The organism is Neorhizobium sp. IRS_2294 (genome assembly GCF_050500145.1).
Taxonomy (GTDB): domain Bacteria; phylum Pseudomonadota; class Alphaproteobacteria; order Rhizobiales; family Rhizobiaceae; genus Neorhizobium; species Neorhizobium soli.
Genome location: NZ_CP191439.1, coordinates 3,334,203 through 3,391,873, shown reverse-complemented (window position 1 = coordinate 3,391,873; position 57,671 = coordinate 3,334,203). Strand labels below are relative to the sequence as shown.

The window sequence follows — 57,671 nt, the reverse complement described above, 5'->3', positions numbered from 1 at the left end:
GACTTGCCTGCGCCGTTGTCGCCAAGAAGGGCGACCACTTCGCCCTTTCCGATCGAGAAACTGATGCCCTTGAGCGCTTCGATCGCGCCGAAATTCTTGCGGATATCATTCAGGACAAGCAGTTTTTCGGTCATTCGACAGTCCCCTTCTCTGAAGTCTCGAACATCTGGCCGAAGCGCGGCGACAGGACGCCGAAAACGGCTAGCGCGGCTGCACCTCGGAGTGCCGAATGCTGGCAGTCACTGGCGACGACGACACGTGGATGCGGGCGGTTGGTGCGGGCGGAAACCGAATTGCTCAGGCCGTCGGCCAGTGCGGCAAGCCGCTCGATCAAAGACTGCGGCGCCAGGCCACCGAGCACGACAGTCTCTGGATCGAAAAGGTTTTCGATCGTGCGGATGGCATTGCGAAAGATCGGCGCGATCTCGCGGACCCATTCGGCCTCGGGCAGGCCGCGCCGAGTGAAGGCCTCGAGCGAAAGATAGCGCTCAAGGCAGCCATTGTTGCCGCAGGGGCAGGGCTCGCCATCCGGAACGGCGGGGATATGGCCGATTTCGCCGGCATTGCCCCAGGCGCCGCGCATCACTGTCCCGTCATGCATCATCGCGCCGCCAAGGCCGACGCCGAAGAACAGGTAATAGTAATCCGAAATCTGTTGGCCGAGACCGTAGAGCTGCTCGCCGAGCGCCGCTGCCGCCATGTCGTTTTCCATAAAGGCCGGCAGACCTGTCGCCTCTGTGAGGCGGGAATTGATGTCGACGTCTTTCCAGCCGGTCATCGTTGTCGGGCCAACGAAGCTGATGGATTCCACGTCGAACGGCCCGGGCAAAGCCAGTCCGGCGCCCAGCAGGCGGCCGCGGCATGGGCTTGCCTTGAGTTCGTCCACCATCTCGCCAATCAGAGCGAAGGCTTCGTCCGGCGTCGGGTTGGACGCGCTGCGGTGGCGGCTCTCGACGACATCACCGCGCAGATTGACCAAGGCAACGTCGATGCCAAGCGGCGTCAGGTGAACGCCGACCGCATGCCCACCCTCCGGATTGACGGTCAGCTTCGAGGGCGGAATACCGCGGCCCCGAGGCTTTTCGCGCACCGAGACGATGAGCTCTTGTTCTTCGAGTTCCCGGACAATGGTAGAGACAGTCTGTACGGTGAGGTGAACCCGTTCGGCAATTTCGCCACGCGTCGTCGGACCAGTCAGGCGGATCGCTTCCAAGACGATCCGTCTGTTGTAGGGCCTTCCGGATTCCTGGTTGGTACCGCGCAGCGCCATTTCGAATGTCTCCGAATGACGAAAGTGTGTCAGCGCTCACGTATTTAGTCAAATGGTTTTCAAAAAAGAAAAACGCGCGCGCGAAGGGCCCGATCGCGCTGACGTTGCAAAAGCTGATCTGACGGTACGCGCACTATCCGCGAAACTCTTAATGAGTTCGCCTCACCCTCGGAGCCAGGAATCATGACCAGCGCCTGATCAACTTGAGCACGAAAGCGTCATCCTCCGCTGGTAGGTTGCGCTATGTCACGGGGGTCATACCCGCAAGGCGGCCGGGTGGGCACGCCAAATGGTAGGCGTTTGGCAAAAGCCTATGCCGTCGCCTCCAACGGTTGAGCGAGGGGCGAGAATATCGCCCGGCTGCGATCGACCATGTATGACGCTGTATGCGAAGGGGCATCCCGGGCGAGTTGGATCACCGCTTCAAGGATGAACCTGACTTTTTCCTCGGAATGGAGAACGCTCAGATTGAGCCGGGTGAAACCCGGTTTCTCGATTTCGTTGCCGTTCCGGATCGATTGCCTGATCCGCTCCGAATGCTCGTCATCGATCGACAGGAGGCGGTGGACATAGGGGCCGGCGCAGGCGCAGCCGCCGCGTGCCTGTATGCCGAAGCGATCGGAAAGCATGCGGGTGATCAGCTGCTGATGCACATAGCCACCCTTTCCATCCCTGATGCGAAACGAAAAGATCGGCAGTCTCGACATGCTCATCGAGCCCAACAGCTCGATCTGGGGAATGCCCTGCCAAGCCTCGAATGCGCGCGCGGTGAAATTCTCGTTCAGGCTCGCAATTCTCTCGAGGCCGATTGCGTGCTTGACCAAGAAGGCGAGTGCAGCGCGGATATCGCCGATGACGTTGGGGGTTCCGGCTTCTTCGCGCGCTTCGATATTGTCGCTGTAATCGTGGCCCGTCGGGGAGACGAATTTGACGGTGCCGCCGCCTGGCCAAGAGGGTTTTGTAGTGACGACTGCATCGCGTCTGACCACGAGGATACCGGAGGCACCGGGGCCACCGAGGAATTTATGGGGCGATACGACGATGGCGTCGATCTCGGCGCCTTCAGCCGGTGTCATCGTGATTGGGATATAGGGACCTGCGCCGGCGAAATCCCAGAGGATCTTTGCGCCTGCCGATTTTGCGAGCCGGGTGACCGCTTCGATATCCGTCAGGATACCGGTGATGTTCGATGCGGCCGAAAACGAGCAGATCGTCAGAACGTCCCTGCTGTCCTTAAGAGCCTTTTCCAGGAGGATGAGGTCAGGGCCACCACCGCAACCTTCCTGAATTTCGATGATCTCAGCGCCGCTTTCCCGCCAGGGGAGGATGTTCGAATGATGCTCGTAGGGGCCGATGATGACCCGGGCGGGTTTGCCGGTAGTGACTGCATCCTCGACGCCGAGCAACTTGACCAGGCGGTTGATGCCGGCCGTTGCGCCGGATCCGGCAAAGATCACCGCATGGCGGCTGTCGGCGCCACAGCATTCGGCGATAGTGGCACGCGCTTCACGGCGCATGCGGGTCATCATCGCTCCGCAAAAGGACGCTTCCGTATGGCTGTTGGCATAGTAAGGCAGGACCTCTTCAAGAACGAAGGTTTCCACCTGCCGGAGCGCCCGTCCTGACGCCACATAATCGGCGTAGATGAGATCCTTCAGGCCGTATGGCCCGTCCACCTTGGCGGATGCGCCAATCATTCCCGAGGTCAGTGCTGCAATCGGATCTGCGACAGCCAGACTGCGACGAAATCCCTGAAGAGCAGTTTCGGGTTCGGTTCGTGGCATGCAGTCAGCCAGCTGGCGCATTGTCGATCTCCTTGACGAGTTGACTGCGATTATAAACTGAAGCAGGGTCTGAATTCTTCACCGTATTTTCGCTGATTTTGCCAGGAACTGTGTCAAATGATCGAGAAAGACCTGAATTTCGATGAAATCGATCTACGAATCCTCACGAGCCTGCAACGCAACTCGGCCTTGTCGCAGCGTGATTTGGCAGAGCATGTCGGACTTTCGCAAAATGCATGCTGGCGCAGGCTGCAGCGTCTGCAGGCAAGCGGGATCATCGGCAATGCCCGATCCGAGATCGATCTCGACCTGCTGGGCTTCGATCTGACGGTCATTGTGATGATTCGCACACGCCACCATTCCAAGGAATGGGCTGACGATTTTCGCAGGCATGTCGATCGCCTGCCGGAGGTGATCGACTTTTACAGGATCGGGGGAGATTGGGATTATCTGATCAAGGTCGTGACCCGCGGAATATCAGGGTATGACGCATTTTATCAGAAGCTCATCACGAATTTCGATCTCGCGACGGTGACGGGCTTTTTCGCGATGGAGGCGATCATTCGCAACCGTGCACTGGATCTCAGCCGAATGAACCGGTGAGACTTGGTTCGGTTTCCAGCCATATTTGGCGGCACAACCGATGGATTAACCCGCAGAATGTGCCTAGCCCACCCTAAAGCAGGCTAGGCGCTTTTTATCGTCGCTTAGAGAACCGAGACGTTTTCAGCCTTCGATTTACCGGTCTTGCGATCCTGTCCGACTTCGAAGCTGACCTTGTCACCTTCGCGAAGCGAGCCGCCGCGCTGCAGAGCAGAAACGTGAACGAACACGTCCTGGCCGCCATTCTCAGGCGTGATGAAGCCGAAGCCCTTGTCGTCGTTGAAGAATTTAACCGTACCTGTCGCCATGAGAAACCTGTTTCCTATGTAATCCGCGAAATTGCGATGGGCAAACTATAGCGCCACCGCTTCACTATCAACCCCAGCACCATGAACACCGTGATGCCCGGCCCGTATCAACGCCAAATTTTCTTGCCACCGACTACGCAAAGTATCTTAAGCATTGATATCTCTGGCGAGCAAGCCTGCCGCGACACCTAACTCCGTTATCTTGATCGGATATTGGTCGCATAGCGGGCAATAAGCCGTATAAACCAGGGGGTTGCCGCCGACCTGACGCTGTAAACGATGCTAGAATTTGAGGAAGCCCATGACCAAAAGCACGACGGTTTTCACCAATGCCAGGCTGGCGGAGGGCGTTCTGCGCGATATTCACGTCGAGTCGGGGCGGATATCTGCGATTGAAGCAGCAGGCTCGGTTACTCCTTCTGCCGAGGTCATCGACATCGGCGGCGAGTTGCTGGTTCCGGGTTTTGTCGAAGGGCACATCCATCTGGATACGAGCTTCTACGGCGATAAATGGATGCCGCATCGGCCCTGCACCAACGGTTTCGACGTGCAGGAGCGGGTCACCTTCCAGGCGGAGAACATGGCCGCCGCGGCGCCGATGGACAAGCGGGCCCGCGATCAGCTCGATCTCTGCATCGCCAATGGCACGCTTTCCATGCGCAGCCACGTGATGGTCGATGGTTCGGTCGGGCTGAAATCGCTGGAGACGGTCCTGGCGGTTCGCGAGGACTATAGGGATCTCATCGATCTCCAGCTGGTGGCCTTTCCCCAGAGCGGCATCCTCAAGAGCCCCGGAACGCCGGACTTGCTGGACGAGGCGATCAGGCTTGGTGCCGATCTGGTCGGCGGTCTCGATCCGGCCAGTTTCGACCGTGACGTCACCGGCCATCTCGATGTGGTCTTCGGCGTTGCCGAAAAGCACGGCGTCGATATCGACATTCACCTCCACGATGCCGGCAGCATGGGCGCGTTTACCATCGAGGAAATCTGCGCCCGCACGGTGGCGCTCGGCATGCAGGGCCATGTCGCGATCAGCCATGCCTATGGGCTTGGGGATCTCGGCGCTGATGCGGCGCGCAAAATTGCCGCAACGATTGCGAAAAGCGGCGTTTCGATCATGACCAATGCGCCGGGCAACCACAATTTCCCGCCGGTCGCTCTGTTGCGGCGAGAAGGCGTCACCGTGTTCAGCGGCAGCGACAATATTCGCGACAGCTGGTGGCCCTATGGCGATGGCGACATGCTGCACCGGGCGGAAATCATCGGCTATCGCTCGGGCTTCTATACCGACGAGGACCTGAAGGCAGTGTTCGATATCGTCACGTCTGAAAGCGCCAAGGCGCTGCGGATCGAGTCCTATGGTATCGAGATTGGCGCGAAAGCCGATTTCGTGACGCTTTCGGCTGCCAATATTCCGGAAGCGGTCGTTGCTTTCCCCGGCAACAGGCGTGTGTTCAAGGGTGGACGTCTCGTTGCCCAGGGTGGCAAACGGGTCTGATTCGCTTTGAGATCGGTGACGGAGGACGGCTTGAAACCGTAACTCCGCCGATCGGAATGGCGGGCATGGTGTTCTTCGTCCACATCATGATACCGGTCGAACAGCCGGAGTCGGACAGGCCTTTGCTATTACCGGAGGTCCTGACGCGAATTACCCTGCAGCTCGTTCGATACTGAGAGGAGATTTCATGACATTCAATGCCGAAACCAAGGGCGTTTACGCCATTGCCGCGACACCGTTTCATGAGGATGGTTCGATCGATTTCGATTCCGTCGATCGGCTGACCGATTTCTATGAGGAGAGCGGCTGCACCGGCATTACCATTCTCGGCATCATGGGAGAGGCGCCGAAGCTGGAGGCGGATGAAAGCCGCGCGATCATCAAGCGCGTGGTTTCCCGTGCCAAGGTGCCGATCATCGTCGGCGTGTCGGCGCCCGGTTTCGCCGCCATGCGGTCGCTCGCTCGCTCCTCCATGGACATGGGTGCCGCAGGCGTGATGATCGCGCCGGGGCAGGGCGCCAAGACCGACGACCAGACCATAAATTATTTTGCAGGCGCCGTGGAAGCGGTTGGTGAAGACGTGCCATGGGTGCTGCAGGACTATCCGCTGACGCTCAACACGGTGATCGCAACCAGCGTGGTCGCCAAGATCATCACCAACCATCCCTCCTGCCTGATGCTGAAGCATGAGGACTGGCCGGGTCTTGAAAAGATTTCCAGGCTGCGCGCGATGCAGAAGGCCGGAGAGTTGCGGCCGTTCTCCATTCTCTGCGGCAATGGCGGCATGTTCCTCGATTTCGAGCCGGAGCGCGGCGCCGATGGGGCAATGACCGGCTACGGTTTCCCGGATATGCTGACCGAGCTGGTCGAGCTTTTTGCTGCCGGCAAGCGCGACGAGGCGCATGATCTGTTCGATGCGCATCTGCCGCTGATCCGCTACGAGCAGCAGCTCGGCATCGGTCTTGCCGTGCGCAAGCACGTGCTCAAGCGCCGCGGCGTGATTGCCTCCGATGCGCAGCGCAAGCCAGCCCAGATGCTGACGCAGGCCGCCAAGGCAGAGGTGGACTATCTGCTCGCACGCCTCGCCAGGCACGACACGCGCGCAGCGCTCTGACATCGGAGGGAGTGGGATACGAGGCCCCACTCCTTCCTCCGCCCCATTTTCTTAAGGATGAGGCTGACTGCTGCCTATCGGCCGCGTTCCGTGATAGGTCTTGAGCCCGAAGATTCGGTCAGCGACGGAAAAACAGCATGCATTGCAAACTCATCGGCGTTCCCCTTCAGGATGGAGCATCCCAGCTCGGTTGCGAGATGGGGCCGAGTGCGTTGCGCACCGCAGGCCTTGCCGGCGCGCTCGCCGATCTCGGCCATCAGGTCAGCGATCTCGGCAATCTGGCGCTGCCGCCGGTCTCTGATATCACCCATCCCAACCCGGCGGTTCGCCGACTGCCTCAGATCGTCGCCTGGGTCGAACTGCTGACCAAGATCGCCCACCGCGAAAGTGCCGAGGGCATGCCGATCTTTCTCGGCGGCGATCACGCAATGTCGGCCGGCATCGTCGCGGGCCTGGCACGCACGGCGTCCGAAAAGCAGCGACCGCTTTTCGTTCTCTGGGTCGATGCGCATACGGATTTCCACACGCTGGAAACGACCGGCAGCGGCAATCTGCACGGCGTTCCCGTTGCCTATTTCACGGGGCAACCGGGGTTTGAAGGCTATTTCCCGCCGCTGACGCATCCGGTCGATCCGGCCAATGTCTGCATGATCGGCATCCGCAGCGTCGATCCGCAGGAGCGCTCCGCGATCAACAAGAGTGACATCACGGTGCATGATATGCGGGCGATCGACGAACATGGCGTGGGCGCCGTGCTGCGCTCGTTTATCGAAAAGGTCGAGGCCGCGGGCGGTCTGCTGCATGTCAGCCTCGACGTGGATTTCCTCGATCCGTCGGTCGCTCCCGCCGTCGGAACTACGGTGCCGGGCGGCGCTACGTTCCGCGAAGCGCATCTGGTGATGGAAATGCTGCATGACAGCGGTCTCGTCACCAGCCTCGATCTGGTCGAGCTCAACCCGTTCCTCGATGAACGGGGCCGTACCGCCACGCTTCTGGTGGACCTCACCGCCAGCCTGATGGGCCGCACCGTGCTTGACCGCCCGACCCGGCGGTTCTGACCGCTCGTCAGATCAGCATGCTGGCGCCGCGGTCGAGATAGGTATCGAGGAACTGGTCGAGACGCGGATGGCGCGGCTTGGCAAAGACCTCCGAGGGCGGGCCGGAAAACAGCAGCTTGCCGTGGTCGAGAAACGAGATCTGCTGGCCGACGGTGGCGGCAAAGCCGATCTCGTGGGTCACGACAACCATCGTCATGCCTTCATCGGCCAGATCCCGCATCACTTTCAGCACTTCGCCCGTCAGTTCCGGGTCAAGTGCTGATGTCGCTTCGTCAAACAGCATGATCTTCGGCTCGAGTGCCAGGGCGCGGGCGATGGCGACCCTCTGCTGCTGACCGCCGGACAATTGCGACGGGTAATGGCCGGCGCGGTTTTCCAGGCCAACCTTGCGCAGCTGTGCCATGGCCTTTTCCTCGGCGTCTGCCTTCGACAGCTTCCTGACGATCTTCAGGGCTTCGCTGACATTGCCGAGCGCCGTCATGTGCGGCCAGAGATTGAACTGCTGGAAGACCATGCCGGTTTGCGCGCGCACAGCGCGGATCTGCGCCGGAGGCAGTCGTTCGCGCATTCCGTCGGGCTTTTCGAAAAAGCCGAGCGCCTCGCCGTTGATTGTGATCATGCCGCTGGTTGATTCCTCCAGAAACGCCAGGCACCGCAACAGCGTGCTCTTGCCCGAGCCGGAAGGGCCGATCAGGCAGGAGACCTTTCCCTCGGGTATCTCGAGATTGATATCCTGCAGAACGGTCGTCTCTCCGAACCGCTTGACCAGGTTGCGGATGGTGATGGCGGGTAGGGTCATGCTTTCGAAAACCTCAAACGGGAAAGCCGGTATTCGGCGGCGCGGCCAAGCCGGTCGGTCAGCTCGACAAGTGCCCAGTAGACGACAGCGAGAATGAAGATCGCTTCGAGATAGGCGTATTGCTGCGAGCCGATGGCGCTGACGGTGGCCGTCAGTTCCGGCACGGTGATGATCGACAGAACGGCGGATTCCTTCAGCAGGATGACCGAAAGGTTGACCGCCGGCGGCAGCACGATCAGTGCCATTTCCGGGATCTGAATGCGGCGGATCGTCTGCAGGCGCGTCATGCCGAGGCAGGCGGCAGCCTCCACATGGCCGGTTGGCACGGCGGCAAAGCCGGCTCGGAAGATCTCGCTGTAATAGGCGGCGCTGTAGACGGTCAGTCCGATGACGCCGCAGGGGATCGGGTCCAGCATCAGGCCGACGAACGGACCGCCGTAATAGAGAAGAAAGATCTGGATCAGGAAGGGCGTGCCGCGCAGCACTTCGACAACGGAGCCGAGGACGGCGTTGGTCGCGAACCCACCGAAGCGGCGGGCGGTTGCCACGAGAAAGCCGATGACGACGCCACCGGCAATGCCGGCGATCCAGAGCAGGAGCGTGACGAACAGCCCGCTGCCGAGTTCGGGCAGCTTTTCGATGATGACCTGAGGATTGAACATCATGCGGAGGTCCTCGCCATGGATCTTTCCGCGTATCGACCGAGCAGAGCAATCGTCGAGCAGATCACGAAATAGACCAGTCCGGCACTCAGAAAGATCGGGATCGGCTGGTAGGTGCTGGAGGCCAGATCCTGCGCCATCTTTGTCAGCTCGATAATCCCGACGACCGACACGAGCGACGATGCCTTGAGGATCATGATCGATTCGTTGACCAGCGTCGGAAGCGTCAGCCGCAGAGCGATCGGCACCTGGATACGCGCAAAGATCTGCAGCGGATTGAAGCCCGTCACCTCAGCTGCCTCGATCAGGCCTTTCGGCACGCTGGAGAAGCCGCCGCGCAGGTTTTCCGCCTGATAGGCGGCGGTGCATAGCGACAATCCGATAATCGCCGCGACAATGCTCGGCACGTTGAGGCCAATCGCCGGCAGCAGCGTGTAGATCAGCAGCAACTGGACGAGCAGCGGCACGCCGCGGAAGAAGCTGACGAACAGCCTTGCGGGTGCGGAGTAGATCGCCTTGCCGGACAGGGTCGCGGCCGAAAGCAGGATCGCGATCACGAACCCGATCACAATCGAGACCAGGCTGATGCCGATGGTCGACAGCGCCGCCTGCAGAAGAAGCGTGAATAGTTTGAACGTCATCTGTCGTCACGTCTCGCCCGGGGGATGCGGCGGGCGGATGGAGCAGTGGGTGAAGCGGGCAGGACACGACCTGTCGTATCCTGCCCGTTCGCAAGGTTTGTTAGAACGCAGGTTCTTTCACTTCGTCCGGCGTATCGAACGTTGTGCCGAACCACTTTTCCTGCAGCTTGGCGAGGCGCCCGTCCTTCTTCATCTTGATGACTTCGGAATTGACGTATTCGACGAGGCTCGCGCTGTCGGCGTCCTTCTTGCCGATGAAGCCGAAATAGGCCTTCTTGCCGAAGGCGGGCGTCACCACTTCGAAGACGCCGGCGCGCTGCTTTGCGACGAAGGCAATGTTCGGCAGCGAATTTGCGACGGCGACGATACGGCCGGCAGCCAGATCCGCGTAGGCGTCGTTGAAGGAAACGTATTCGCGGGCGGTCACCTTGGTCGGAAGAGTCTCGGAATATTGCTGCAGCTGAGCAAGCTGCGCGGTCGCCTTGCCGGCGCCGACGGCCTTGCCGGCAATGTCTTCAGGCTTGGTGATCGATGTATCGCCGGCTTTCTTCAGGATGGCGACGGTGGCTTCAGCGATCGGCGCGGTCATCTTGAAGCGTTCCAGGCGTGCCTTGGTGATGGTGGCAGGGCCCGCGACGAAATCGAACTTGCCGGCTTCCAGCGCCGGGAAGACGCCATCCCAGGGAAGCTCGACCCATTCGATCTTGACGCCGAGATCCTTGCCGAGTTCTGCGAAGAAATCGACGTTGAGGCCCGTATGCGTGCCGGCATCGATAAAGTCGAAAGGAGCAAAGGCGGTTTCCGTGCCGACCTTCATGACGCCGGCCGCCTTGATGCGGGCAAGCGCGTCATCTGCGGCATGGGCGGAAAACGCCGTGGTTACGAGAAGTGCGGCGCCGACGGCGGCCTTCAGCAGGTGTCTCTTCAGCATTGGTGATGTCTCCACGTTATCGGCATACGCGTGCCGATGGCTGTTCCCGTTTATTGGCTCGGCGGAGTGAACCGGCAAAGCATGGAACAAATAGACAGAGCTTCCGAAACAGAGTCAACGCGGTTTCGCACTGCAATATAGGCTAGGTAAGTGCGAAGATAGCGATCGATCAGCCGATCGCGAGCGCGTCTTTCAAGCCGAGACCCTGCTTCTCCTGGAGGTCGAGATCAGCCTCGATATGATCGATATGGTGCAGCATCAGAGCGGCTGCCCGGTCGCCATCGCCGTCCTTGAGCGCGTCGAGGATCGCGAAGTGCTCGCTGTGGCCGCAGCTCGACACACCTGATCGGCCGTAAAGCGCGATCACCAGTGAAGAGCGGGCTATCAATTCGTCCATGAAGCGCTGGAGAATGGCATTTCCGGCGACCGAAGCCAGCATCAGGTGGAAATCTCCCGATGCCTTGATCTCGGCGCGGCGTGCGGCCGGACCGCGCTCGGTCATGTAGCGCTCTTCTTCCTCAAGCTGGCGCCGGAACTGCTCGATGTCGTCAAGCGTGATACGTTCGAGCGCGGCCGCGACGATGCCGGGCTCGATCAGCCGGCGCGAGGCAAAGATCTGGCGTGCTTCGTCCGGCGACGGATTGGAGACGAAGGCGCCGCGGTTTCGCTCGGTCTTTACCAGGCCTTCGAAGGTCAGCATCTGCAGCGCGGCGCGGGCGACGGTGCGACTGACATCGAACAGCGAGCCGACTTCGGCTTCCGAAAGCTTGGTTCCCGGCGCCAGGCGACGGTCGATGATCGCGTTGCGCAGCGCTTCGCGTATCGCCATAGACCGGTCTTCCGGCGTCGTCTCGCTGAGAATGATCTGCTCGCTGATACTCATCACCACATCCCGTTAATCTCCATTACTCCAGACAAATAGAGATTGCCAGAACGGATGTCTTCGATCCACGGCAAGGATTGCATACGATTTGCGCATGGGATCGGCATCGATCGCATGATTTTTGCGCACTGCACGCAAAACTCATTTCTGACCGGATTGAAGTTCCAGCAGTGCCAAAGGCTTAGGGAAACTGGCACGGCGGATGCATCTCATTTCCCAAGCAGGGAGCCACGAATGAGCAAAGCCGCCGAAATCGATATCGCCTCCGTCACCAAGACCTATGGGACGACGACGGCGGTCCATGCGATCAGTCTCAAGATCCCGGCCGGCACCTATTGCTGCCTGCTCGGCCCGTCCGGCTGCGGCAAGACGTCGACGCTGAGAATGATCGCCGGACACGAGAGCATCACGTCGGGCGACGTGCGGCTCGGCAACACGGTGGTCACGGATCTTCCGCCCGCCAAACGCGGCACGGCGATGATGTTCCAGTCCTACGCGCTGTTTCCGCATCTCGATCTCGTCGACAACGTCGCTTTCTCCCTGAAGATGAAGGGCGTCGACAAGAATGTCCGCCGTGCCAAGGCGATGGACCTGCTGCGGCTGATGCAGATGGAAGGCTATGCGACGCGCCGTCCGGCCCAGCTTTCCGGCGGTCAGCAGCAGCGCGTGGCGCTGGCGCGTGCGCTCATCACCGATCCCGAAGCCCTGTTGCTCGATGAGCCGCTTTCGGCGCTCGATCCGTTTTTGAAGATCCGCATGCGCGCGGAGTTGAAGAAACTGCAGACCTCGCTCGGCATCACGTTCGTGCATGTGACCCACAGCCAGGAAGAGGCGATGGCGCTTGCCGATATCATCGTCATCATGAACGACGGCCGCATCGAGCAGGCGGCTCATCCGCGCGTCGTGTTTGAGAAGCCGGCGACGGCCTTCGTCGCGAAGTTCATGGGTGACCACAACGTCATTTCCGGTCGCGTCACCAAAAGCGCGGGCCAGGAACTGATGCTGTCCGTGCCGGCCGGTGCCGATTTCCTTGCCGTCGGCGATAATGGCGAATTGACCGATCAGGCCGATATCGCCATCCGCACCGATCATGTCCGGATCGGCCAGCCGTCCGAGACGGGCCTCGGCTTTACCGGCTCGATCACCAATTTCGAATATCGCGGTTCCTCAGTGAAGCTGTCGGTCAACGGCGCCGGCGTCGAGGATTTTACCGCGATCCTCTCCGACACCGATTTCTTCGCCAATCCGGTCAAGGTCGGAGAGGCGATCCCCCTCTGCTGGGGCCGGGAGGACGCCATTGTCCTCGGGCGCCTCAAGCACTGATCCCGCTCACAATAATCAACTAGAGGAGAACATGGGAATGACTGAAATCCAAAAGGGCGCAAAGGGACTTTCGCGCCGCTCGCTGCTGAAGACCGCATCCGCCGCTGCCGGCCTTGCCGCTGGTTCGGGCGCCATCACCGGCTTCCCGACCATCTGGGCGCAGAACCCGATCACGATCCGCCAGTTCGGTACCGGCGTTTCGAACCTCAATGCGATTGCCGAAAAGTGCAAGGCGGATCTCGGCATCACGCTCGAGATGACCGCAACGGACTCGGATGCAGCTGCCCAGCGCGCCGTCACGCAGCCGAACTCCTACGACATTGCCGACATCGAATACTGGATCCTCAAGAAGGTCTATCCGGCCGGCGTCATCCAGCCGATGGATGTGAAGAAGCTGAAATATTACGACAAGGTCGTGCCGCTGTTCAAGAACGGCAAGCTGAAGCCGGACAGCGTGATCGCCCAGGGCACGGCGCCGCATACGGTCGGCTTCGTCGAAAAGGCGGGCGACAAGAAATTCGCCAAGGAAGAGACCCAGTGGTTCACTATGATGCCGACGATCTACAATGCCGATACGCTCGGCATTCGTCCGGATCTGGTCGGCCGTGAAATCACGACCTGGGCCGACATCATGGACCCGAAGTTCAAGGGCAAGACGTCGATCCTGAACATCCCGTCGATCGGCATCATGGATGCCGCGATGATCATGGAAGCCATGGGCAACATCAAGTATGCCGACAAGGGCAACATGACCAAGGCCGAGATCGATGCGACCATCGATTTCCTGATCAAGGCCAAGCAGGCGGGTCAGTTCCGCGCCTTCTGGAAGTCTTTCGACGAAAGCGTCAACCTGATGTCGTCGGGCGAAGTCATCATCCAGTCGATGTGGTCGCCGGCCGTTGCCGCTGTCCGCTCCAAGGGCATCGCCTGCAAATATCAGCCGCTCAAGGAAGGCTATCGCTCGTGGGGCGGCGGTCTCGGTCTTGCCGCGCATCTTTCTGGCGCCAAGCTCGATGCGGTCTATGAATATATCAACTGGTACACATCCGGCTGGGTCGGCGCCTACCTCAACCGCCAGGGTTACTATTCCGCCGCCATGGACACTGCCAAGGAACACATGTCGGCCGACGAGTGGGGCTACTGGATCGAAGGCAAGGCAGCAAAGGGCGATATCGTCGCGCCCGATGGCAAGGTCATGGAAAAGGCCGGTGCGGTTCGCGATGGCGGCTCCTTCGAGGAACGCATGGGTCATGTGGCCTGCTGGAATTCGGTGATGGACGAGGACCGCTACATGGTTCGCCGCTGGAACGAATTCATCGCGGCTTAACGGCAGTACGACAGGTTCCCTCCCCCTTGTGGGGAGGGTTAGGGAGGGGCCTTTCTTCAAAACCCCTCCCGGCCTGCCGGCCACCCTCCCCACAAGGGGGAGGGGGACTTGCGGAACCGCTCCATCTTTCGACGAAGGCAGGAAACACCGATGGCGACGATCACATCCGCGGACGCGGTGAAACCGGAAATGCCCAAAGCCCGCAGCTTTCGCATCCCGCTCGGCCTCGTTTCCTATCTGCAGGCGACGCCGCTGACGCTGATCCTTGGGTTCTTCCTGGCGCTTCCGATCCTGATGATCGTGATCGTCAGTTTCTGGGACTATGACTTTGCCCAGATGTATCCCGACCTTTTGACCATGAACTATGCGGAAACGCTCGGATCCTGGGTCACCTGGAAGACCTATCTCAACACGCTGAAATTTGCGGCGATCGTCTGGGCGATCACGCTGTTCGTCGGATTCTGGGTCGCCTATTTTCTGGCCTTCCACATTCGCACCTCGGCGATGCAAATGGTGCTGTTTCTGGTCTGCACCGTGCCGTTCCTGACATCCAACATTATCAGGATGATTTCGTGGATCCCGGTTCTCGGGCGAAACGGGTTGATCAACAGCGCGCTCGTCAGTGCCGGCATCGTGCCGGAGCCGATCCAGTGGCTGCTTTATTCCGACTTCGCCGTCGTGCTGGCCATGGTGCATCTCTACACGCTGTTCATGGTGACGCCGATCTTCAACACACTGATGCGGATCGACAAATCGCTCGTCGAGGCGGCGCGTGACGCCGGCGCAACGTCCTTTCAGATCCTCACCAATGTCATCATTCCGCTTGCCAAGCCCGGCATGGCGATCGGCACGATCTTCGTGGTGACGCTGGTGATGGCCGACTTTTCCACCGTGCAGGTCATGTCCGGTGGGCAAAGCGCGTCGGTGGCGCTGATGATGAAGAACCAGATGTCGCTGCTGCAATATCCGGCTGCTGCCGCCAACGCGGTGGTTCTTCTGGTCCTCGTTCTCTTGATGGTCGCGGGCATCCTGCGCATCGTCGATATCCGCAAAGAACTGTGAAGATGGGGGAGCTTTGAGATGCACAGCGACAAGCGCGGCCGTGAATTCTATTTCCTCGCCCTATTCTTCGCCATCTTCGTGCTGTTTCTCTACGGCCCGCTGTCTGCGGTGCTGATCCTGTCGTTCCAGGGACCGAACGGTGGCCTGACGTTCCCCTTGAACGGCGTTTCCACCCGCTGGTTCGTCAACCTGTTCGAGACCCAGGCGGTCGGCGATTTCGGCGGTTCGTTCCGCCGCTCCACAGCGCTCGGGGTGATGGTGATGATTGTCACGGTCGTCGTGGCGCTTCTGGCTGGTCTTGCCTTTCGCCGCAAGTTTGCCGGTGCGACGGCTCTCTTTTATCTGGCGGTCGCCAGTCTCGTCGTGCCGTCGATCATCGTCTCGCTCGGCATCGGTGTCGTCTTTCAGCAGTTCGGGCTCGAACCGTCCTGGTACACGTCTGCCTTCGGCGCGCATCTGACATGGACCCTGCCGTTCGGCGTGCTGATCATGTTCGCGGTGTTCAACCGCTTTTCGCCCGCCTATGAGGAGGCTGCGCGCGATCTCGGCGCCTCGTCCTGGCAGACTTTTTCCAATGTCGTGCTGCCGATGATCGCCCCCAGCCTTATCGGCGTCGGGCTGTTCGGCTTCACGCTTTCCTATGACGAGTTTGCCCGCACGCTGATGACGGCTGGCACGTACAATACGCTGCCGCTCGAGATCTACGGCATGACCACTAATGTCACGACGCCGGTGCTCTATGCGCTGGGGACGGTGACGACGGTGTTCTCGTTCCTGGTCATTGCCGGAACGCTCGGCTTGATCGTCTATATCAACCGTCGCCGCCTGCGGAGCTGATCCCACACGATGCGCATTCTGATCGTCAATCCCAATACAACGGCCAGCATGACGGCGACCGTCGCCGACAGCGCCGCCCGCGTCGCCAATTCCGATACGCAGATCCACGCCGTCACATCGTCCATGGGGCCGGTGTCGATCGAAGGCTATTACGACGAAGTGTTTGCGGTCCCCGGCCTTTTGGTCGAGCTTGCCAAGGGCGAAAAGGCCGGTGCCGACGCGGCGATCATCGCCTGTTTCGATGATACGGGGCTCGATGCAGCGCGGGCTCTCGCAAATATCCCTGTTATCGGCATCTGCGAAGCGGCGGTCTCTGCCACTGCTTTCATCGCGCAACGGTTCACGATCGTGACGACCATGGAACGCTCGCGCCTGCCGCTCGAACATCTCGTCCATCGCTATGGCATGTCCGGCCGCTGCAAGGTGCGGGCCGCCGATATTCCGGTTCTGTCGCTGGAAGACCCGACATCCAATGCGCGCGAGCGTCTTCGCGCCGAGATCGCGCTAGCCTTGAAGGAAGACAAGGCCGAGGCGATCGTGCTCGGTTGCGCCGGCATGGCCGACCTTACCGCCGAGCTGCGGGCCGAATTCGGGGTGCCGGTCGTGGATGGTGTCGCGGCTGCCGTCAAACAGGCGGAAATGCTGGTGGCACTGGGGCTTTTGACGGCTAAAAACGGCGGCTATGCAACGCCGGTCAACAAGCCGTATGTCGGGCTTCTCGAGGGTTTTGCGCCTAGCAGGCTTGCGGCGCGATGACAGGCTCAGCCGTCGTCCGGACGCTGGCACTTTCGGAGCTTGAATGCCTTCTCGACTGGGCGAGAGCGGAAGGCTGGAACCCCGGGCTTGCCGATGCGGCCACCTTTTATGCCGCGGATCCCGATGGTTTCTTCGGCTGTTTCGTCGATGGCGTGCTCGCATCAGGCATTTCGGCGGTGCGATACGGCAGCGATTTCGGGTTCATCGGCCTCTATATCGCGCATCCCGATTTTCGTGGGCAGGGTATGGGCCGGCGCGTATGGGATGCTGGCATGGCCCATTTGGAGGGGCGCACGATCGGTCTCGATGGCGTTGCGGAGCAACAGCAGCATTATCGCAGCATGGGGTTCGAGCCGTTCTACGAGACTATCCGCTGGAGTGGCCGCCTCAGAGGTACCACCGTCGCCGGCGTGACCGATGCCAGCGTCGGTAATTCGCCGGCTATCATCCACTACGATGGCAACGTCTTCCCGCAAGTCCGCAAGGCGTTTCTTTCCGAGTGGCTGAAGCCGCCGAGGTCGACGAAGGTCCTGATTGATGATGGAGAGATCAGAGGATATGGCGTCTGCCGCAAATGTAGCGACGGGTTCAAGATCGGTCCGCTTTTCGCCGAGGGTGCGACCGAAGCCGTCACGCTACTGGAAAGCCTCGTCGCGGAAACCGGAGGCGAGACCGTGCATATCGATGTGCCGGCGCCGCAGCAGGAATTTTCGGACTATCTTTCAGAAGCCGGATTCCAAAAAGGTTTTACGACAGCCCGAATGTATCGCGGCTTGCCGCCGTCAGCGCAGACATCCGATGTCTTCGGGTTCACGACGTTGGAACTCGGGTAGAATCCGGGAAGCGCAGCTCGGCGGTCTTGTTGCCTGGCACGTTCTCCGCAGCATCCAGCGACGTGCGGATGCGGATTTTGCCGACGTCGATCACATGACGCATCGCAGACATCGCCTTTTGCGGATCGCGGGACGCGATGGCATGGGCGATGCGCAGATGGTTGGAGGCGACTTCGTCGATCATTTCCGGCGACGCGGCCGGTGACGACAGCTGGAAGGAAATCGCCAGTGCCGCCTCGATCAAAGCGCTTGCCGAACGCATGAACGGATTGCCGGACATGCGGGCGATGGCCAGATGGAATTCGAGATCCACGTTGGCGATTGATTCCGGCGTGTGGTTGAGATTGTCGAATTTGGCAGCGATCGCGTAAAGCGAAACGATGTCATCGCTCGTTGCCCTCAAAGCCGCCGCCGCCGCCGCTGCCGGCTCAAGCGCGGTGCGCATTTCGGCCAGATGCTCGATGAACTCGTAGTCGAGGCTCGTCTCGAAACGCCAACTCAAGACATCCGCGTCGAAGAAATTCCAGCTTGAACTGTCGAGGACGCGGGTACCGACCTTCGCCTTGGCTTCGACCAGCCGCTTGGCAGACAGCGTCTTCATCGCCTCGCGCAACACCGTGCGCGATACGCCGAACCGTGCGGAAAGCTCGGTGTCGCCGGGCAGGAGAGAGCCTTCGGGGAACGTGCCGGAAACGATCCCGCGGCCAAGCCCAGCGACCACCGTTGCGTGGTTGCTACGGCGCTTTCGCCCGTTAATCGTCGTTTCCAGCAAACTCAAACTAGATCTCCTTAAGCCGACTCTCGGCCAATCGCCGGTTTGAATACCAGATGATACCGCGCTGCAACACAATGAACACGAAAAGGAGGATGCCGATGACGATCTTCGTCCACCAGGACGACAGGGTTCCGTCGAAGACGATGTAGGTCTGGATCAGTCCCTGGATAAGAATGCCGACGAATGTGCCGGCCACAAGCCCGACGCCGCCGGTCAAAAGCGTGCCGCCGATGACGACAGCTGCAATCGCGTCGAGTTCGACGCCGACGGTCGCCAGCGAATAACCCGACGAGGTATAGAGCGTGTAGGCGATGCCGGCGAGGCCCGACAGGAAGCCTGACAGCGCATAGATGCCGATCGTCGTGGAGCCGACCGGAACGCCCATCAGTTCCGCCGACTGGATATTGCCGCCGATCGCATAGACATTGGCGCCGAACCGCGTCCTTCCGGCAATGAAGCCGCCGATGATGAAGACCAGCAGCATCAGGATCGCAAGTGCGGTCAGCCGCCCGCCGCCGGGAAAGCGGAAATAGAAGCCCTGGATCGCGTCGATCATCTCGTGGCTGATCGGCACCGACGCCGTGGAGATCAGATAGGCGGCGCCGCGTGCCAGAAACATGCCGGCCAGCGTCACGACAAAAGGCGGAATGCCGAGATAACGGATCATCGCCCCCATCAGGCTGCCAAACAGGGTGGAGATGACGAGAACGGCCAAGAACGCGGTGAGGGGGTGCAGGCCGAGCGAGCCGACGGCCACGGCGACAAAGACGCTTGTGAAGGCGATGACCGAGCCGATCGAGAGATCGATGCCTCCTGACAGAATGACGAAGGTCATGCCGACAGCGGCGATGCCGAGAAACGCATTGTCGGTCAGCAGATTGCCGATCACCCTGGTCGACAGCATGTTCGGAAACTGCAGGATGCAGAGCCCGTAGGCTATGACGAAAATTGCCAGCGTCGTGACGAAGGGAAGGTTGCGGGTGTGGATCATCGTGCCGCTCCTTCAACCTTGGAAACAGGTTTCTGACTGGGTTTTGGCTGCGACCTCAAGAAGCCGAGCATGGTGATGACGGCGGGTGATTGCAGTGTCAGCACGATGATGATGATGCCGGCCTTGATGATGAGGTTGAATTCCGGCGGGAAGCCGGAAACGAGAATGCCGGTGTTGATCGACTGGATGATCAGCGCGCCGATCAGCGACGCTGTGATCGAGAAGCGGCCGCCGTTCAGCGATGTGCCGCCGATGACGACCGCGAGGATCGCATCGAGTTCAAGCCAGAGGCCCGCATTGTTGGCATCGGCGCCGCGGATATCGGCGGTCACGATCAGGCCGGCGACTGCGGCACACAGGCCCGAGATCGCATAGACGAAGAACAGCAGGAAGCGGGCCTTCACGCCGGCAAGCGTTGCGGCACGGCGGTTGATGCCCGTTGCCTCGATCAGGAAGCCGAGCGCCGAGCGGCGGACCAGCAGGCCGACGAGAAGGCCGGTGCCGAGCCAGAGAAAGATCGGGATCGGAATGCCGGCGAAGGAACCGGATCCGAGCGCCGAAAACGTGTCGTCATTGAAGGTGAGGATGACGCCCTCTGTGATCAGCTGGGCAATCCCGCGTCCCGCCACCATCAGGATCAGCGTTGCGATGATCGGTTGGATATCGAGGAGGGCAACGAGAATGCCGTTCCAGAGACCGCAGACGAGGCCGATGCCGAGCGATACGACGATGACGACCGGGATCGGATATCCATCGGCGATCAGCGTTGCGGCAACGGCACCGCAGATGGCGATGACGGCGCCGATCGAAAGATCGATACCGCGCGTCGCGATGACCAGCGTCATGCCGATGGTCAAAAGTGCGACCGGTGCGGCGCGCACCAGAATGTCGATCAGGCTGCCATAGACCCGGCCGTTCTGGACCGAGATCGTCAGGAAGCCGGGCGCGATGGCCGTAATCATGCCGAGGATAATCGCAAGCGCGATCAGCTGCGGCGCAAGTCGCTTGAGGCGACGGGTTATCGGGTTCATCAGGCGGCCTCCGTCCGGTTCGGTGCGGCAATCGCCTGCATGATATTGTCGGCGTTGACGTCGCTGCCGGTGAGTTCCGCCACGTGGCGGCGGTCGGAAAGTACAATGACCCGGTGGGCGATCGCTGTGAGTTCCTCAAGTTCGGAGGAGATCACCACAAGCGACATGCCTTCGGCACAGAGCCGCTCGATCATTTTCAGGATTTCCGCGTGGGCACCGATATCGATGCCGCGGGTCGGTTCGTCGAGGATCAGAAGCCGTGGTTCCGTCGCCAGCCAGCGGGCAAGGATCGCCTTCTGCTGGTTGCCGCCAGACAGGAACTTGATCGGACGCTCGGCGTCGGCTGGGCGAATGTCCAGAGATTTGATAAAACCTTCAGCCAAGGCCCGGCGCTCGCGCGACGAGATGGGCTTTGCCCAGCCTTGACGGGCCTGCAGTGCCAAGGCGATATTGTCGGCCACGGAAAGATCGCCAATGATCCCGTCCGTCTTGCGTTCTTCCGGACAGAAACCAAACCCGTTGGAGATGGCCGCGACCGGCGAGGAGAGGGCGATCTCCTTGCCGTCAATGCTGGCTGTGCCGCTGTCTGCACGGTCGATGCCGAAAAGGAGGAAGGCCGTTTCGCTGCGGCCAGACCCGAGAAGTCCGGCGACGCCGACGACTTCGCCCGGGCGTATGTCGAGATCGAACGGGGCGACGCTGCCGCGTTTTCCGTAGCCGGCGAAACGAATGGGCGCCTCGCCGGTCGGGGCGATGGTTTCTTCTTGGGCCTGATGCTCTCGGGTAATGTCCTGCAGCTCACGGCCGAGCATCATCGAGATGAGTTCGAGACGCGGCAGTTCGGCCAGCGCCCGGCTTCCCACCAGCCTGCCATTGCGCAACACGGTGACCCTGTCGGCCACTGCATAAACCTGGTTCAGGAAGTGGGTGATGATGATGATGCCGAGACCTTGTTCGCGCAGCCTGCGCAGCACGACGAACAGCATTTCGACTTCCTGGCTGTCGAGACTTGCGGTCGGCTCGTCGAGAACAAGCACCTTGCCGGAAAGATCGACGGCACGGGCAATCGCGACGATCTGGCGGATCGCGACGGAATAGGAGGAGAGAAGCGCATCGACGTCGATATCGAGGCCGTATCTCGCGAGAAGCGCTTTCGCGCGCCGACGCATCTCGCGTCGGTCGATGAACCCGAAGCGGCTTGGTTGGCGACCGAGGAACAGGTTTTCGGCCACCGTGAGGTTTTCTAGAAGATTGACTTCCTGATAGACGGTGCCGATGCCGAGCGCCTGCGCTTCCGCGACGTTGGCCGGCGTCACGTCTTTGCCATCCAGCCGCATCTCGCCGCGGTCACGCGTGTAGACACCTGTCAGGATCTTGATCAACGTGGATTTGCCGGCGCCATTTTCGCCAAGCAGCGCGTGGATTTCGCCCCGCTGCAGCGTGAAGTCCACGCCCTCAAGCGCGGTGACGCCGAGAAAGGATTTGCCGATGCCCCTTGCTTCCATGAGCGGGTCATCGAGACGTTCCCGGTTTGTGGCGGAGAACGAATTTTCTGAGGAAGTCTGTATGTCTGTCATGCTCCAGCCCGCATAAGTGGAGGCCGGGACAGCTCTTGAAAAAGCTGCCCCGGTTGAAAACTGCCCGGCTCGGTCGAGAGCTAGATCGGGCGGCGGGAGATCAGTAGCCGAGGCCCTTCTTGGCTTCGTACACCTTCATCGGGTCATCAGAAGCCGTGTACAGCTTCGATTCTGTCTGGATCCACTTTGGTGGTTCCTTCTTGTCCTTCAGGTAGGCTTCGAGTGCGTCGAGCGCGGGGCCTGCCATGTTCGGCGTGAGCTCCACAGTCGCGTTTGCTTCACCCTTCGACATAGCCTGGAAAATATCCGGAACGGCGTCGATCGAGACGACCTTGATGTCGGTGCCCGGCTTCAGCCCGGCTTCCTTGATGGCCTGGATCGCGCCGACGGCCATGTCGTCATTATGAGCGTAAACGGCGCAGATGCCCTTGCCGCCGCCTTCTGCCTTGATGAAGCTTTCCATGACTTCCTTACCCTTGGTGCGGGTAAAGTCACCGGTCTGCGAACGCGCGATCTTGATGTTCGAATGCGAGGCAATAGCCTGTTCGAAACCCTTCTTGCGGTTGATGGCAGGTGAGGAACCGGTGGTTCCCTGCAGTTCCACGACCTTGCAGTCCTTGGAGCCGACATCCTTCACCAGCCAGTCGCCTGCAACCTTGCCTTCAAAGGTCTGGTCAGAGGTGACGGCCGTCAGGTAGAGATCTTTCGGTGCATCGATTTCGCGGTCGAGAAGGATGACAGGGATCTTTTCTTCCTTGGCTTCCTTCAGGACTGCGTCCCAGCCGGTGGCAACGACAGGTGCGATCAGGATCGCATCGACGCCCTGGGCGATAAAGCCGCGGATTGCCTTGATCTGGTTTTCCTGCTTCTGCTGCGCATCGGCAAACTTGAGGGTGATGCCGCGCTTTTCGGCCTGCTGCTTCGTCACTGTCGTTTCGGCAGCGCGCCAGCCGGATTCAGATCCGATCTGCGAGAAGCCGATTGTCAGGGATTTTGCGGAAACGCTCGAAGCCAGGCATGCGGTAACAACGGCGGTAGCCGCCCATAGTGCTCTCTTCATCTTAAATCCTCCCAGAGATGATAAGAAAACTGACGGTCGAAGGTTTGGCATATAATCATACTTTTGCAAGACGCAAAATTGCGAAAAATCACGCTTTCGAAACGCGATTTTGCGAGATCCTCATTTATCTATATGATTCCACTCGCTATTTAGAATTCTCCCTTGTTTACGATGATGGCACTCTGAAGCCATCTCGTTCTTGACAGTACGTCCCGTTATCCAATAGTCGTATTAATGACGCATCGGATCGTGATCTGATGGGAGGGGTTGGCGCGGTTTCGGGAGACACTGCGCTTCAATATTATCAGACTTATCGGATGGCAGGGCATATGTTGCGAATTCTTCAGGTTGCGAGCTTGTCTGGCGATGTTCAGGTTGTCGCCTGGAGCGGAGATACTCCGCGCGTCGTCAATGGCGTTTCCTCAACCTACGAGCTTGCCCAGAAGGCCATTGCAGCAGGCCTTAGCCTGGCGCAGCAGATCGAAGCACTCGGGCTTGGTGATGAAGTCGACCTCGACGTTGCCGCGCAGAGCGGACGTCTTGGTCTGCCGGTCTCGCATCCCGATCCAGCCCATTTCATCGTTGCCGGCACCGGCCTCACGCATCTCGGTTCCGCCGATGGTCGCGACAAGATGCACAAGGCAGCGCAGTCGGAAGAAAAGCCGACCGATTCCATGCGCATGTTCCTGATGGGCGTCGAGGGCGGCAAGCCGAAGGATGGCGAAGTCGGTGCGCAGCCGGAATGGTTCTACAAGGGCAATGGAACGCAGCTGCGCGCAACCGGCGAAGATCTCGTTTCTCCCTCGTTCGCGCTCGATGGCGGCGAGGAGCCGGAACTGGCGGCGATCTATCTGATCGGCCCCGATGGTACGCCTTTCCGTCTTGGCTTCTGTCTCTCCAACGAATTTTCCGATCACGTGACCGAGAAGGGCAACTATCTCTGGCTTGCCCATTCCAAGCTGCGCCAGGCAGCGCTCGGACCGGAACTTCTAGTCGGCGAGCTGCCTGATCATGTCGAAGGCACGTCGCGGATCCGTCGCGGTGACGAGGTGATCTTCGAAAAGCCGTTCCTGTCGGGCGAAGCGAACATGTCGCACTCGATCGCCAACCTCGAATACCACAATTTCAAATACGACCTGTTCCGCCAGCCGGGCGATCTGCATGTCCATTTCTTCGGCACGGCGACGCTGTCGGTCTCGCATGGCATCAAGACCGAAGCCGGCGATGTGTTCGAGATCGATGCGGCGCCGTTCAAGCTTCCGCTCGTGAACCGTCTGGCTGTGGCAGCGGAAACGCCTGTCGCGATCAAGGCGCTCTGAGGTGGCCATGACCCCCATTCGTCTCGCTATCGTCGGACTTGGCAAGATTGCCAGGGACCAGCATCTCGGCGCAATCGAAGCGACCGACGGGATCGATCTCGTCGCAGTCGCCAGCCGCAACGCCTCGCTCGAGAATGTCGCGTGCTTTGCCGATATTCACGAGCTGCTGGCCTCCGGCGTCGAAATCGACGCCGTCTCTCTCTGTACGCCGCCCCAGGGCCGGTTCGAGCAGGCAAAGGCAGCGCTTGAAGCCGGCAAGCATGTAATGCTCGAAAAGCCGCCGGGCGCGACGCTTTCGGAGGTCTTTGCGCTGGAAACGCTGGCGAGAGAAAAAGGCCTCAGCCTGTTTGCAACATGGCATTCCCGCGCTGCCGCGGCTGTCGAGCCTGCAAGGGCGTTGATCGCCGAGCGGACGTTGAAAAGCGTTTCGGTCGAGTGGAAGGAAGATGTTCGCCACTGGCATCCGGGTCAGGCGTGGATCTGGGAGCCGGGCGGTCTCGGCGTTTTCGATCCCGGCATCAATGCTCTGTCGATCGTCACGCGGATCATGCCCGAAACGTTTCATCTCGTGCGCTCCGAACTGACCTTCCCGGCCAATCGTGCAGCGCCGATCGCTGCAAGCCTTGCCTTCGAAACGAAAAGCGGCTTGCCTGTGGCGGCCGAATTCAACTGGCGTCAGACGGGGCCGCAGACCTGGGACATCCGGGTCGAGACCGAAGAGGGCACGATCGTCCTCACCCACGGCGGCAGCCGCCTGATCGTCGACGGCGAGGCGCAGATCGTCGAGGAAGATCGCGAATATCGCAATCTGTATCGGGATTTCGTGGCGCTCGTCACCAAGGGTGACAGCGATACGGATTTCTCACCGCTGGTGCATGTGGCGGATGCCTTCATGCTTGGCCGGCGCATTGAAACTGAAGCATTCGAGGACTGAAGATGAGCAATTCGGAAAACGCGCCCTCAAGTGAAATCGCCGAAACCGGAGAGCGCCGCCAGGACGCGCGTAAGCTGCGGTCGCGCGCCTGGTTCGACAATCCTGACAATGTCGACATGACCGCGCTCTATCTCGAGCGCTACATGAACTTCGGTCTCAGCCAGGCCGAACTTCAGTCGGACCGGCCGATCATCGGCATCGCCCAGACCGGTTCGGACCTGTCGCCGTGCAACCGCCACCATCTGGAGCTTGCCAACCGTCTGCGCGAAGGTATTCGCGAAGCGGGCGGCATCGCCATCGAATTTCCGGTGCATCCGATCCAGGAAACCGGCAAGCGCCCGACCGCGGGCCTTGACCGCAACCTGGCCTATCTCGGCCTTGTCGAAGTTCTCTACGGTTACCCGCTCGATGGCGTCGTGCTGACGATCGGCTGCGACAAGACCACGCCAGCCTGTCTGATGGCCGCTGCCACCGTCAACATTCCAGCCATCGCCCTGTCGGTCGGCCCGATGCTGAACGGCTGGTTCCGCGGTGAGCGCACCGGTTCCGGCACGATCGTCTGGAAGGCACGCGAACTTCTGGCCAAGGGCGAGATCGATTACGCGGGCTTCGTGAAGCTTGTCGCGTCTTCGGCACCATCCACCGGCTATTGCAACACGATGGGTACGGCAACGACGATGAACTCGCTTGCCGAAGCGCTCGGAATGCAGCTGCCGGGTTCGGCCGCAATCCCGGCTCCTTACCGTGACCGCCAGGAAGTTTCCTATCTCACCGGCCTTCGCATTGTCGAAATGGTCAAGGAAGACCTGAAGCCTTCCGACATCCTGACCAAGGACGCTTTCATCAACGCTATCCGCGTCAACTCGGCGATCGGCGGCTCGACCAATGCGCCGATCCACTTGAACGCGCTCGCCCGCCATACCGGCGTGGAACTGACGGTCGACGACTGGCAGACCTATGGCGAGGAAGTTCCGCTTCTGGTCAATCTGCAGCCAGCCGGCGAATATCTCGGCGAAGACTATTACCATGCCGGCGGCGTTCCGGCGGTTGTCAACCAGCTGATGACGCAGGGCCTCATCAACGAAGATGCGATGACGGTGAACGGTAAGACGATCGGCGACAACTGTCGCGGTGCGATCATCGAGGACGACAAGGTCATCAAGCGTTACGACGAACCGCTGAAGGCACGCGCCGGCTTCCGCGTTCTGCGCGGCAACCTGTTCTCTTCCGCAATCATGAAGACCAGCGTTATCTCGCCTGAGTTCCGCGAGCGTTACCTCTCCAATCCGAACGATCCGGAAGCCTTCGAAGGCCGTGCGATCGTGTTCGACGGTCCGGAGGATTATCACCACCGCATCGACGATCCGTCGCTCGAGATCGACGAGCATTCGGTTCTCTTCATGCGCGGTGCCGGTCCGATCGGTTATCCGGGCGCTGCCGAAGTCGTCAACATGCGCGCTCCCGATTACCTTCTGAAACGGGGTATCAGCTCGCTCGCCTGCATCGGTGATGGACGCCAGTCCGGCACGTCGGGCAGCCCGTCGATCCTCAACGCGTCTCCGGAAGCGGCAGCAGGTGGTGGTCTTGCACTTTTGAAGACCGGCGACCGTGTGCGCATCGATCTCGGTCGCGGCGAAGCCAACATCCTGATTTCGGATGATGAGCTTGCACAACGTCGAAGCACTCTGGACGCCGAGGGCGGCTATCGCTATCCGAAGCACCAGACGCCGTGGCAGGAAATCCAGCGCGGCATCGTCGGGCAGATGGAAACCGGCGCGGTTCTCGAACCGGCTGTCAAATACCAGCGCATTGCGCAGACCGAAGGTCTGCCGCGCGACAATCACTGACCTGAAAAAGGTCGTGAGGGGAGGCGGGGAGCCTCTCCCGGATAATACGGCAGCTTAATTGTGAGCTGCTTGAAACGGAGGAGTTACTTATGAAAATTTTGAAACTCATGACTACGGCTGCAATTTTCGCAGGTGTCGCTCTCGCGTCGCCTGTGTTTGCTGCAGAGAAGGGTCTCGTCGGCGTCGCGATGCCGACCAAGTCTTCCGCCCGCTGGATCGCCGATGGCGACAACATGGTCAAGGTTCTGAAAGAACGTGGCTATGACGTGGACCTTCAGTATGCTGAAGACGATATCCCGAACCAGCTGTCGCAGATCGAAAACATGGTCACCAAGGGTGCCAAGGTTCTCGTGATCGCATCGATCGACGGCACGACACTGTCCGACGTTCTGCAGCAGGCTGCCGATCAGAAGATCAAGGTCATTGCCTATGACCGCCTGATCCGCGAAACACCGAATGTCGACTATTACGCGACCTTCGACAACTTCCAGGTCGGCGTTCAGCAGGCAACCTCGCTGGTAAAGGGTCTCAAGGCCGATACCGAAAAGGGCCCGTTCAACATCGAACTGTTCGGCGGTTCGCCGGACGACAACAACGCCTTCTTCTTCTATAACGGTGCGATGAGCGTCCTTCAGCCGCTGATCGACAAGGGCACGCTCAAGGTCGGCTCCGGCCAGACCGGCATGGACAAGGTCGCGACCCTTCGTTGGGATCCGGCAACTGCCCAGTCTCGCATGGACGCCATCCTGTCCTCGACCTATTCCGACAAGAAGCTGAACGGCGTTCTGTCTCCCTATGACGGTATCTCGCTCGGCATCATCTCGTCGCTGAAGGGCGTCGGCTACGGTTCCGGCGACATGCCGATGCCGATCGTCTCCGGTCAGGATGCGGAAGTGCCTTCGGTCAAGTCGATCATCGCCGGCGAACAGTATTCGACGATCTACAAGGACACGCGCGAACTCGCGAAGGTCACCGTAGACATGGTCGATGCTGCCATGAACGGCAAGGAACCGGTTGTCACCGACACCAAGACCTATGACAACGGCAAGAAGGTCGTTCCGTCCTACCTGCTGAAGCCAGTTGTCGTCGACAAGACGAACTGGAAGGTCCTCGTCGATACCGGCTACTACCAGGAATCGCAGCTCAAGTAAGTCTCTGGCCGCGCGGCGCAAGCGTCGCGCGGCTTCCTATTCCAGGAGTTCTCATGCTTGATCCTGTATTGTCGGCGGATAAACCGCCTATTTTGGAAATGCGCGGCATTTCAAAAAGTTTTGGCGCCGTTAAGGCGCTTTCGGACGTGAGCTTTACCGTCAAGGAAGGCGAGATTCACGCCCTTGTCGGCGAAAACGGTGCCGGCAAGTCGACGCTGATGAAGGTGCTTTCGGGCGTGTACCCGCATGGTTCCTACGAAGGCTCGATCCTGTTCGACGGCGAGGAACGCCACTTCCGCGACATCAACGATTCCGAAAAGCTCGGTATCATCATCATTCACCAGGAGCTCGCGCTCATCCCGCTGATGTCGATTGCCGAGAACATCTTTCTCGCGAACGCGCCATCCAAGTACGGAGTGATCGACCGCGATGCTCGCTACATCCGCACGAAGGCCCTGCTCGCCAAGGTCGGTCTCGTTGCCGAGGTGCCCGAAACCCTCATCACCAACCTCGGTGTCGGCAAGCAGCAGCTGGTCGAGATCGCCAAGGCACTCTCCAAGGACGTGCGCCTGCTGATCCTCGACGAGCCGACCGCTTCGCTCAACGAAACCGACAGCGCAGCCCTGCTCGAACTCCTCAAGGAATTCCGCCGCAACGGCATTACCTCGATCATGATCAGCCACAAGCTGAACGAGATCTCGGAAGTTGCTGATCGCATCACCGTGCTGCGCGACGGACGCACCGTCGGCACGCTCGACTGTCACGAAGGCCCGGTCGACGAGGACGAGATCGTCCGCCGCATGGTCGATCGCGATCTCGAAAGCCGTTACCCGAAGCGCGAGCCGAAGATCGGCGAGGTGATCTTCGAGGTCGACGACTGGTCCGTCCACCATCCGCAGCATTCGAACCGCAAGGTGGTCAAGAACGTGTCCATGAAGGTCCGGGCCGGCGAAGTCGTCGGCATTTCCGGCCTGATGGGATCCGGCCGCACCGAGTTCGCGATGAGCGTGTTCGGTCGCGCCTATGGCCGCGATATTTCCGGCACCGTGAAGATCCATGGCAAACCTGCGGATACCTCGGACGTGCACCGGGCGATCAAGGCGGGCCTCGCCTATGTCACCGAAGACCGCAAGCATCTCGGGCTGATCCTGTCTGAGGACATCCGCAAGAATGTCTCGCTCGCGCATCTGGGCGGCGTTTCGTCACGCGGCGTGATCGACGACATCCGCGAAATGAAGGTTGCCCAGGAATTCCGCGACCGTATGCGGATCCGCAGCCATAACGTCTACCAGGAAACCGGCAAGCTTTCCGGCGGCAACCAGCAAAAGGTCGTGCTGTCCAAATGGCTGTTCACCAACCCGGACATCCTGATCCTGGACGAACCCACACGCGGCATCGATGTCGGCGCCAAGTACGAAATCTATTCCATCATCAACGAACTTGCGGATGCCGGTAAGGCAGTCATCGTGATCTCGTCCGAAATGCCCGAGCTCATCGGCATCTGCGACAGGATCATGGTCATGCACGAGGGCGAATTTGTCGGCGAAGTCGCCGGCGAAGAGGCAACGCAGGAAAATATCATGCGCGCTATCATGCGCCGCAAGGGGAGATAATTATGAGCACTCCGCAGGAAGCAATTACCGCTCCCAAGGCGGCGACAGGTTTCTGGAAGGAAAATCTTCGTGACTACGGGATGCTGATCTCGCTGGTCGTGATCGTCATCTTCTTCCAGGTCGCAACGGGGGGCGTTCTGCTGAAGCCGCTCAACATCACCAACATCGTTCTCCAGAACAGCTATATCGTCATCATGGCGCTCGGCATGCTGATGGTGATCGTGACCGGCCACATCGACCTTTCGGTCGGTTCGGTCGCCGGTTTCGTCGGCGCGGTCGCGGCGATGCTGATGGTGCAGTACAGCTTCGACTTTGTCACGGCGAGCATCATCTGCCTCGTGCTCGGTGGCGTGATCGGCGCAATGCAGGGCTATTTCGTCGCCTATTTCAGGATTCCGTCCTTCATCGTGACGCTTGCTGGCATGCTGGTCTTCCGCGGGTTCATGATCGCGGTCCTTAGCGGCCGGTCGATCGGTCCCTTCGACCCGACCTTCCAGAAGCTTTCTTCCGGCTTCATCCCGGAACTGATCTCCTCGACGGGCGGCCTTTATCTGACGTCCTTCATCATCGGCCTGGTACTGGCCGCCCTGATGGTCTGGCAGAACTTCAGAAGCCGCGCACGGCGTGTCGAGCATGGCGTCGAATCCGAACCGATGGCTTTCTTCATCGGCAAGAACATCCTTGTCATGGCTGCCATCGGCTATGTCGCCTACCTGATCTCGTCGCACCGCGGCCTGCCCAACGTGCTGATCATCATGGCCGTGCTGATCGTCGCCTACGGCTTCTTCACCAACCGCACGATCATCGGACGGCAGATCTATGCGGTCGGTGGCAATGCCCGCGCAGCCGAGCTGTCCGGCATCAAGACCGTGCGTCTGGTGTTCTGGACCTTCGTCAACATGGGTGTGCTTGCAGCGCTTGGCGGCCTCGTCGTTGCCGCTCGCCTCAACAGCGCGACCCCGAAGGCCGGCACGGGCTTCGAGCTCGACGTCATCGCGGCCTGCTTCATCGGCGGCGCCTCGGCTTACGGCGGCGTTGGCAAGGTCACGGGTGCCGTGATCGGCGCCTTCCTGATGGGTGTTATGAACAACGGCATGTCGATCCTCGGCATCGGCATCGACTATCAGCAGGTCATCAAGGGTCTGGTTCTGCTCGGCGCCGTCTGCGTCGACGTCTACAACCAGCGCCGTTGAGCCCTCGTCACAGACAGACAGCGAAAGGCGGGAGCTTCAGCTTCCGCCTTTTTTATTGCGACGCCGATGCGCTAAACCCTTATTGAAAGTAGGCGAGCGCCTACGTAATGAGGGCGGCAACACAGACATATTATTGCCGCGATCGGGTCGCCTTAGCTGCCCGGCTCGTTCGGGGAGAAATCCCCGGCAATGCTTCAACAACCGGCATGACCATTGATGTCCACAGATCAGCAGAAGACCGGCCTCCGCGAGACGTTTGAAAACTATCGCGGCTATCTCGTTCCCTTCATCATCCTCGTGGTCTTCGGCTTCACGACGTTTGCGATCTATGATCTCACCACCGAAGTCAGTTACGACGACGTGCTTGCAGCGCTTGCCGCCACGAAGGCATCGTCCATCCTTCTCGCGATCTTCTTCACCGCGCTGAGTTTCGTTGCCCTGACCGGATACGACCTCAACGCACTCTCCTATATCGGCAAAAAGCTGCCACCGGTGCCGGTCGCCATGACCGCGTTCAGCGCCTATGCGGTTGGCAACACAGCCGGCTTCGGTGCCTTGAGCGGCGGCGCGATCCGATTCCGCGGTTACTCGCGGCTCGGCCTCAGCCCCGACGATATCGGCCGGGTGATCGCCTTTGTCACGCTCGCCTTCGGGATCGGCCTGCTCGGTGTCACGGCGATAGCCTCGCTTGTCACGGCGCCTCGGATCGGCAGCCTGCTCGGCATCGGCGAGGGCTGGGTGCGCGGCATTGCGGTTGCGATCATCGTGGTGCTCTCAGTGCTTGTCGTGGCCGGCTGGAATGGCCGCGAAGTGGCATTGGGCAGGCTGAAGCTGCGGCTTCCCGATACGAAAACCTCGTCGCAGCAGTTCCTGATCACGGCGCTCGATATCGCAGCCTCGGCGTCGGTTCTTTACGTGCTTCTGCCGCAGACGGATATCGGCTGGCCGTCGTTCCTGGCGATCTATGCCACGGCTGTCGGTGCCGGCGTTCTCAGCCACGTTCCGGCGGGGCTGGGCGTGTTCGAGACGATCATCGTTGCGGCGCTCGGAAGCACTGTCGATATCGATCAGGTTCTCGGCAGCCTTGTTCTCTACCGGGTCATCTATCACGTGCTGCCGCTTCTGGTCGCGACGCTGTTCGTGATCGGCATGGAGGTGCAGCAGCTTTCCAACCATCCGGTCGCCTCGACGCTGCGCAAGCTCGAATTCCGTCTGGCGCCCCTGCTGCTTGCCGCATTCGCGATGATCGCTGGTGCAATGCTGGTGTTTTCGGGCGTTACACCGACGCCGGATTCGGATCTGGATTTCCTCTACAACTATCTGCCGCTGCCGGTCGTTGAAGGCGCGCATTTTCTGTCCAGCATTCTCGGCATCGTGCTTTTCGCGTCCGCCCGCGGTGTCAGCCAGAGGCTGGACGGTGCGTGGTGGACGGCGACAGCCTGCACTGCGCTTGCCCTGCTGCTTGCCTTCGTGCGTGCCGTCGCGGTGTTCGAAGCGATCTTCCTCGTCATCCTTCTGGCCGGCCTGTTGCTCAGCGCCCGGCAGTTCACGCGGCCCGCGTCGCTCATCCGGCAGGTGCTGACGCCTGCCTGGGTCGTGGCGATGCTGGTGCTGGTGGCCGCCGCGATCACGGTGCTTCTGTTTGTCTATCGCGAGGTGGAATACAGCCGGGAGCTCTGGTGGCAGTTCGAGTTTTCCGCAGAAGCGCCGCGCGGGCTTCGTGCGATCCTGGGTGTGGCCATCGTTGCCGGCACGATTGCGATTGCCAGCCTGCTTCGGCCGGCTGCGACCCGCACGGCGCAATCCACGCCGGAGGAACTGGAGCGGGCGATCTCGATCGTCCGTCAGCAGGACGTCGCCGATGCGAATGTCGTGCGCATGGCCGACAAGCGGTTGATGTTTTCCACAAACGGCAAGGCCTTCATCATGTACGGCATCCAGGGGCGTTCCTGGATTGCCTTGTTCGATCCGGTCGGCCCGGCGGAGGAAATCCCCGAACTGGTCTGGAGCTTCGTGGAAGAAGCGAGGGCTCAGGGCGGACGGGCCGTGTTCTACCAGATTTCGCCGGCACTTCTGCCTTACTGCGCCGATGCTGGCATGCGGGCCGTCAAGCTCGGAGAACTGGCGATCGTCGATCTGGAGCGCTTCGATCTCAAGGGAAGTCGTCTTGCGGGTCTGCGTCAGGCCGTCAACAAGGGGCTTCGCGAGGGGCTCGAATTCGACGTCATCGAGCAGCCGGATGTGATGAGTTCGATCGAGGATCTGCGCCGGGTGTCCGATACCTGGCTCGCCGCCCACGAGACACGCGAGAAGACGTTTTCGCTCGGTGCCTTCCAGGATGCCTATGTGGCATCCCAGCCGGTGGCGGTGCTGCGCACGCAGGGAAAGATCGTTGCCTTTGCGACGCTGTCGCTGACCGAAACGAAGCAGGAGGCAACCGTCGACCTGATGCGGTTTGCGCCGGATGCGCCCAGAGGCTCGATGGATTTCCTGTTCGTCCGCTGCATGGAATATCTACAGGCTGCCGGCTACAGGACCTTCAACCTCGGCATGGCGCCGCTTTCCGGCATGGCACAGAGGGAAGCCGCCCCTGTCTGGGACCGGATCGGCAGCGTGATCTTCGAACACGGCGAGCGGTTCTACAATTTCAAAGGCCTGAAGGGATTCAAAACCAAGTTTCACCCGCACTGGGAACCGCGCTATCTTGCGGTGGCAAGCGTCAGTCCTGCCATCGCGATGGTGGATGCGACGCTGCTGATCGGCGGGGGCTTGAGAGGAGTGGTCGGAAAATGATGATCTTATCCCGAATTCTCGCCGTCGGCATTCTGCTGGCCGGCACCGGTCTTGCCTCCGCTCAGCAGCCTGCTTCCGAGCAAACCGGTTCGCAGACGGATGACTACAAGACCGGAATGATCGCCTCGCCGCACATCTATATGCCCGGCGACAAGGATCTGAAGGCGATGGTCTTCCTGATCTCGAAGGGCGCAGGCTGGGGTGCCGAGGAAGAAAGCCAGGCCAAGGCGCTTGTCGATCAGGGGGCGGCGGTGGTCGGTATCGATTATCCCTCCTACATCGCGTCGCTCGCCAAGGATGACGGCGACTGTATCTACATGGTTTCCGATATCGAAGACCTGTCGCAGCAGGTGCAGCGCCGGATCGGCAATGCCAGTTACCGGCATCCGATCATTGCCGGCATCGGGGATGGCGCAGCGCTTGCGCTCGGCATGATCGCGCAGAGCCCGTTTGCGACGATCTCGAAAGCCATCGCAGTCGATCCGACGGCCGGCATTCCGCTCGAAAAGGTTCTCTGCACCCCCGCGACCAAGGAAAAGGCCGCCGACCGGACGATCTACGGCTTTACCGATGGAAAGCTGCCGGCCGACGTGACGATCGGCTTGACCGATGCGGCCGATGCCGCCGGCAAGGACCACGCCACCAGCCTCAAGGCCGGTTGGCCGGATCTTGAGCTCAAGGACGTATCCGGGCCTGCAACTGAAGCGCTCGCAGATCTCCTCGACACGGCGATTGAAGGTGATGGCAATAGCGATCAACTCGATCTGCCAGTAACGGTCCTGGACACGAAACCGACACTCGACACGATGGCGGTTGTCTATTCCGGCGATGGCGGATGGCGTGATATCGACAGCGAGCTCGGCGGTTATCTGCAGGCCCAAGGAGTACCTGTGGTCGGGGTGGATTCGCTGCGGTATTTCTGGAAGGAACGCACGCCGCAGGAAACGGCGGATGATCTCGTCAAGATCATCGACACGTACCGGCGCCAGTGGAACGTGAAAAACGTGGTGCTGATCGGCTATTCATTCGGAGCCGACATCCTGCCGGCGACCTTCAACGTCCTGCCGGCTGCGACCAAAGCGAGGGTGAAACAGATTTCGCTGCTGGCGCTGTCGAAAGAGGTCGATTTCGAGATTTCCGTTACCGGTTGGCTTGGTGTTGCCGGTGAGGGCAAGAACGGCGACAGCATTTCCGATATCGCCAAGATCGATCCGCATGTCGTGCAGTGCCTTTATGGTACCGACGAAGACGACGATCCTTGCCCGACGCTGAAACCGCAGGGTATCGAGACGGTCGGCATCGAAGGCGGACACCATTTCGATGAAGATTACGAGGGGCTTGGAAAGCTCATTCTTGAGAGCCTCCACAAGCGGCTGACCAAGTAGAAGCCGTTTTCCCGCGAAGAAATCACACTCCCGTGAGCTGGTTCGTGAGTTGGGGCTTGATTTCTGCGGCTCCCAAGATAAATCTCAGCGCACCAGGACCGGGCCCCTCTGGCAGTTCGCAGGAACTGTGATGTCGGACTGGATTGTTCAACTTCAGGTGCCTGGTGTTTGTGGGGGTCGTCACTCGACCTTGACGGCAATCGAATGGATAGCGGTGAATTTCCGCCCGTAATTCGTCGCCCCTCTCCACGACATGGGTGCTCCGTATTGAAAGATCGGGTACCAAATGATGGAATTCTTTACGCCGGAGGCACTGTCCGCCCTCGCGCAAGTAATCATGATCGACCTTGTTCTGGCGGGTGACAACGCAATCGTCATCGGCCTCGCCGCCGCCGGACTGCCCAAGGATCAGCGCGCCAAGGCGATCCTGATCGGTATCATTGCCGCCACCGTGCTGCGTATCGGTTTTGCGCTTGCCACGACCCAGCTTCTGCAGATCGTCGGCCTGCTTCTTGCCGGTGGTGTCCTGCTTCTGTGGGTCTGCTGGAAGATGTGGCGCGAGCTGCGCACCCCGCACAGCCATGAGGACGATGCCGAAAATGTCGTCTCGAAGGCCGTCGAGGAAGGCGAGAACGCGTCCGTCAGCGGTGCGCCACGCAAGACCTTCGCCCAGGCTGCCTGGCAGATCGTCATCGCCGACGTTTCCATGTCGCTCGACAACGTTCTGGCCGTTGCCGGTGCCGCACACGAACATCCCGAAGTGCTGATCTTCGGCCTCATTCTTTCGATCGCCTTGATGGGTATCGCGGCAAGCTTCATCGCCCGCCTGCTCAACAAGCATCGCTGGATTGCCTATGTCGGTCTGGTCGTCATCCTCTACGTTTCGCTGGAGATGATCTACCGCGGCGTTCTGGAAGTCATGCCTTACATCAACGGCTGAGTGCACAAGACCCTGCGGCGGTTTTTCCGCCGCGGGGTCCCTCAGGCAAAGCGGGCGCGCAGTCGCGTCAGGCTGGCCTGAACGGGCTTTGAAAGCCCAATGATCGCCCGTCTCGCGGCAGGCTCAACTGTTCTTGCGATGATCATCGCGACAGCCAACAATCCCCCAATCAACAAAGCCAGAATGGCGAAGCGATTGTCCGACGTGCCGAAATTGGCAAAGGCGGCATAGCCGATATTCTGATGCAGAAGGTAAAGCGGATAGGTCAGCCCGCCGAGCGAGATCGCGAGCCCTCTCTTGATCGGCAGTGTCGGCGCGTAGATCGCGATCGTCACGGCCGCAAGCGCCAGCGGCCCCATCGCGGCCAGGCCCGCGGTATTTCTCCCGAAACCGTACAGGGAAATGAATTCCGGCTCCGTTATGAACGGTGCAGCAATGGCCCAGCCGGCTGCGAGGCTGAGCACTGCAAAGCTTGCCCGGGAGTTTTCCAGTCGCGTCCGAAACAGCGCCAATCCGAAGGCAAAATAGCCTGAATACTGGGTGATCAGCAGTTTCTGCAGCACGACGCTTTGCAGCGCTGTCTCGTTCAGCACCGAAATGGCAAGCCAGACCGTGACGATGAGACGCCAGTGCGACTTCAACAGGCCTGTTGCGAGAGCGACGAAGATCCAGCCGTAGAAGATGATCTCGTAGGCGATCGTCCAGTATGCTCCGTCGAGGAAGGGTTGGCCGAATACGCGCGACAGGATCACGAGATGGGCCAGCCATTGCCGCACCGTCGGGGCACTGAGCGCCGGGACCGGCCAGATCGACAGGACGACGGCGGTGATGGTGGCGCAGACGAAGAATGTCGGCCAGAGCCTTGCAAACCGTCCAGCGGCAAAATCAAAGGCCGATCGACCTTCTGCCGACATCATGATGACGTAGCCGGAGATGGCAAAGAAGATTAGCAGGCCGATATCGAACCACTTGGCTATCGGCGCGAGCTCCGGAAAGCCGATCCCGGCGCCTTCTCCGGTGATCCGCATGCGAAAACCGTAGTGGAAGAACAGGACGAGCAGGGCCGAGACCAGCCGGAGCAGATCGAGGTTCAAGAGCCGCACAGGCTTTGCTTCCGTCATCACAGCCTCCCGGCAACCGCAACATCGCTACAGCGTATCGCGGCCGCGTTGGGAAAGCGTGAATGAGGCCGGCTGCTCTTGCCGCTTTACCGGAATGTGGCTCCCAGCCTCTATCGGGAAGTCCGTTCTCGTCTATAACCGATTGATCGCGGTTATCCGGAGCGGGGGGCTCATGACGGTTTTTCTTTGCAATGCCTGTAGCACATCCTATCCCGATCGTGGCGAACCACCCGCATCTTGCCCGATCTGCCTCGACGACCGGCAATATGTCCCGGCTTCCGGCCAGGCGTGGGTTTCCGCTGAAAAGCTTGAGCAGGGGCATGCCAATAGCTGGCTCGAACTCGAGCCTGGCGTCCTTTCCATCCGTACCGTTCCCGCGTTTGCTATCGGCCAGCGGGCGCTTCTGGTGCAGACACCGTCCGGAAACATTCTCTGGGATTGTATCGCGCTCCTCGACGACGCGACGAAGACGCTGGTCAAATCGCTGGGCGGGTTGAGCGCCATCGCGATCTCCCATCCGCACTATTACTCAAACATGCAGGATTGGGCCGAGGCCTTCGATTGCCCGATCTACATCCACGCTTTGGACAGCCAGTGGATCCAGCGTCCGTCCGATCACGTCCGCCTGTGGGACGAGGATGCGCTCGTCCTGTCTTCTTCCGCGACGCTTGTACATGCCGGCGGTCATTTCGCTGGCGGAACCGTGATGCACTGGATAGCGCGGGATGGGACAGGTGTGCTGCTCGCCGGCGATATCGTGCAGGTGACGCCGGGGGCCGACCGGGTTTCCTTCATGTGGAGCTATCCCAACATGATGCCGCTCAGCGCAGCTGAGGTGGCGGATGTCGCGGAACGGCTGGCGGCCTGGCCGTTCGAGCGGATCTACGGAGCCTTCGCCAAACAGGATATCCGCGGCAACGGCCAGGCGATCGTCGCGCGCTCGGCAAAAGACTATATCGCGCGGATTTCAGCCAGCGCAGGTTGACGCTCGTTCATCCATTCCGCGCTGGCTCTGATACCCCCCAGCGGGAAGACGTGGATCTGCTCGATCAAGCTTTGCGGGTTGCGGGCCTTGTAGTCGGCGATTTCAGTCAGGAATTCGGTCGGCTCGTAGGGTACCAGGAGTTTGGAGATGTCCATGGCCCGCTTCTGGATGACGCTGATCGACGGGCCGACACCGCAGGTGAGGGCGAATTTGATCAGCGTCTGAAGCTTTGTCGGTCCCGCGACGCCGAGATGGATCGGCATGCGGACGCCGGTTGCGGCGATGCGCTCCGCCCACAGGATCACCGGCCGCGAATCGAAGGCGAACTGGGTGACGATGGCAAGCTTCGCATCGGTGCTTTCGGAATAGATCTGCTTGAACTTCAAGGCTTCGTCGACAAGCTTTGTCGTGCCGTCGAGGTCGATATCCCTGTTGCCTTCGGGATGGCCGGCGACATGCAGGCGCTTGAAGTCGTGACGGTCGAAGATGCCGGTCTCGATCAGCTGCAGCGAACTGTTGAGAGCGCCAGCAGGACGCGACAGACCGCCGCCGAGGAGGAGCGCCTGGTCCACACCTGCCTCGTTGTGATATCGGCTTACCCAGTCGTCGAGCATGGCGCGGCTCTCGATGCTGCGGGCCGGAATGTGCGGCATGACCTCGAAGCCATCTTCACGCAGCCGTTTGGCCGTCTTCACCATATCGTCGATCGGTGTGCCATCGATATGGGCGATATAGACCCGGGTGTTTGCGGGAAGCAGCGTCGTGAAGTCGTCGATCTTGGCCGCGGTTCGCGGCATCACCTCGATCGAGTATCCCTCGACCAGGGACTTGAGCAAGGCGGGCTCCGGCGCTTTGTCCTGCTGCCTGCCTCTGAACAAGTTCAACAATGCCATGCCGCTACTCCCACCCTGCCACAATGACGCTCGCCGTTTTCCGGCGAGCTGGCAGAGGTTTCTTCTTGCATGACTTCTGATGCGAGAGATTTCTCTCTGCGTCAACTTCAAGCTCAATTCCGTGATAATGCCGACAGCTGCCGGCATTATCAGTGCATCTTAGGCGTTCAAGCGGCCGAGGCAGCCTTCTTCTTAGCAATACGAGCGCGGATCGATTCGACATCGGCGCGCGGCGTCGCCTTGAACAGGGTCTGGGTGTATTCGTGCTTCGGCGCGGAGAACACCTCTTCGCGCGTTCCGTATTCGACCGCCTCGCCGAAATACATCACCATCACCTCGTCGGCGATGTAGCGCACGACGGAAAGGTCGTGGCTGATGAAGACGTAGGTGAGGTTGAACTCGTCCTGCAGGTCGGCAAGCAGGTTCAGAACCTGTGCCTGAACCGAAAGATCGAGCGCCGAGACGGGTTCGTCGAGCACGAGAAGCTTCGGGTTCATCATCAGCGCACGGGCGATCGCGATGCGCTGGCGCTGGCCGCCGGAGAACATGTGCGGATAGCGGTTGTAGTGTTCCGGACCCAAGCCGACCTTGATCAGCATCTCGGTTGCGCGATCGCGCCGCTCGGATGCCGGCATCGAGGTGTTGATCGCCAGCGGTTCGCCGAGAACGTCGCCGATCTTCTGGCGCGGGTTGAGCGAACCATAGGGGTTCTGGAACACGATCTGCACCTTCTGGCGCATTTCTGATGTCAGGTGGCCCGGACGCGTATCCATCTTCTGGCCGTCGATGATCAGTTCGCCGGCCGTCGGTTCGTCGATGAAGGTGATCATGCGGGCAAGCGTGGACTTGCCGCAGCCGCTTTCGCCGACGATTGCCAGCGTCTTGCCGCGTTCCAGCTTGAAGGAGACGCCCTTGACCGCATGGACGGTCTTTTTCGGCTTCATGAAGCCAGCCGGCAGTTCGTAGTCGCGCTTGATGTCGCGCACTTCCAGCATGATGTCGGTGTTGGTCATATCGGTCATGCATTCACTCCCGAAACCTGGTCCGGATTGCCGTCGAAGAAGGCGGAGACGGTGGTCAGTCGGTCACCCGTCGCGTTTTCCGGCAGGGCTGCGAGAAGCGCCTTGGTATAGTTGCTCTGCGGGTTTTCAAACAGCGAAAGCACATCGGCTTCCTCCATCTTGCGGCCCTTGTACTGCACCACGACCCGGTCGGCGGTTTCGGCAACCACACCCATGTCATGGGTGATCATGATCAGGCCCATGCCGGTGCGGGTCTGCAGGTCCATGATCAGGTCGAGGATCTGCTTCTGGATGGTGACGTCGAGTGCTGTCGTCGGTTCGTCAGCGATCAACAGCTTCGGGTCGCAGGCGATCGCGATGGCGATCATCACGCGCTGGCACTGGCCGCCCGACATCTGGTGCGGAAAGCTGTTCAGCCGTTCCGCGGGGTCCGGCAGGCCGACCAGCTTGAACAGTTCGATGGCGCGGGCGCGGCGGGCTTGTCTGTCGAGGCCGAGGTGGATGCGCAGCACTTCCTCGATCTGGAAGCCGACCGTGAAGCAAGGGTTGAGGCTTGCCACCGGCTCCTGGAAGATCATCGCGATATCCTTGCCGATCAGCTTGCGACGATCGGCAGGGCTTAGTTTTTGGAAGTCCTTGCCTTCAAACAGCATGCGGTCGGCGGTGATCTTCGCCGTCCACGGCAGAAGCCCCATGACGGCCAGCATCGAAACGGACTTGCCGGAGCCGCTTTCGCCGACGATGGCGAGAACTTCGCCCTTTTCGACCGTGATCGAAACGCCGTCGACGGCCCGGAACCAGCCGGTCGCGGTTTCGAATTCAACGGTGAGATTGTCGATTTGCAGAAGCGCCATGATCAGGACCTCTTCAGTTTCGGGTCAAGCGCATCGCGCAGGCCGTCGCCCATCAGGTTGATGGCAAGAACGGTGATGAGAATTGCAAGGCCGGGGAAGGTGACAACCCACCAGGCGCGCAGGATGAACTCGCGTGCTTCGGCCAGCATCGTGCCCCATTCAGGCGCCGGCGGCTGTGCGCCCATGCCGAGAAAGCCAAGGGCCGCCGCATCGAGGATCGCGTTCGAGAAGGAGAGCGTCGCCTGGACGATGAGCGGTCCGGTGCAGTTCGGCAGGATGGTGCGAAACATCAGACGGATCGGACCGGCGCCGGCGATGCGGGCAGCGGTGACGTAATCCTTCGTCTTCTCTTCCATCACGGCCGCGCGGGTCAGTCGCACGAAATGCGGCTGCAGGGTGAGCGCAATGGCGATCATGCCGTTGGTGAGGCTTGGGCCGAGGATGGCGACCAGAACGAGCGCCAGAAGCAGCGACGGAAACGCCAGGATGATGTCCATTAGGCGCATGATCACCGTATCGATCCAGCCGCGATAGTAGCCCGCGATCAGGCCGACGAGAATGCCGCCGAGCAGCGACAGCGTCGTCACGAACAAGCCGATGAAAAGCGAATACTGTGCGCCGTAGATCAGGCGCGAAAGAATGTCGCGACCGACGGGGTCTGTTCCGAGAAGAAAGCTCCAGCTGCCGCCTTCGGCCCATACCGGCGGCCGCAGCACGGCGTCACGATACTGTTCGAACGGTGAATGCGGGGCAATCACCGGAGCAAGCACAGCTACGACGACGAGAGCGATGAAAACGAACAGGCCGATGACGGCACCGCGGTTTTCGGAAAAGTAGAACCAGAACTCCTTGAGCATCTGGCGGCGCATCTGCCCGGTCGTGACGATCTCTGGCGTCTTGGCGGTTATTGCATCTGCCATGGGATTTTTCTCCTTCTTATCTCGGCGGATCAGTGGCGGATACGGGGATTGATGAGGCCGTACATGAGGTCGACGATGAGGTTGACCGTCATGATGATCGCCGCGATCAGAAGCAGGCCACCCTGGATGACCGGGTAGTCGCGACGGAAGACGCTATCGACCATCCACTTGCCGATGCCCGGCCAGGAAAAGATCGTCTCGGTCAGGATCGCGCCCGCAAGCATGACGCCGATCTGCAAACCGATGGTGGTGATGACCGGGATCATCGCGTTGCGCAGCGCATGCACGCCGACGACGCGGAACGGCGACAGGCCCTTGGCGCGGGCGGTACGCACGTAGTCTTCGGACAGCACTTCCAGCATGGCCGAGCGGGTCTGGCGGGCGATGACGGCAAGCGGGATGGTGGCAAGCACGATCGACGGCAGCGCCAGATGGCTGATGGCCGAGGAGAAGGCACCCTTTTGCCCGGACAGCAGCGAGTCGATCAGCATGAAGCCGGTGACCTGCGGGAAGTAGAACATAAGCGAGATGCGACCCGAAACCGGGAACCACTGCAACGTGCCGGAAAACAGAATGATCAGCAGCAGGCCCCACCAGAAGATCGGCATCGAATAGCCGACCAGCGCGATGCCCATCAGGCCCTGGTCAAAGATCGAACCCCGCTTCATGGCGGCGATGACGCCGGCGGGAATGCCGAGCGCAACGGCGATGATCATTGCGCAGATGGACAGCTCGACGGTCGCTGGAAACAGCGCCCAGAACTGGTCGAGGATCGGCTTCTTGGAGACGATCGAGGAGCCGAAGTCACCCGTCAGCACGCCGCCGAGATAATCGAAATACTGGATGACCATCGGGCGGTCCATGCCAAGCTGGGCGCTGATCTGCGCATGCCGCTCGGGCGACATGACGCGCTCACCGGACAAGAGCATGACCGGATCGCCCGGCAGGAGCCGGATGAAGGAAAAGGCGATGATCGAGACCCCGAGGAAGGTCGGGATCAGCACGGCGAGGCGCCGCAGTAGCAAACCAAACATTGTAAGCCTTTGTGGAAGGGGCTCCGGTCGATTTCAGACCGTGTCAAGCCACGAACCGAGCCATTTCGGCGTCGCGCCGCATTTTTGGGCGTCTCATAAGAAAATGCCGCGGGAAACGCAACGCTCCCCGCGGCAAAAAGTTGTGATTAGGCTGGATTACTCAGCGATATCGACGGTCTCGAACGTAAAGTCGCCAAGCGGGCTCTGGGTAAAGCCGGTCACACCCTTTGCCATCGGGACGATAGCAAGCGAGTGATCGAGGGTTGCCCAAGGTGCTTCCTTCTTGAAGACGACCTGCGCCTGCTCATAGAGCTTGGTGCGCTCCGCCATGTCGGACGTGACCTTGGCCTTCTTCACCAGTTCGTCGAACTCCTTGTTGCACCACTGAGCGCGGTTGTTGCCGCCGACGGCGTCACAACCCAGCAGGGTATCGAGGAAGTTGTCCGGATCACCGTTGTCGCCGGTCCAGCCGAGCATGGCAGCACCGTCGCGGTCCTTTGCCTTCGAACGCTGCAGGTATTCTGCCCATTCGTAGGAAACGATCTCGACCTTGACGCCGATCTTGGCGAAATCGTCCTGGATGATTTCAGCGGCGCGGCGCGCGTTCAGCATGTAGGGACGCGAAACCGGCATCGCCCAGACCTTCATGGAGAGGTCCTTGACGCCAGCATCGGCCAGCATCTTCTTGGCGGCTTCGAGGTCGTATGTGTCGTCCTTGACGGAGTTGTTGTACGACCACATCGTCGGCGGGATCGGGTTGGTCGCAGGCGTTGCCATGCCCTGGAAGACGGCGTCGACGATCGCGTTCTTGTTGATCGCCTTGTTGAGCGCGATGCGCACTTCCGGCTTGTCGAACGGAGCCTGGGTCGTGTTGTAGGCGAGGTAGGCGATGTTGAGGCCTTCCTGCTCCAGAACCTGGAGGTTCGGGTCCGACTTCATCGACTGGACATCAGCGGCGTTCGGGAAAGGCATCAGGTGGCATTCGCCGGCCTTGAGCTTCTGGTAACGAACGGCAGCGTCGCTGGTGATCGCGAAGACGAGGTCGTCGATCTTCGGAGCGGTGCCCCAGTAATCGGCGTTCTTCTTGAAGCGGATGATGGCATCCTGCTGGTAGGCGACGAAGGTGAACGGACCAGTGCCAACCGGGTTCTGGTTCAGCTGTTCCTTCTTGCCGTCCTTGTCGAGGCTGTCTGCGTATTCCTTCGACAGGATCGAAGCGAAGGGCATGGCCAGGTTGGCGAGGAAAGGTGCTTCCGGACGGTTCAGGGTCATCTTCACGGTCAGGTCATCGACCTTTTCGATCGACTTGATCAGCTTCGGGAAGCCCATGCCGTCGGCATATTCCCAGGAAGCGCCGTTGATGTACTTGTTCCAGGCGTTCTTCTCGTCGATCTGACGACCGATGGAGAAGATCACGTCATCGGCATTCAGCGCGCGCGTCGGGGTGAAGAATTCCGTGGTCTGGAACTTCACGTTCGGGCGCAGCTTGAATGTGTAGACGGTGCCGTCGGACGAAATGTCCCAGCTCTCGGCAAGACCGGCTTCCGGCTGCGTCGTGCCAGGCTTGAACTCGAGCAGGCGGTTGTAGATCGGGTGGGCCGAAGCGTCGAACGTCGTGCCGGCGGTGTACATGCCGGGGTCGAAGCCTTCTGGCGAACCTTCGGAGCAATACACGAAGGTCTTGGCGTTCGCAGCGCCTGCGAAAATTGTTGCCGACAGCAGGGCTGTGGCAAGGGCGAGCTTGTATTTCATATCGGTCTCCCAATGACCTTGAGCCGGCTAACTGCCAGGCTAGGCCGTGTTTTGAATTTGATGATACGCTTACGTGCGCGTCAATCCTGCTTGTGTGTCTCACCTCCTGGTCGCAAATCTTTTGTTTGCTGACCGTATTCTTCAGTCTTCGACGGATCTCCGATACCTTTTCGGCACTCAACCCACGTTTTCTCGAATTGACGACGGATTTCCAAGTATTCGGCTTTCATGAGCATGAACTCACGGCGTCGGCCTTATTTACGCAAAATTGTTATCGTCTTCTGCGGTATCCTTGGTCTTCCTGTGACGTCGGGCGCGAGCATAGCGATTATGATGCACTTGTCGAGATACCAAGTTTCACGCGTTGCGTTGCCGAGCGCGGCGTGTTGATTTTTTCAGCCGCGCTTATTTTTTAAGCTGCCGGTCCATTGTTATTGGGCGGGAAACGGTTAGGGTTTGGCGCCTTCAGGACCGAATGCTTGATCGAGGCGCATATTATGACGACCGTAAACTCCAATCTTCCCCACATCTTAACTCTTATCGACCGCAAGACCGAGGTTTTCCGGGAGCTGTCCGACCGCGTCTGGGAGACGCCGGAAACCTGCTACATGGAAACCCTGTCCGCGGCAGCGCATCGGGAAATGCTGGAAACGCAAGGGTTCCGGATCACCGATAACGTGGCCGGCATTCCGACCGCGCTGATCGGCGAGGCTGGGGAAGGTGGACCGGTGATTGCCTTTCTCGGGGAGTTCGACGCTCTTGCAGGGTTGAGCCAGAAGGCGGGCGAAACCGCTTACGATCCGATCACTGCCGGCGCAAACGGCCATGGCTGCGGCCATAATCTTCTCGGTTCCGCCTCGCTTCTTGCCGCAACGGCTCTCAAGGATTGGCTCGAAGCCAACGGAACGCCGGGACGCGTGCGCTATTACGGCTGCCCGGCGGAAGAGGGCGGGGCTGCCAAAGCGTTCATGGTGCAGTCCGGCGCATTTGAAGATGTCGATATCGCCATCAGCTGGCACCCCAGCAATTTCGCAGGCGTCCAGCGCGAGACATCGCTTGCCAACTGCCGTGTCGATTTTACCTTTACCGGGCGTGCGGCGCATGCCGCGGCGGTTCCGGAGCTTGGCCGCAGTGCGCTCGATGCCGTCGAGTTGATGAGTGTCGGCGTCAACTATATGCGCGAACACATGCCATCCGATTGCCGCATCCACTACGCGGTTCTCGACAGCGGCGGCATTTCGCCGAACGTCGTCCAGGCGCATGCCAAGGTCCGCTATGTCATTCGCGCACCCGAACTGCCGGGCCTGCTACCTTTGATCGAGCGGGTCAAGAAGGTCGCGGAAGGTGCGGCGCTGATGACCGAAACGAAGGTGGAAAGCACGATCCTTGCCGGCGTTTCCAACCTCGTCGTCAACACACCGCTGATGGACGCGATGCAGGATGTCTGGGAAAGCCTCGGCCCGCCGCCTTTTGATGCCGCCGACCAGGAATTTGCGGCCAACATCCGTGCGACGCTGACGCCGGAGGATATCGCGGCAAGCTGGCGCCAGGAGCGGCTTGACGAACGCGATGTTCCCTTGGCGGATTTCGTGCTTCCGGCGCATGGCGAGCTTCGTCAGATGGGCGGCTCGACCGATGTTGGCGATGTCAGCTGGGTGGTGCCGACCGTTCAGGCCTATGGCGCAACGCTTGCCATTGGAACTCAGCTTCATACCTGGCAGGTCGTCGCGCAAGGCAAGAGCGAGCTTGCCCACAAGGGCATGGTGTCCGTTGCCAAGGCGATGGCCGCCACGGGTCTTGTGGCGCTGGAAAGCGAGCAGCTGCGCGAGGCCGCCTGGGCGGATCTGAGGAAGCGGCTGAAGGGCCAGGCCTATATCAGCCCGATGCCTGCCGGTACCGAGCCGCCGGTCGCCGCAATGACGGTGAAGTGAACACGTAAGCCGTCGTGTCAACTATTTCGAACGGAGAAGTTCTTGGACAGTGTTTTGCGCTGTCCAAGATCGGCGTTTCGCCGTAAGAATGACGCCAAAATCAGTCAGGTGCAGAGGAGGCCCTTCGTGACGGTACAGCCCAATTCCATGGAAGCCCGCGACAAGGCTTATCACATGCACTCCTACACGAACGCCCGCGCTCTGGAGCGCGACGGTGCGCTTGTGATGGAACGCGGCGAAGGCATCTACGTCTACGACAACAACGGCAAGAAATACATCGAAGGCATGTCCGGCCTCTGGAGCGTCGCTGTCGGCTTTGGTGAAAACCGGCTGGTCGAGGCCGCCACGCGGCAGATGAGCAAGCTGCCCTATTACCATACGTTCACATCGCGGGCGAACGGCCCGTCGATCGAGCTTGCCGAAAAGCTGGTGCAGATGGCGCCGGTGCCGATGTCGAAGGCATTTTTCACGAATTCGGGTTCGGAAGCCAACGATACGGCCATCAAGATGATCTGGTACCGGTCGAACGCCATGGGCAAGCCGGAGAAGAAAAAGATCATCTCCCGGATCAAGGGCTATCACGGCGTGACCGCCGTTTCCGCGAGCCTGACCGGTCTGCCGAACAACCACCGGTCGTTCGATCTGCCGCTGCCCGGCATCTTCCACACATCCTGCCCGCATTACCGCGCCTTCAAGCTCGAGGGCGAGAGCGAGGCTGCCTTCGTCGAACGGTGTGCCAAGGAACTCGAGGACCTGATCCTGCGCGAAGGCCCCGAAACTGTTGCAGCCTTTATCGGCGAGCCGGTGATGGGTGCTGGCGGCGTGATCGTGCCGCCTGCGGGTTACTGGCCGGCCATCCAGGCCATCCTCAAGAAATACGACATCCTGTTCATCGCCGACGAAGTGATCTGCGGCTTTGGCCGTACCGGCAACATGTTCGGAACGCAAACCTTCGATCTGCAGCCGGATTTCATGACGCTGTCGAAGCAGATCTCCTCGTCCTACCAGCCGATCTCGGCGCTTCTCATCAACGAGAACGTCTACGCCCCGATCGCGGACGAATCCGCAAAGATCGGCACGTTCGGACACGGCGTCACCGCCGCCGGCCACCCGGTCGCGGCGGCCGTTGCGCTTGAGAATATCGCGATCATCGAAGAGCGCGATCTGGTCGGAAACGTCCGGGCGCTTGCGCCAAAATTCCAGTCGCGCCTGAAGGAACTCGAAGGTCATCCGCTGGCGATCGAAGCGCGCGGCATCGGTCTCATCGGTGCACTCGAACTTGCTCCGCGCGAAGGGTTTGCCACCGGTCAGCTCGGCCCGAAACTGTTTTCGATCATGGTCGAGAAGGGGCTGATCAGCCGTGCAATCGGCGACTCGCTGGCGCTTTGCCCACCTCTCATCATCAATGAGTCACAGCTGGACGTGCTGTTCGACACATTCGAAGCGTCGCTCGACGTGCTGAAAAAGCAGCTCGACGCCTGATGTCATCAGGAGCCGGGCTAACCTTTGTCCGGCTCCGATTGCCCAAAGCGATGGGGCGCATATATTCGCCTCATGCTTGACCTCTTCCATACCTACTGGCCGCACATCCTGTTCGTCTTTTCGCTCGTTGCCGGCACGGCGGCCGCGATCCATGCGGCCATGACGAAGGAAGAGGTGCGCTCGGCGATTGGCTGGGTCGGCATCATCGTCCTGTCGCCCATCATCGGCGCGTCGCTCTATATGCTTGCCGGCGTCAATCGCATCCGCCGAACGGTCATCAGTGATCGCCGCGCGCTGCTGCAGGGCCGCGAGTGGGCACATTTTGCCTCCTACGACGCGACAGATGCACTGATCATCAAGGATTTTGGTCACCGGTTCCGCGCGATGAAGACGCTGGGAGACCGGGTGACTTCCCATCACCTCACATCCGGAAATTCGATTCTTTCGCTGGATACCGGCGACGCCGCCTATGCCGCCATGCTGGGTGCAATCCGCAAGGCGAAGAAGAGCGTCATTTTGGAAACCTACATCTTCGATCGGGACAGGATCGGACGCCAGTTTGTCGAGGCCCTGATTGCTGCGGTAAAGCGGGGTGTGGAAGTGCGTGTGCTGATCGATGCGGTCGGCGCCCGCTACTCGGTTCCAAGCGTACTCGGCATGCTGCGCGATGGCGGCGTCGGGGTCAGCGTCTTCAACGGCAACGTCATCGTCGGCTTGCGGCTGCCTTACGCAAACCTTCGAACCCACCGCAAGGTCCTGGTCGTGGATGGCCGCGTCGCGTTTACCGGCGGCATCAACATTCGCGAAAGTTTCTCGAGCGAATTCAATGGCGATGGGTTTTCGCTCGATACGCATTTCAAGGTTACCGGGCCATTGGTGGCCGACCTTTTTGCCGTTGCCGCAGCCGACTGGCAGTTCACCACGGGCGAGACATTGGAAGATGATGCGTGGGAGCTTGTCGCGCCCGCAGCGGAACCCGGCAAGGCGGTCATTGCCCGGGTCGTTTCGACCGGACCGGACCGTAGCGTCGAGACCAACCACAAGATGCTGATGGGCGCATTTTCCGTCGCCCGGTCATCGATCCGCATCGTGTCGCCCTATTTTCTGCCGGACCGGGAGCTGATTACCGCGCTGGTTACGGCGGCAAGGCGCGGTGTGCGGGTTGATATCGTCGTGCCCGGCGCGAACAACCTGACGCTTGTCGATCGGGCGATGACGGCGCAGTTCGACCAGATGCTGAAGAACTACTGCCGTATCTGGCGGGCAAGCGGCGCCTTCAATCATTCCAAGCTTCTGACCGTCGACAGCCGCTGGTCCTACGTGGGGTCTTCCAATCTCGATCCGCGTTCGCTGCGGCTGAATTTCGAGGTGGATCTGGAAGTGCTGGACGAGGCTTTTGCGCGAACTTTGGAACGAAGGATAGACTTGATGATTTCCTCTTCGACCGAGGTGACGCTTCACAGCCTGAGATCACGGCCGTTTCCCGTTCGCCTGATCGAGAAAGTTCTTTGGTTGGGATCGCCCTATCTTTAAACCGGCAAGACCGAAGCGCGATATCATGCATCAGAAACGTCCCAACCTTCCGGCCAGCATCCTGGCATCGATCAAGGCCCGCAAGAACCGGGGCGAAGGCGTTCATTCCGTGCATGACAGAGACAGCGGCATGCTGATCGCCTCCTACAACGTGCACAAATGCGTCGGCATCGACCGCAAGTTCGATCCTGCCCGTATCGCTCACGTGATCCGCGAAATCGGCGCGGATGTGATTGCTCTGCAGGAGGCGGACAGCCGGTTTGGCGAACGTCGCGGCCTGCTCGATCTCGGCTGGATGGAGCGTGAAACGGGGCTGCTTCCGGTGCCGATCTCCGGCGTCGCCAAGGCGCATGGCTGGCACGGCAATGTGATTTTTTTCCGCGAAGGTCTCGTCCGCGACGTGCATCAGGTCAAACTGCCGGGGCTGGAGCCGCGCGGGGCGCTGATCACCGAACTCGAGATGAAGGATGGCAGCACACTTCGCGTGATTGCGGCGCATCTTGGTCTTCTCAACCGGTCGCGTCAGCAGCAGGCGCGCATGCTGCTCGACATCGTCGGCTCCCGCGACGAGCATCCGACAGTGCTGATGGGCGATCTCAACGAGTGGCGGCTGGGTGACCGCTCGGCGCTCAACACACTCGCTACCGTATTCGGCCTGCCGCCGGCGGTTCCAAGCTTTCCGTCGCGCCTGCCGGTGCTGGCACTCGATCGGATCATGGCGAACCGGCCGGGCCTGATCGAGAGGGTCGTGACCCATGACACGCCGCTTGCGCGGCTCGCGTCCGACCATCTTCCAATCAAGACGGTGGTGAAACTCGGTTCAACGGCTGAAGGATAGCGGCACTTGTCGGTCCTCGGCATCTTTACGCCTGCAGTATCGGCGAATAGGTTCGGGGTCTCGCCTGTTCGTCCCCAAGGATTTCCCGATGACCGATATTGCTATGATCGAAGCCGCGCGCGGCCGTCTTTCCGGCCATGCCCGCCGCACGCCGCTTCTGTCCTCGTCATTTCTGGATGACATCGCCGGGCGGCGCATCTTCGTGAAACCCGAATGCCTGCAGCAGACCGGCTCGTTCAAGTTCCGTGGCGCGTGGTCGGCAATTTCGTATCTTCCGGCGGACGTTCGCGCGAAGGGCGTTATCGCCTTTTCGTCCGGGAACCATGCGCAGGGCGTGGCGCTGGCGGCCAGGATGCATGGCATTCCGGCCGTCATCATCATGCCCGCCGATGCGCCGCGCATCAAAATTGAAAACACGCGGGCCTACGGCGCCGAAGTGGTGCTCTACGATCGCGCCAGGGAGGATCGTGACGAGATCGGCCGGCAGCTTTCGAGCGAAAGAGGCCTGACCCTCATCAAGCCATTCGACGAACCGCTTGTCATCGCCGGGCAGGGGACGGCAGGTCTGGAAATCGCCGAACAGGCTTCGGAAGAGGGGATCACGCAGGCCAGTGTTCTGGTGCCGACCGGCGGGGGCGGTTTCATCTCCGGGATTTCGCTGGCGCTCGAAGCACGTGCACCGGGCTTTACCGTGCATCCCTGCGAACCTGAAGGCTTTGACGACGTGACCCGTTCGCTTGCGAGCGGAACGATTCAGAAGAACGCCACGCAATCGGGTTCGCTCTGCGACGCGATCGTCACGCCGCAGCCTGGCACGATTACCTTTCCGATCATGTCGCGTCTCTGCGGCCCGGGCATAGTGGTGACGGAAGATGAAGCGCTGCATGCGGTGGCACTTGCCTTCAACCGTCTGAAGATCGTCGTTGAACCGGGCGGCGCGGTTGCGCTGGCGGCGGCGCTTTTCCATGGCGAGAGCCTTGGCGAGACGGTGATTGCGGTCTGCTCGGGCGGCAATATCGACCCGGACGTTTTCCGCTTGGCGCTCGACAGGTTTGCCGCCTGAGGTCTCGTTTTAGGCCGCAGGCATAATAAACCGTTAACCGGCACGTTGGGGCGTTAAGAAAAAAGTATTTTCCAAGGAACGTGGTGCTCAGGAGAAAGTTATCTCTATCAGCTTGGTAGAGTTAAGCTAAACTACATGGGAAGAGACACAAAACCGGGAGGTTCGCATGCAGCCGATCCAGCATCATACTCGGGCATTCCCTCACCGCGCCGCGGGCGTCGTCAGCAGGTGGCAGTGGGTAGCATATGCAGGCCTTGTGACTGCCGCCTTCGTGTTCATCGGGGCAGTCACGCTCGGTATTCTCGCCTGACACGTATCCGAAATTCAAGGTTTCAATAGCAACGAAGCCATCCGATCCGCGCCCGGATCGGAAGGCTTATTGTTTCAGCCCTGTGTCGTCGGCAGATAGGCTTCTGCCAGTTCCACCCAGAAATTCGTCCCGATCGGCAACGCGTCGTCGTTAAAGTCGAATTTCGGATGATGGAGCGGGGGATCGTTCTTGGTTCTTGCGGTGCCTAAGAAGAAATAGGTGCCTGGCCTCTCTGCGAGGAAATAACCGAAGTCCTCGGCGCCCATCATCGGCCGTTCGATTTCGGCAAGGTTTTCCGGGCCGACAACCTTCCTCGCCAGGTCCCTGACAAAGTCCGTCTCCGCTTTGTGGTTGACGGTCGCGTCGTAGCCGCGGGTATATTCGATTGTCGCTGTCATGCCGTAGCTTGCCGCCTGGCCAACTGCTACACCGCGGATCCGTTCCTCCAGCTTTTCTCGCACGGCAGGGTCGAAGGACCGGATGGTGATAACCATTTCTGCCCGCTCCGGAATGACATTGCTGGCGATGCCGGCGTTGAACGCGCCGACCGTGACGACGGCCGGATCGAGTGGATGGATGTTGCGGGAAACGACAGTCTGCAGCGCCATGATGATGCTGGCGCCGGCGACGATCGGGTCTGCGGCATCCTGCGGTTCGGCACCATGGCCGCCGCGGCCGTTGACGACGATACGGCATTCGTCGACCGCCGCCATGATAGGCCCTTCTTTGACGAAGATCTTGCCGAAGGGCAGGCTCGGGTCATTGTGCAGGCCGAAGACGGCGTCGCAGGGAAAGCGATCGAACAGTCCGTCCTCCATCATCAGCCTGGCGCCGCCGAAATTTTCTTCGGCCGGCTGGAAGATCAGATTGAGTGTGCCGTCGAAGTTTTTGCGCTGTGCGAGTATCTTTGCGGCACCCAGAAGCATGGCGGTATGGCCATCGTGACCGCAGGCATGCATGACGCCCTTGTTGAGGCTGGCATAGTCCGCGCCGGTTTCTTCCTCGATCGGAAGCGCGTCGATATCGGCGCGAATGCCGACCGACCGATCGCTCGATCCGTTCTTCAGGGTCGCAACGATGCCGGTCTTGCCGAGGCCGCGGGTGACGGCGTAACCGAATTCCTCAAGCTTTGCCGCGATATAGTCCGAAGTGGTGAATTCTGAGAGGCCAAGTTCGGGATGCTGATGCAGAAAGTGGCGGGTTGCCACAACTTCGCTCATGTCGTTGGTAAACTTGATCGTCATCGTTCCATCACCCTATCTGCCTGCAAACGCGTCCAAGCTGCTCACTCGTATCGTTCACGTTTAGCAGTGCCATCATCGTTCAGGCAAATGAACAGCCTCGCATTCAGCATTTATTCAGGCTGTTGGCCCTAGAGCCGACAATGTCTTACTGCGTGAGCAGATGCGATAGCGATTGATCCACGATTTGCAATATAAGGATCGCTCTCTATCTCATGCTTCGCATCTTAGTTCGTGAAACGAAATTCATTCAGAAGTTCATCCATGTCCCCTGATATTCAGCCTTCGGCTTCTACCCGCGAAACGGAAAGCAAGCAGATCGATCATAACGATTCGATCCGCGCGACGTATTTTACGGCTGATGATCTTCGGCAATGTGGAGAAACGCTGGGTCGGCAAGGTGCAGCCGATCTGCCGGGCTTCATGAAATTCGAGTTTTTCACGCGCCACGCGGAAAACGAGAAGGAAATTCTGAGGGTCTATCGCGCCGCCGCGCAGGATGTCGATGCGGGTGCTTCGATCACGCCTGCCGCGGAATGGCTGCTCGACAACTATTACATTGTCGAGGAAGCGATCCAGGAAGTCCGCCGCGACTTCCCGAAGAAATTCTTCAAGCAATTGCCGACGACCAAGATCGGCAGCCAGGAAATCCCGCGCGTTCTCTCGCTGGCATGGCTTTATGTGGCGCACACCCACAGCAGCATTTCGCGCGAAACGCTGGCCGAGATGGTCGAGGGTTACCAGACCGACGAGCCGCTCGAGATCGGCGAACTCTGGGCGCTGCCATCGTTCATCCGCTTCGTTCTCATTGAGAACCTGCGTCGTATCGCCAGCCGCGTTGATCGCTCGCGCAACATGCGTCGCCGCGCCAACGATGCCGCCGACGAGATCATTCGTCTCAACGACGAGACTGCCGGTGCCGAGCTCCTGAAGAGCCTCGAAGGCCTTACCGACGACAACACGTTTACCAGCCAGTTCCTCTATCGCCTGCGCAATGCCTCGCAGAATTCCGGCTTTGCCATCGAATGGCTGGAGAAGCGGCTGGTCGCGTCCGGCAAGGCTGTCGAAACCGTGATGCAGGCGGAACAGAGCCGCTTGTCGTCCGGCAACGTGACGATGGGCAACATCATCAAGAGCCTGCGCCTGATCGACGATACGGAATGGAGTGTCTGGTTCGAAGAGGTCTCGCAGATCGACAAGATCTTCCGCGAGCACACGGATTACGAAGCGCTCGATTTCGGCTCGCGCAATGCCTTCCGCAGCCGCATCGAAAAGATCGCCCGCGTTTCCAAGCGCAGCGAAGCCGAGGTGACCCAGGCTGCCGTTGATCTTGCGATCGCGGCTAGGGCGCACAATCCGGACGAGCGCGAAACCAATATCGGCGCCTTCATCGTCGGGCGCCGCCGCAAGGAGCTTGAGACGGCCGTCGGCTACCAGCCGCCGCTTCTGCAGCGGGCTGTGCGCGCCTACCGCAAGCTCGGCTGGTTCGCCATCGGCGGCCCGGTTATGCTTCTCACCTTTCTGGCGCTCGCCGTTACCGGCTATTTCCTCGTGGCGGCTGCCATTCCGCTGGTGGTCGTCTTCTTCCTGCTTCTGATGTTCGCGCTGCCCGCGTCGGAAGGTGCGACCGGTCTGTTCAATACGGTCGTGACCTATTTTGTCAAACCAGCCCGGCTTGTCGGATACGAATACAAGGAAGGCATTCCGGAGGAGGCGCGCACGCTTGTCGTGGTGCCCTGCCTGATCGCTGACCGGGACACGGTCGATGAACTCGTTCGCAATCTGGAAGTCCATTATTTGGCCAACCCCAAGGGCGAGATCTATTTTGCCCTCCTCAGCGACTGGCGCGATGCCAAGTTCGAGGAACAGGAAGCCGATCTTGAAATCCTCGAATATGCCAAGCGCGAAATTGCAGCGCTGAACACCCGCTACATGGAAGAGGCGGGGACGCGCTTTTACCTCCTGCACCGCCGCCGCCTGTTCAACCCGAACGAAGGCGCCTGGATGGGTTGGGAGCGCAAGCGCGGCAAGCTGCACGAACTCAACCTGCTTCTCCGCGGCGACCGCGACACGACCTATCTCCAGGGCGCCAACATGGTGCCGGAGAATGTCCAGTATGTGATGACGCTCGATGCCGACACCCGCCTGATCCGCGATGCGGTGACCAAGCTGGTGGGCAAAATGCATCACCCGATCAACCGTCCCGTCATCGATCCTGATACGCACCAGGTCGTGCGCGGCTACGGTCTGATGCAGCCGCGCGTGACGCCGTCATTGACGACCGGCAAGGAAGCCTCTGTCTTCCAGCGCGTGTTTTCGGTCGGCCGCGGTCTCGATCCCTATGTCTTTGCGGTCTCCGATGTCTATCAGGACCTGACGGCCGAAGGCTCGTTCACGGGCAAGGGCCTCTATCACGTCGACGCGTTCGAGACGTCCCTCAAGGGCCGTATCGAAGAAAACGCCGTTCTCTCGCACGACCTTCTCGAAGGCTCGTTCTCGCGCTGCGCGCTCATCACCGATGTCGAGCTGGTCGAGGATTTCCCGGTTCGCTACGAGGTCGAGGTCTCGCGCCAGCATCGCTGGGCGCGTGGCGACTGGCAGCTCCTGCCTTACATTCTCGAAGCCAAGCGGGGCGTTAGCGCTCTTGGCCGCTGGAAGATGCTCGATAACCTGCGCCGGTCGCTCACCCCGATCGCATGGTTCTTCGCCTCCATTCTCGGCTGGTACTTCATGGATCCGCTCGGTGCGCTGATCTGGCAGATCCTGCTGATCTTCTCGCTGTTCGTGGCACCCACCATCTCGCTTCTCACCAACCTTCTTCCGCGCTCCAGCGACAATGTCACGAGCGCCCATTTCTATTCGGTCTGGTCGGATGTGCGTTCCACCAATGCGCAAGTCGCATTGCGCATCGTGTTCATCGCGGATTCCGCCTGCATCATGACCGATGCGATCGCCCGTTCGCTCTATCGCCTGCTCGTCAGCCGCAAGCTGATGCTGGAATGGAAGACCGCGGCCTCGATCCAGTCGGGCGCCCAGGGCAGCCCCACCGATTACTACCGTGCCATGTGGCATGCGCCGGCGATTGCCGTTCTCTCGGTAATCCTTGCGGCACTTCCGGGCGACAACGCGTTCCTGGTCGGCATTCCGTTCGCCATCCTGTGGATCTTCTCGCCGCTGGTTGCCTGGTATGTCAGCCAGTCCGCTGAGACTGAAGACAAGCTGTTCGTACCGGAAAACGTCTCGGTCGAGTTGCGCAAGATCGCGCGGCGGACCTGGCGCTATTTTGAAACCTTCGTCACGGCCGAGCAGAACTACCTGCCGCCTGACAACTACCAGGAAAAGCCCAATCCCTCGATCGCCAAGCGGACGTCACCGACCAATATCGGCGTCTATCTTCTGTCGATCGTCTCGGCGCGGCATTTCGGCTGGATCTCGTTTACCGAAACGATCGAACGGATCGAGCAGACGCTTGCGACCGTCGAGCGGGCGGACAAGTTCCGCGGCCACATGTATAACTGGTATCACACGGATACCCTGAAGCCTCTGATGCCGCGCTATGTGTCGTCGGTCGATAGCGGCAACTTCGCTGGCCATCTGATTGCCATCTCGTCGGCCTGCCGTGTCTGGGCGGAAGCGCCTTCTGCGCATCTGCAGGGCAATCTCGATGGTCTCGGCGATGTCGTCGGCATTCTCGAAGAAACGCTGAAGTCGCTGCCGGACGATCGCAAGACCGTGCGTCCGCTGCGCCGCCGTCTTGAGGAGCGTATCATCGGCTTCTCCAACGCGCTTGCCGCCGTCAAGCGCGAGCACGAGTTCGCCTCGATTCGCATCATCAACCTGTCGGTGCTTGCCCGCGACATCCAGAAGCTGTCGCACAATCTCGATCATGAGGTGCGTTCCGCGCAGAGCGAGGAAGTGACCAAGTGGGCAGCGTCGCTGGTTGCCGTCTGCGAAGCGCATATCGGCGACAGCACGTTCGACAACGGCAATATCGAGGAACTGCGCGACCGTCTCGCCGTGTTGCGTGACCGTGCCCGCAAGATCGCCTTCGGGATGGATTTCAAGTTCCTGTTCCGCAAGGACCGCCGCCTTCTGTCGATCGGCTACCGGGTCGAAAGCAACGAGGTCGACGAGGCCTGCTACGACCTTCTCGCGTCCGAAGCGCGTCTGACCAGCCTGTTCGGGATTGCCAAGGGTGATCTGCCCACGGAGCACTGGTACAAGCTTGGCCGTCACGTCGTGCCGATCGGCGCGCGCGGTGCGCTCGTATCGTGGTCGGGTTCGATGTTCGAATACCTGATGCCGCCGCTCGTCATGCAGGAGCGTCAGGGTGGTATCCTCAACCAGACCAACAACCTGATCGTCAAGGAACAGATGAACCACGGCCGCCGTCT

Annotated in this window: 49 protein-coding genes (2 of these 49 cut by a window edge); 27 read left to right on the top strand and 22 right to left on the bottom strand. The window is 60.3% G+C overall.

The features are described from left to right. From ACQY1K_RS16350 to ACQY1K_RS16340, 3 genes are all read right to left on the bottom strand, one after another. Positions 1–134, bottom strand: partial view of an ATP-binding cassette domain-containing protein gene (locus ACQY1K_RS16350; protein WP_062462050.1) — the beginning only. 637 nt of this gene lie to the left of the window's left edge; 134 of the gene's 771 nt are visible here — the first part of the coding sequence; the start codon lies at positions 132–134; its stop codon lies beyond the left edge, outside the window. Continuing rightward, positions 131–1,270, bottom strand: a complete 1,140-nt coding sequence (locus ACQY1K_RS16345) for an ROK family transcriptional regulator (protein ID WP_062581493.1) — start codon at positions 1,268–1,270, stop codon at positions 131–133. Before ACQY1K_RS16345 ends, ACQY1K_RS16350 begins: the two co-directional genes overlap by 4 nt. Before the next feature lie 311 nt (positions 1,271–1,581). Continuing rightward, positions 1,582–3,075 carry an aminotransferase class V-fold PLP-dependent enzyme gene (locus ACQY1K_RS16340; RefSeq protein ID WP_430257876.1) on the bottom strand — a complete coding sequence of 498 codons (1,494 nt, stop codon included), beginning with the start codon at positions 3,073–3,075 and terminating at the stop codon, positions 1,582–1,584. A 96-nt stretch (positions 3,076–3,171) separates the two neighbouring features. Here ACQY1K_RS16340 and ACQY1K_RS16335 point away from each other — a divergent pair, with 96 nt between their 5' ends. Next, positions 3,172–3,657 (top strand): Lrp/AsnC family transcriptional regulator, encoded by a 486-nt coding sequence (locus tag ACQY1K_RS16335; protein ID WP_062462056.1) that lies wholly within the window; start codon positions 3,172–3,174, stop codon positions 3,655–3,657. A gap of 104 nt (positions 3,658–3,761) precedes the next feature. On the opposite strand, the gene ACQY1K_RS16330 is transcribed toward ACQY1K_RS16335, so the two are convergent. Next, positions 3,762–3,965 carry a cold-shock protein gene (locus ACQY1K_RS16330; RefSeq protein WP_012760580.1) on the bottom strand — a complete coding sequence of 68 codons (204 nt, stop codon included), beginning with the start codon at positions 3,963–3,965 and terminating at the stop codon, positions 3,762–3,764. Between the two features lie 301 nt (positions 3,966–4,266). On the opposite strand from ACQY1K_RS16330, the gene ACQY1K_RS16325 reads away from it, so the two are divergent. The 3 genes from ACQY1K_RS16325 (at position 4,267) to rocF (ending at position 7,635) form a co-directional block, all read left to right on the top strand. After that, positions 4,267–5,463 (top strand): amidohydrolase family protein, encoded by a 1,197-nt coding sequence (locus ACQY1K_RS16325; RefSeq protein ID WP_430257875.1) that lies wholly within the window; start codon positions 4,267–4,269, stop codon positions 5,461–5,463. 187 nt (positions 5,464–5,650) lie between these two features. Beyond that, on the top strand, positions 5,651–6,577 hold the full coding sequence (locus ACQY1K_RS16320) for a dihydrodipicolinate synthase family protein (protein ID WP_430257874.1): 927 nt from the start codon (positions 5,651–5,653) through the stop codon (positions 6,575–6,577). A 137-nt stretch (positions 6,578–6,714) separates the two neighbouring features. Then, a complete protein-coding gene (rocF, locus tag ACQY1K_RS16315; protein WP_430241702.1) occupies positions 6,715–7,635 on the top strand; it encodes an arginase in 921 nt (306 codons plus the stop codon). Positions 7,636–7,642: 7 nt separating this feature from the next. On the opposite strand, the gene ACQY1K_RS16310 is transcribed toward rocF, so the two are convergent. The 5 genes from ACQY1K_RS16310 to ACQY1K_RS16290 all read right to left on the bottom strand — a co-directional run bounded on the left by ACQY1K_RS16310 (position 7,643) and on the right by ACQY1K_RS16290 (position 11,551). Then, positions 7,643–8,434: an amino acid ABC transporter ATP-binding protein gene (locus ACQY1K_RS16310; RefSeq protein ID WP_430257873.1), complete on the bottom strand. Its 792-nt coding sequence runs from the start codon at positions 8,432–8,434 to the stop codon at positions 7,643–7,645. Beyond that, positions 8,431–9,099 carry an amino acid ABC transporter permease gene (locus ACQY1K_RS16305; protein WP_430257872.1) on the bottom strand — a complete coding sequence of 223 codons (669 nt, stop codon included), beginning with the start codon at positions 9,097–9,099 and terminating at the stop codon, positions 8,431–8,433. Before ACQY1K_RS16305 ends, ACQY1K_RS16310 begins: the two co-directional genes overlap by 4 nt. Further along, on the bottom strand, positions 9,096–9,737 hold the full coding sequence (locus tag ACQY1K_RS16300) for an amino acid ABC transporter permease (protein ID WP_430257871.1): 642 nt from the start codon (positions 9,735–9,737) through the stop codon (positions 9,096–9,098). The genes ACQY1K_RS16305 and ACQY1K_RS16300 overlap by 4 nt, the downstream gene beginning before the upstream one ends. A 100-nt stretch (positions 9,738–9,837) precedes the next feature. Continuing rightward, positions 9,838–10,668 (bottom strand): transporter substrate-binding domain-containing protein, encoded by an 831-nt coding sequence (locus ACQY1K_RS16295; protein ID WP_062581505.1) that lies wholly within the window; start codon positions 10,666–10,668, stop codon positions 9,838–9,840. Between the two features lie 169 nt (positions 10,669–10,837). After that, entirely contained in the window at positions 10,838–11,551 is a 714-nt protein-coding gene (locus tag ACQY1K_RS16290) for a GntR family transcriptional regulator (protein ID WP_174197210.1), read from the bottom strand. 234 nt (positions 11,552–11,785) lie between these two features. Between ACQY1K_RS16290 and ACQY1K_RS16285 the strand changes: the two genes are divergently transcribed. The 6 genes from ACQY1K_RS16285 (at position 11,786) to ACQY1K_RS16260 (ending at position 17,689) form a co-directional block, all read left to right on the top strand. Next, entirely contained in the window at positions 11,786–12,874 is a 1,089-nt protein-coding gene (locus ACQY1K_RS16285; RefSeq protein WP_430257870.1) for an ABC transporter ATP-binding protein, read from the top strand. Between the two features lie 37 nt (positions 12,875–12,911). Continuing rightward, on the top strand, positions 12,912–14,201 hold the full coding sequence (locus tag ACQY1K_RS16280) for an ABC transporter substrate-binding protein (RefSeq protein WP_430257869.1): 1,290 nt from the start codon (positions 12,912–12,914) through the stop codon (positions 14,199–14,201). A 150-nt stretch (positions 14,202–14,351) separates the two neighbouring features. Further along, on the top strand, positions 14,352–15,263 hold the full coding sequence (locus ACQY1K_RS16275; protein WP_430257868.1) for an ABC transporter permease: 912 nt from the start codon (positions 14,352–14,354) through the stop codon (positions 15,261–15,263). Between the two features lie 18 nt (positions 15,264–15,281). Further along, a complete protein-coding gene (locus ACQY1K_RS16270; protein ID WP_430250835.1) occupies positions 15,282–16,100 on the top strand; it encodes an ABC transporter permease in 819 nt (272 codons plus the stop codon). 9 nt (positions 16,101–16,109) lie between these two features. Next, positions 16,110–16,856, top strand: a complete 747-nt coding sequence (locus tag ACQY1K_RS16265; protein ID WP_430257866.1) for an aspartate/glutamate racemase family protein — start codon at positions 16,110–16,112, stop codon at positions 16,854–16,856. Next, positions 16,853–17,689: a GNAT family N-acetyltransferase gene (locus ACQY1K_RS16260; protein WP_430257865.1), complete on the top strand. Its 837-nt coding sequence runs from the start codon at positions 16,853–16,855 to the stop codon at positions 17,687–17,689. Before ACQY1K_RS16265 ends, ACQY1K_RS16260 begins: the two co-directional genes overlap by 4 nt. Here ACQY1K_RS16260 and ACQY1K_RS16255 read toward each other — a convergent pair. The 5 genes from ACQY1K_RS16255 to ytfQ form a co-directional block, all read right to left on the bottom strand. Then, positions 17,667–18,467 carry a FadR/GntR family transcriptional regulator gene (locus ACQY1K_RS16255; protein ID WP_082471960.1) on the bottom strand — a complete coding sequence of 267 codons (801 nt, stop codon included), beginning with the start codon at positions 18,465–18,467 and terminating at the stop codon, positions 17,667–17,669. The two genes, ACQY1K_RS16260 and ACQY1K_RS16255, sit on opposite strands and share 23 nt — an antisense overlap. A gap of 1 nt (position 18,468) precedes the next feature. Further along, positions 18,469–19,455 carry a galactofuranose ABC transporter, permease protein YjfF gene (gene yjfF, locus ACQY1K_RS16250; RefSeq protein ID WP_082471961.1) on the bottom strand — a complete coding sequence of 329 codons (987 nt, stop codon included), beginning with the start codon at positions 19,453–19,455 and terminating at the stop codon, positions 18,469–18,471. Further along, entirely contained in the window at positions 19,452–20,486 is a 1,035-nt protein-coding gene (locus ACQY1K_RS16245; RefSeq protein WP_062581519.1) for an ABC transporter permease, read from the bottom strand. The genes yjfF and ACQY1K_RS16245 overlap by 4 nt, the downstream gene beginning before the upstream one ends. Beyond that, positions 20,486–21,991 (bottom strand): sugar ABC transporter ATP-binding protein, encoded by a 1,506-nt coding sequence (locus ACQY1K_RS16240; protein ID WP_430257863.1) that lies wholly within the window; start codon positions 21,989–21,991, stop codon positions 20,486–20,488. Before ACQY1K_RS16240 ends, ACQY1K_RS16245 begins: the two co-directional genes overlap by 1 nt. Positions 21,992–22,163: 172 nt before the next feature. Continuing rightward, positions 22,164–23,123 carry a galactofuranose ABC transporter, galactofuranose-binding protein YtfQ gene (ytfQ, locus tag ACQY1K_RS16235; protein ID WP_062581523.1) on the bottom strand — a complete coding sequence of 320 codons (960 nt, stop codon included), beginning with the start codon at positions 23,121–23,123 and terminating at the stop codon, positions 22,164–22,166. Between the two features lie 329 nt (positions 23,124–23,452). On the opposite strand from ytfQ, the gene araD1 reads away from it, so the two are divergent. The 9 genes from araD1 to ACQY1K_RS16190 all read left to right on the top strand — a co-directional run bounded on the left by araD1 (position 23,453) and on the right by ACQY1K_RS16190 (position 36,298). After that, entirely contained in the window at positions 23,453–24,442 is a 990-nt protein-coding gene (gene araD1, locus ACQY1K_RS16230) for an AraD1 family protein (protein WP_062582998.1), read from the top strand. Between the two features lies 1 nt (position 24,443). After that, entirely contained in the window at positions 24,444–25,376 is a 933-nt protein-coding gene (locus ACQY1K_RS16225) for a Gfo/Idh/MocA family protein (protein ID WP_430257862.1), read from the top strand. Positions 25,377–25,378: 2 nt separating this feature from the next. Beyond that, positions 25,379–27,223 carry an IlvD/Edd family dehydratase gene (locus ACQY1K_RS16220; RefSeq protein ID WP_092659186.1) on the top strand — a complete coding sequence of 615 codons (1,845 nt, stop codon included), beginning with the start codon at positions 25,379–25,381 and terminating at the stop codon, positions 27,221–27,223. A 107-nt stretch (positions 27,224–27,330) separates the two neighbouring features. After that, positions 27,331–28,374, top strand: coding sequence for a multiple monosaccharide ABC transporter substrate-binding protein (chvE, locus tag ACQY1K_RS16215; protein ID WP_430259049.1), 1,044 nt, complete (start codon positions 27,331–27,333; stop codon positions 28,372–28,374). 53 nt (positions 28,375–28,427) lie between these two features. After that, on the top strand, positions 28,428–29,987 hold the full coding sequence (gene mmsA, locus ACQY1K_RS16210; protein ID WP_113165639.1) for a multiple monosaccharide ABC transporter ATP-binding protein: 1,560 nt from the start codon (positions 28,428–28,430) through the stop codon (positions 29,985–29,987). Positions 29,988–29,989: 2 nt separating this feature from the next. Next, entirely contained in the window at positions 29,990–31,180 is a 1,191-nt protein-coding gene (gene mmsB / locus ACQY1K_RS16205; RefSeq protein ID WP_062462120.1) for a multiple monosaccharide ABC transporter permease, read from the top strand. 216 nt (positions 31,181–31,396) lie between these two features. Then, complete coding sequence (gene mprF, locus ACQY1K_RS16200; protein WP_430257861.1) at positions 31,397–33,973, top strand: bifunctional lysylphosphatidylglycerol flippase/synthetase MprF; 2,577 nt, start codon at positions 31,397–31,399, stop codon at positions 33,971–33,973. Then, positions 33,970–35,358 (top strand): virulence factor family protein, encoded by a 1,389-nt coding sequence (locus ACQY1K_RS16195; protein ID WP_430257860.1) that lies wholly within the window; start codon positions 33,970–33,972, stop codon positions 35,356–35,358. The genes mprF and ACQY1K_RS16195 overlap by 4 nt, the downstream gene beginning before the upstream one ends. Before the next feature lie 286 nt (positions 35,359–35,644). Further along, positions 35,645–36,298, top strand: coding sequence for a TerC family protein (locus ACQY1K_RS16190; protein ID WP_062462125.1), 654 nt, complete (start codon positions 35,645–35,647; stop codon positions 36,296–36,298). A gap of 41 nt (positions 36,299–36,339) precedes the next feature. Here the strand turns inward: ACQY1K_RS16190 and ACQY1K_RS16185 are convergent, their stop codons facing one another. After that, entirely contained in the window at positions 36,340–37,419 is a 1,080-nt protein-coding gene (locus ACQY1K_RS16185) for an acyltransferase family protein (RefSeq protein ID WP_113165642.1), read from the bottom strand. A 172-nt stretch (positions 37,420–37,591) separates the two neighbouring features. Here ACQY1K_RS16185 and ACQY1K_RS16180 point away from each other — a divergent pair, with 172 nt between their 5' ends. Next, positions 37,592–38,404, top strand: a complete 813-nt coding sequence (locus ACQY1K_RS16180; RefSeq protein ID WP_430257859.1) for an MBL fold metallo-hydrolase — start codon at positions 37,592–37,594, stop codon at positions 38,402–38,404. Here ACQY1K_RS16180 and ACQY1K_RS16175 read toward each other — a convergent pair. The 6 genes from ACQY1K_RS16175 to ACQY1K_RS16150 form a co-directional block, all read right to left on the bottom strand. Continuing rightward, entirely contained in the window at positions 38,371–39,297 is a 927-nt protein-coding gene (locus tag ACQY1K_RS16175; protein ID WP_209902426.1) for a methylenetetrahydrofolate reductase, read from the bottom strand. The genes ACQY1K_RS16180 and ACQY1K_RS16175 overlap by 34 nt on opposite strands. A 167-nt stretch (positions 39,298–39,464) precedes the next feature. Next, positions 39,465–40,310: a dipeptide ABC transporter ATP-binding protein gene (locus tag ACQY1K_RS16170; RefSeq protein ID WP_062462611.1), complete on the bottom strand. Its 846-nt coding sequence runs from the start codon at positions 40,308–40,310 to the stop codon at positions 39,465–39,467. Positions 40,311–40,315: 5 nt separating this feature from the next. Then, the gene (locus tag ACQY1K_RS16165; protein WP_113111671.1) at positions 40,316–41,173 is read right to left on the bottom strand and encodes an ABC transporter ATP-binding protein; all 858 of its coding nucleotides are present in this window, start codon (positions 41,171–41,173) and stop codon (positions 40,316–40,318) included. Between the two features lie 2 nt (positions 41,174–41,175). Continuing rightward, on the bottom strand, positions 41,176–42,093 hold the full coding sequence (locus tag ACQY1K_RS16160; protein ID WP_062462138.1) for an ABC transporter permease subunit: 918 nt from the start codon (positions 42,091–42,093) through the stop codon (positions 41,176–41,178). Between the two features lie 29 nt (positions 42,094–42,122). Then, positions 42,123–43,127 carry an ABC transporter permease subunit gene (locus ACQY1K_RS16155; protein WP_062462141.1) on the bottom strand — a complete coding sequence of 335 codons (1,005 nt, stop codon included), beginning with the start codon at positions 43,125–43,127 and terminating at the stop codon, positions 42,123–42,125. Between the two features lie 156 nt (positions 43,128–43,283). Beyond that, positions 43,284–44,879, bottom strand: a complete 1,596-nt coding sequence (locus ACQY1K_RS16150) for an ABC transporter substrate-binding protein (RefSeq protein WP_062581538.1) — start codon at positions 44,877–44,879, stop codon at positions 43,284–43,286. A gap of 497 nt (positions 44,880–45,376) precedes the next feature. On the opposite strand from ACQY1K_RS16150, the gene ACQY1K_RS16145 reads away from it, so the two are divergent. The 6 genes from ACQY1K_RS16145 (at position 45,377) to ACQY1K_RS16120 (ending at position 52,036) form a co-directional block, all read left to right on the top strand. Next, positions 45,377–46,810, top strand: coding sequence for a M20 family metallopeptidase (locus ACQY1K_RS16145; RefSeq protein ID WP_430257858.1), 1,434 nt, complete (start codon positions 45,377–45,379; stop codon positions 46,808–46,810). Positions 46,811–46,936: 126 nt separating this feature from the next. Continuing rightward, complete coding sequence (locus ACQY1K_RS16140) at positions 46,937–48,292, top strand: aspartate aminotransferase family protein (RefSeq protein ID WP_092659196.1); 1,356 nt, start codon at positions 46,937–46,939, stop codon at positions 48,290–48,292. 72 nt (positions 48,293–48,364) lie between these two features. Continuing rightward, a complete protein-coding gene (locus tag ACQY1K_RS16135; RefSeq protein WP_430257857.1) occupies positions 48,365–49,825 on the top strand; it encodes a phospholipase D-like domain-containing protein in 1,461 nt (486 codons plus the stop codon). A 25-nt stretch (positions 49,826–49,850) separates the two neighbouring features. After that, positions 49,851–50,663, top strand: a complete 813-nt coding sequence (locus tag ACQY1K_RS16130) for an endonuclease/exonuclease/phosphatase family protein (protein WP_092659200.1) — start codon at positions 49,851–49,853, stop codon at positions 50,661–50,663. Between the two features lie 88 nt (positions 50,664–50,751). Further along, positions 50,752–51,726, top strand: coding sequence for a threonine ammonia-lyase (locus ACQY1K_RS16125; protein ID WP_430257856.1), 975 nt, complete (start codon positions 50,752–50,754; stop codon positions 51,724–51,726). A gap of 166 nt (positions 51,727–51,892) precedes the next feature. Further along, positions 51,893–52,036: a hypothetical protein gene (locus ACQY1K_RS16120; RefSeq protein WP_430255375.1), complete on the top strand. Its 144-nt coding sequence runs from the start codon at positions 51,893–51,895 to the stop codon at positions 52,034–52,036. 74 nt (positions 52,037–52,110) lie between these two features. Here ACQY1K_RS16120 and ACQY1K_RS16115 read toward each other — a convergent pair whose 3' ends face one another. Further along, entirely contained in the window at positions 52,111–53,280 is a 1,170-nt protein-coding gene (locus ACQY1K_RS16115; RefSeq protein ID WP_430257855.1) for a M20 aminoacylase family protein, read from the bottom strand. Between the two features lie 261 nt (positions 53,281–53,541). Here ACQY1K_RS16115 and ACQY1K_RS16110 point away from each other — a divergent pair, with 261 nt between their 5' ends. Continuing rightward, positions 53,542–57,671, top strand: partial view of a GH36-type glycosyl hydrolase domain-containing protein gene (locus ACQY1K_RS16110; RefSeq protein WP_430257854.1) — the 5' end (the start) only. Its footprint extends 4,366 nt past the window's final position; only the first 4,130 of its 8,496 coding nucleotides appear in the window; it begins with the start codon at positions 53,542–53,544; its stop codon lies beyond the right edge, outside the window.

Excerpts from the sequence above, each read along its gene's own strand:
- yjfF (WP_082471961.1), bottom strand. The coding sequence starts at position 19,455 with ATGATCCACACCCGCAACCTTCCCTTCGTCACGACGCTGGCAATTTTC.
- ACQY1K_RS16195 (WP_430257860.1), top strand. The coding sequence starts at position 33,970 with ATGATGATCTTATCCCGAATTCTCGCCGTCGGCATTCTGCTGGCCGGC.
- ACQY1K_RS16300 (WP_430257871.1), bottom strand. The coding sequence starts at position 9,737 with ATGACGTTCAAACTATTCACGCTTCTTCTGCAGGCGGCGCTGTCGACC.
- ACQY1K_RS16310 (WP_430257873.1), bottom strand. The coding sequence starts at position 8,434 with ATGACCCTACCCGCCATCACCATCCGCAACCTGGTCAAGCGGTTCGGA.
- ACQY1K_RS16190 (WP_062462125.1), top strand. The coding sequence starts at position 35,645 with ATGATGGAATTCTTTACGCCGGAGGCACTGTCCGCCCTCGCGCAAGTA.
- ACQY1K_RS16185 (WP_113165642.1), bottom strand. The coding sequence starts at position 37,419 with ATGACGGAAGCAAAGCCTGTGCGGCTCTTGAACCTCGATCTGCTCCGG.
- mmsA (WP_113165639.1), top strand. The coding sequence starts at position 28,428 with ATGCTTGATCCTGTATTGTCGGCGGATAAACCGCCTATTTTGGAAATG.
- ACQY1K_RS16170 (WP_062462611.1), bottom strand. The coding sequence starts at position 40,310 with ATGACCAACACCGACATCATGCTGGAAGTGCGCGACATCAAGCGCGAC.
- ACQY1K_RS16330 (WP_012760580.1), bottom strand. The coding sequence starts at position 3,965 with ATGGCGACAGGTACGGTTAAATTCTTCAACGACGACAAGGGCTTCGGC.
- ACQY1K_RS16150 (WP_062581538.1), bottom strand. The coding sequence starts at position 44,879 with ATGAAATACAAGCTCGCCCTTGCCACAGCCCTGCTGTCGGCAACAATT.
- ACQY1K_RS16160 (WP_062462138.1), bottom strand. The coding sequence starts at position 42,093 with ATGGCAGATGCAATAACCGCCAAGACGCCAGAGATCGTCACGACCGGG.
- ACQY1K_RS16115 (WP_430257855.1), bottom strand. The coding sequence starts at position 53,280 with ATGACGATCAAGTTTACCAACGACATGAGCGAAGTTGTGGCAACCCGC.
- ACQY1K_RS16290 (WP_174197210.1), bottom strand. The coding sequence starts at position 11,551 with ATGAGTATCAGCGAGCAGATCATTCTCAGCGAGACGACGCCGGAAGAC.
- ACQY1K_RS16265 (WP_430257866.1), top strand. The coding sequence starts at position 16,110 with ATGCGCATTCTGATCGTCAATCCCAATACAACGGCCAGCATGACGGCG.
- ACQY1K_RS16155 (WP_062462141.1), bottom strand. The coding sequence starts at position 43,127 with ATGTTTGGTTTGCTACTGCGGCGCCTCGCCGTGCTGATCCCGACCTTC.
- ACQY1K_RS16335 (WP_062462056.1), top strand. The coding sequence starts at position 3,172 with ATGATCGAGAAAGACCTGAATTTCGATGAAATCGATCTACGAATCCTC.
- ACQY1K_RS16145 (WP_430257858.1), top strand. The coding sequence starts at position 45,377 with ATGACGACCGTAAACTCCAATCTTCCCCACATCTTAACTCTTATCGAC.
- ACQY1K_RS16180 (WP_430257859.1), top strand. The coding sequence starts at position 37,592 with ATGACGGTTTTTCTTTGCAATGCCTGTAGCACATCCTATCCCGATCGT.
- rocF (WP_430241702.1), top strand. The coding sequence starts at position 6,715 with ATGCATTGCAAACTCATCGGCGTTCCCCTTCAGGATGGAGCATCCCAG.
- ytfQ (WP_062581523.1), bottom strand. The coding sequence starts at position 23,123 with ATGAAGAGAGCACTATGGGCGGCTACCGCCGTTGTTACCGCATGCCTG.
- ACQY1K_RS16220 (WP_092659186.1), top strand. The coding sequence starts at position 25,379 with ATGAGCAATTCGGAAAACGCGCCCTCAAGTGAAATCGCCGAAACCGGA.
- ACQY1K_RS16130 (WP_092659200.1), top strand. The coding sequence starts at position 49,851 with ATGCATCAGAAACGTCCCAACCTTCCGGCCAGCATCCTGGCATCGATC.
- ACQY1K_RS16305 (WP_430257872.1), bottom strand. The coding sequence starts at position 9,099 with ATGATGTTCAATCCTCAGGTCATCATCGAAAAGCTGCCCGAACTCGGC.
- ACQY1K_RS16245 (WP_062581519.1), bottom strand. The coding sequence starts at position 20,486 with ATGAACCCGATAACCCGTCGCCTCAAGCGACTTGCGCCGCAGCTGATC.
- ACQY1K_RS16280 (WP_430257869.1), top strand. The coding sequence starts at position 12,912 with ATGACTGAAATCCAAAAGGGCGCAAAGGGACTTTCGCGCCGCTCGCTG.
- ACQY1K_RS16165 (WP_113111671.1), bottom strand. The coding sequence starts at position 41,173 with ATGGCGCTTCTGCAAATCGACAATCTCACCGTTGAATTCGAAACCGCG.
- ACQY1K_RS16270 (WP_430250835.1), top strand. The coding sequence starts at position 15,282 with ATGCACAGCGACAAGCGCGGCCGTGAATTCTATTTCCTCGCCCTATTC.
- ACQY1K_RS16295 (WP_062581505.1), bottom strand. The coding sequence starts at position 10,668 with ATGCTGAAGAGACACCTGCTGAAGGCCGCCGTCGGCGCCGCACTTCTC.
- ACQY1K_RS16135 (WP_430257857.1), top strand. The coding sequence starts at position 48,365 with ATGCTTGACCTCTTCCATACCTACTGGCCGCACATCCTGTTCGTCTTT.
- ACQY1K_RS16125 (WP_430257856.1), top strand. The coding sequence starts at position 50,752 with ATGACCGATATTGCTATGATCGAAGCCGCGCGCGGCCGTCTTTCCGGC.
- chvE (WP_430259049.1), top strand. The coding sequence starts at position 27,331 with ATGACTACGGCTGCAATTTTCGCAGGTGTCGCTCTCGCGTCGCCTGTG.
- ACQY1K_RS16285 (WP_430257870.1), top strand. The coding sequence starts at position 11,786 with ATGAGCAAAGCCGCCGAAATCGATATCGCCTCCGTCACCAAGACCTAT.
- mmsB (WP_062462120.1), top strand. The coding sequence starts at position 29,990 with ATGAGCACTCCGCAGGAAGCAATTACCGCTCCCAAGGCGGCGACAGGT.
- araD1 (WP_062582998.1), top strand. The coding sequence starts at position 23,453 with ATGTTGCGAATTCTTCAGGTTGCGAGCTTGTCTGGCGATGTTCAGGTT.
- ACQY1K_RS16275 (WP_430257868.1), top strand. The coding sequence starts at position 14,352 with ATGGCGACGATCACATCCGCGGACGCGGTGAAACCGGAAATGCCCAAA.
- ACQY1K_RS16325 (WP_430257875.1), top strand. The coding sequence starts at position 4,267 with ATGACCAAAAGCACGACGGTTTTCACCAATGCCAGGCTGGCGGAGGGC.
- ACQY1K_RS16345 (WP_062581493.1), bottom strand. The coding sequence starts at position 1,270 with ATGGCGCTGCGCGGTACCAACCAGGAATCCGGAAGGCCCTACAACAGA.
- mprF (WP_430257861.1), top strand. The coding sequence starts at position 31,397 with ATGTCCACAGATCAGCAGAAGACCGGCCTCCGCGAGACGTTTGAAAAC.
- ACQY1K_RS16340 (WP_430257876.1), bottom strand. The coding sequence starts at position 3,075 with ATGCGCCAGCTGGCTGACTGCATGCCACGAACCGAACCCGAAACTGCT.
- ACQY1K_RS16260 (WP_430257865.1), top strand. The coding sequence starts at position 16,853 with ATGACAGGCTCAGCCGTCGTCCGGACGCTGGCACTTTCGGAGCTTGAA.
- ACQY1K_RS16240 (WP_430257863.1), bottom strand. The coding sequence starts at position 21,991 with ATGGAAGCAAGGGGCATCGGCAAATCCTTTCTCGGCGTCACCGCGCTT.
- ACQY1K_RS16120 (WP_430255375.1), top strand. The coding sequence starts at position 51,893 with ATGCAGCCGATCCAGCATCATACTCGGGCATTCCCTCACCGCGCCGCG.
- ACQY1K_RS16320 (WP_430257874.1), top strand. The coding sequence starts at position 5,651 with ATGACATTCAATGCCGAAACCAAGGGCGTTTACGCCATTGCCGCGACA.
- ACQY1K_RS16175 (WP_209902426.1), bottom strand. The coding sequence starts at position 39,297 with ATGGCATTGTTGAACTTGTTCAGAGGCAGGCAGCAGGACAAAGCGCCG.